The following is a 41,219-nucleotide window of genomic DNA, read 5'->3' on the forward strand; positions in this document are numbered from 1 at the left end:
CCCCCCGAACGCGCCGCAAAGGCCCCCCGTGGCGCCGCCGCGTCCGGCAGCGTCACCGCGGCGCGCGCCGACGTCGGCGATGCCGCTGCCGGGGACACCCCCTGACCAGGTGACCGTGGTCAACGCCGAGTCGGCCGCCAGGTCCTCCGCCGCGCCGCCCGAGGCGGCTGAGAGCGCCACCCCGGAGCCGACGCCGGCCGCGGAGTTCACCGTCATCGACGCCAAGACGGCCGACGTGTCGAACCTGGCGACCAGGATGGTGAAATTCCTCACCCCCCGCGCGTCGCACGACCAGGCCGAGGCGGTGACGATCGGCCGCGCCGCCGACAACGACATCGTCGTCTCCGACGTGCTGGCCTCGCGTCGGCACGCGACGCTGGTGCAGACGCGGCTCGGAACCGAGATCAGGGACGAGAGCGTCAACGGGACGTTCGTCAACGGCACCCGGGTGGGGTCCGCGATCCTGTCCGAGGACGACGTCGTGACCATCGGCAACGTCGACCTGGAGTTCCGCAACGGCACGCTCGTGCCCAGCAGCGAAGCCGCATCGCGCACAGGCGGTTTGGAGGTCAAGGGCGTCAAGTACGTCGTCGACAACGGCAAGCAGCTGCTCGACAACATCTCGCTGACCGCCCGCCCCGGCACCCTGACCGCCGTGATCGGCGGCTCGGGCGCCGGGAAGAGCACGCTGGCCCGGCTGATCGCCGGCTACGCGCGCCCCACGTCGGGCTCGGTGAGCTTCGAGGGACACGACATCCACGCCGAGTACGCCTCGTTGCGCAGCAGGATCGGCATGGTGCCGCAGGACGACGTGGTGCACCGCCAGCTGACGGTGAACCAGGCCCTCGGTTACGCCGCCGAGCTGCGGCTGCCGCCCGACACCAGCAAGGCCGACCGCGCCAAGGTTGTCGAGAAGGTGCTGGGCGAGCTCGACCTCACCAAGCACGCCGACACCCGCGTCGACAAGCTCTCCGGCGGTCAACGCAAACGCGCCTCCGTGGCACTCGAGCTGCTCACCGGGCCGTCGCTGCTCATCCTCGACGAGCCAACCTCGGGGCTGGACCCGGCGCTCGACTACCAGGTCATGACCATGCTGCGGCAGTTGGCCGACGCCGGCCGCGTGGTGATCGTGGTGACGCACATGCTGTCCTACCTCGACACCTGCGACCAGCTGCTGCTGGTGGCGCCGGGCGGTAAGACGGCCTACTGCGGCCCGCCCGACCGGATCGGCGACGCGATGGGGACCACCAACTGGGCCAAGATCTTCACCAAGGTCGGCGCCGACCCGGAGGAGGCGAACCGGCGCTTCATCGAGCGAAGCGAGGCCCAGAGGCGGCCCCAGAAACTCATGGCGGACCGCGACGAGGAGCCGGGCGACATCGGCAAGCCGGTCCACACGAGCGTGCGGCGCCAGGTTTCCACGGTCGCCCGGCGCCAGGTCCGCCTCGTCGTCGCCGACCGCGCGTACTTCGTCTTCCTGGCGCTGCTGCCGTTCATCCTGGGGGCCCTGTCCCTGACCGTCCCGGGCAGCAAGGGTTTTCGCGTTCCGGGCCCGAACGCCGGGACGCCCGACGAGGCGGTGCAGATCCTGGCCCTGCTGCTGCCGGCCGCGGCGTTCATGGGCACCGCGCTGACGATCCGCGATCTGGTGGGCGAGCGCCCCATCTTCCAGCGCGAGCAGGCGGTCGGGTTGTCGACGACGGCCTATCTGCTCGCCAAGACCGCGGTCTTCTGTGGGTTCGCGATTCTGCAGTCGGCGATCATCACCGCGATCGTGGTTCTCGGCAAGAGCGCGCCCGCGCGGGGCGCCGTGCTGTTCGGCCATTCGACCGCGGGGGCCGCCCTCGAACTGTTCGCTACCGTCGCGGCGACCTGCGTCGCCTCGGCCATTCTCGGCCTGGCGATCTCGTCGCTGGTGAGGTCCAGCGAACAGATCATGCCGCTGTTCGTCGTGGCGGTCATGGCGCAGCTGGTGCTGTGCGGCGGCATGGTGCCGGTGACGGGCCGGCTGGGGCTCGACCAGCTGTCGTTCGCGATGCCCGCGCGGTGGGGCTACGCCGCCGCGGCGTCGACGGTCGACCTGCGCCACCTGGTGCCCGAGTCGATGTTGAGCCAGGACAGGTTCTGGGAGCACACGTCCCGGGTCTGGCTGATCGACATGGGCATGCTGGCCGCGTTGTCGCTGTGCTACGCCGGCTTCGTGCGGTGGAAGATCCGCTTGCGTCGATAGGCTGACGACCATTCATCCGCCCAAGCACGAGACGTTCGACCTCCGGGCCCGCACCAACACCGACCCGAAGGGCATCGTGCGGGGCGTCGACGAGTACGTCGTGCGACCGTGGGGGCTCTACCTGGCCCGGCCGACCCCGGGCCGCGCCCAGTTCCACTACCTCGAGTCGTGGCTGCTGCCCTCGATCGGGCTGCGCGCCACGGTCTTTCATTTCAATCCCGGCCATGAACGCGATCACGACTACTACCTCGACGTCGGCGATTACACGCCCGGCCGCGACGTGTGGCACTCCGAGGATCACTATCTCGACATCGAGGTCCGCACGGGCGTGCGTGCGGCGCTGGCCGACGTCGACGAGTTGCTCGAGGCCGTCCGTCACGGCCTGCTGACGGCTGAGGTCGGCGAGCGGGCCGTGCGCCGCGCGGTGGACGCCGTGGACGGGTTGGCCCGCAACGGTTACGACCTGTCGCGGTGGCTGGGCGGCATGGGCATGGAACTCACCTGGCGCGGGCGGTAACCGGACGGGTCAATGGCCCTGCTCGCGGCGGTACCGTTCGGGAATGGACTTCGCCGGTCTGCCCGCATCCGTGCGCGCCCTGTTGCGCGACGAGGCGGTGCCCGACTGGCGGGCGCCGACATTGGCGACGCTGACCGACGAGCGGTTCTCCGATCCGCGGTGGATCTTCGAGCGCAAGTTCGACGGGATGCGCTGCCTGGCCTTCCGCGACGGTGACCAAGTGCGGCTGCTGTCGCGAAACCGCCAGCCGCTCAACGGAACCTATCCCGAGCTGGTCGACGCGCTCGCCGCGCAGCGCACCGCACGGTTCGTCGTGGACGGTGAGGTGGTGGCGTTCGAGGGCCGCCGCACCAGCTTCTCCCGACTGCAGGGTCGCCTCGGCATCTCCGATCCCGAGGCGGCCCGGGCGTCGCCGGTCCGGATCTATTACTACCTGTTCGACCTGCTGCACGTCGAAGGCAAGTCAACGATCGACCTGCCCCTGCTCACGCGTAAGCGACTGCTGCGCAACGCGATCGAGTTCGCCGACCCGCTGCGGTACACCCCGCACCGGCTTGAGGACGGCCTGGCCGCCTACCGCGCCGCCTGCGCACGCGGCGACGAAGGGGTGATCGCGAAGCTGGCCGAGTCGCGATACGACAGTGGCCGGTCGAAGAATTGGCTGAAGTTCAAGTGCGTACGGGACCAGGAGTTCGTGGTGGGTGGCTATACCAGCCCCAGGGGCAGCCGGGTGGAGCTGGGCGCGCTGCTGCTCGGGTACTACGACGGCCGGGACCTGGTCTACGCCGGCAAAGTGGGCACCGGTTTCGACGAGGCCACCCTGCGCCGCCTCCACGAGAGGCTGTCGACGCTCGCCCGCGAAACCCCGCCCTTCTCCCTGGGACTCGGCCGGCTCGGCGACGCCCACTGGGTGCGGCCGGAACTGGTGGTCCAGATCGGTTTCACCGAGTGGACGCGCGACGGGAAGCTCCGCCACCCGCGTTACCTCGGCGTCCGCACCGACAAGAACGCCGGCGAGGTCGTGCGGGAGACGGGGGCCTGAGCCCTTGGTCCCCCGCTCGCGCTGGGCGTAATGTCAGCGACTATGAGCTGCATCGGCCGCAGGCTCCTGCCGATCGTGACCCTCATCGCCGTTGGCTCCCAGCTGAGTCCGGCGACCGCGCGGGCGGACCTGCACAACATCACCTACCGCGCCAGGATCGACGCGCTGACCACCGGCAGCCAGGCCACCTTCATCATCAACGGCGGCCAGACGAACACCGCCAACCTTCCGTCCATGCCCGGCAACGCATTCGAAGCCAACACAGTGCTGCCCGACCCGGCGCAGGCCGGCATGCGGATAGTGCTGCATTTCCCGTACTCGGCGAACGTCCACTGCGAGATCGACGTCGACGACAACGTTTTCACCCAGGCCGACCAACTGGTCAGGCCGGCACCCGGCAACGCCGATCCCAACAACGGCGCGCTGGCCTGCGGCGCACCGCTGCCCGCCTGAGTCCGATTGCCCGACTCCCATACAGGCTTACCGGCTATCCAACAGGGCATCCAGATCGGCGATCGCGCGCAACGTGTCGTTGAGGTGGGTGCAGGTGCTGGTGCCGACGAATTCGCCGCGGACGCGATCGCGTAACTCGGCCAGAGTCATACCCCGGATGCGGGACGCGCTACCGATTGCCCCCGGGCATTCCTGCCAGGGCAACACCCGCACTTCGGCGTTCACCCCGGTGATCACCCGCCGTGAGGCGTCGATCGTGCCGGCGACCGTGTACTCGTGCACGATCGTTTCCACCAAGTCGTCGTCCACGTGAGAGTCGCGGAAGTGGGCCTGGAACTGCGCCGGCCCGGTGTCGAATTCCGCCAGATCCAGACGTCGGTATCTGCGCATTCCGCGCGCTCGGAGCGGCTCCACTTCGTGTAGTCCGCTCAGCGGTGGCGCCACCGGCCCACGGCCCGTCGGGATGACATCGTGCCGCCGGGTGTACGCGATCAGCGAAGCGTCCGGCGCGAAACCGGCACAGATCCCGGCCATTCGGTCGGCGATGCCCGGCGGCATCTTCTCTTCGACACCGTCGACGATGGCCGCGTGTTGGGTGGCGTATCCGGACACCAGGGTTGCACCGACCCAGTCGTCGAGCAGCAGATGCAGCAGGCTGGCGCGCTCCGCTTCCTCAGGAAACAGCCGGCCAACCTTCGCCCGGAATCCGGCGCCAACGCGACAGCCCAGCAGTGCGTCGAGGCCGGCGGGCGACGTGATGTCGTCGACGACCTGATCGGTGAGATGTGCCTCCATTCGGATCTCACCGAGCACTTCGACGCGTCCGTCCTCAGCGCCCACCACGTCGCGCGCCCGCAGGTCGGCCAGGGAGCCGCCCGCACCATCCGGATGGGTGTCGATGGTGCTGGTGCGCCGCCGTCGTCCGGCCACCAGCCGCGGCGCCTCGTCCACGAAGGGCCGCCGTGGGCCCACAATGTTGTCGACGAACGGCATGGTGGCTCAGGGCTTCCAGCCGGTGGCGTCGGCCCACTCCCACGCCCGCTCATAGGCGTCGGCGAACCACGGCTCCTTGGCCTCGGCGTACGACGCGATGTCGCCGTCCGCGCGCTCGGCGGCCGCCCGCTTGACGTTCACGTACTCGGCCGCCACCTCGGGCTCCGCGGTCAACCAGTCCACGAACAGCAGGGCGAACTGCTGGTCGGGCCAGCCGTCGACCCGCAGGTGTACGTTGGTCGGCCGGCCGGGATCGGCCGAGCCGTGAAAACGCTTGCGCCACAACGATGGATCGTCGCTGTGGTCGTACTCCTCGACGCGGCTGCGGGCGTGCGGCTTGGGGACGTCCTCGGTGATGTGCTCGGCGCGCGGGTACCCCGCGGCGAGCAGCGCCTCGGCGAGTTCGTCGGCGACCCCGAGGGATTCGACGGTGACCTGGATGTCGATGACGTCCTTGGCGACCAGTTCGGGGACGGCGCTGGAGCCGATGTGGTCGACGCGCAACGCCCGGTGCCCGCACGCCGTCCGGAGCCGGTTGACGATCCGCCGGGCCTGGTCGGGCCACGTGGGGTCGGGTGCGACGAGCCGCACGGCGCTTGGAGGGACCCGTCGCTCGCTGAGGTTGTGGGCGAACGGCAGGATCCGGTCGTTCCAGATCTCGCGGGCGGTGCGCACCAGATCGTCCGGGGTGCCCGAGTTGTCCACCCATATGTCCGCCACGGCGCGGCGCTGCTCGTCGGTGGCTTGGGCGGCAATGCGGGCGCGGGCGTCGGATTCGGGCATGCCGCGCTGATCGACCAGCCGCCGCAGCCGCACCTCGACGTCGGCATACACGATGACGACGAGCGGGAACAGCGGCGCCATCCCGGATTCGACCAGCAGCGGAATGTCCTCCACCACCACCGAGTCGTCGGGCACGGACGCGATGATCTCGGCGCGCCGCTTGCCCACGAGGGGATGCACGATGCCGTTGAGCTTCTTGCGCGCCTCGTCGTCCCGAAACGCCTTGGCGGCCAACGCCGGTCGGTCCAGCGAACCGTCGGGCAGCAGGATGTCGTCGCCGAAGGCCTCGACGAGCGCCTCGAGCCCCTCGGTGCCGGGCGCGACCACCTCGCGGGCGATCACGTCACCGTCGACCACGACTGCGCCCCACCGCGCGAACGAGGACGACAGCGCCGACTTTCCGGCGCCGATGCCACCGGTCAACCCGATACGGAGCATGCCGGAAACGCAGCGTTACGCGTTGCCGGCGAGTTTCTCCCGCAGCGCGGCCAATTGGGCGTCGCTGGCCAGCGAACCGCCGGCCGCCTTCTCCTCGCGCCCACCGCCGGAGCCGGACGACTGGTCGCCGCCCGTGCCGTGGCCGGCCGCCTCGGCGGCGGCGAACTTCTCCATCTGCGCGGTGTGCATCTTGTGCCGGCGCTCGGCCTCGGCGTAGCGGGCCTCCCACTCGGCGCGCTGGGCGTCGAAACCTTCCATCCACTCGTTGGTCTCGGCGTCGAAGCCCTCGGGGAAGATGTAGTTGCCCTGCTCGTCGTAGCTGTCGGCCATGCCGTACTTCGCCGGGTCGAACTCCTCGGTGTAGTCCTCGTTGGCCTGCTTGAGCGACAACGAGATCCGGCGGCGCTCCAGGTCGATGTCGATGACCTTGACCATCGCGTCGTCGCCGACGGCGACCACCTGGTCGGGCACCTCGACGTGGCGCTCGGCCAGCTCGGAGATGTGCACCAGGCCCTCGATGCCCTCCTCGACGCGGACGAACGCGCCGAACGGCACCAGCTTGGTGACCTTGCCGGGCACGATCTGGCCGATGGCGTGCGTGCGGGCGAAGTGCCGCCACGGGTCTTCCTGAGTCGCCTTGAGCGACAACGACACCCGCTCGCGGTCCATGTCGACGTCGAGCACCTCGACGGTGACCTCGTCGCCCACCTGCACCACCTCGGACGGGTGGTCGATGTGCTTCCAGGACAGCTCGGAGACGTGCACCAGGCCGTCCACCCCGCCCAGGTCGACGAACGCGCCGAAGTTGACGATGGACGAGACCACGCCCTTGCGGATGGCGCCCTTCTGCAGCTGGTTGAGGAACTCGCTGCGCACCTCGGACTGCGTCTGCTCCAGCCAGGCCCGGCGCGACAGGACCACGTTGTTGCGGTTCTTGTCGAGCTCGATGATCTTGGCCTCGATCTCCTTGCCGATGTACGGCTGCAGGTCGCGCACGCGCCGCATCTCGACCAGCGAGGCGGGCAGGAAGCCGCGCAATCCGATGTCGAGGATCAGGCCGCCCTTGACGACCTCGATGACCGTGCCCTTGACGGCCTCGTCCTTCTCCTTGAGCGCCTCGATGGTGCCCCAGGCGCGCTCGTACTGCGCGCGCTTCTTGGACAGGATCAGGCGGCCCTCTTTGTCCTCCTTGGTGAGAACCAGGGCCTCGACCTCGTCGCCCACGGAAACGACCTCGGAGGGGTCGACGTCGTGCTTGATCGAGAGCTCGCGGGCGGGGATGACCCCCTCGGTCTTGTAGCCGATGTCGAGGAGCACCTCGTCCCGGTCAACTTTGACGATCGTGCCCTCCACGATGTCGCCATCGTTGAAGTATTTGATCGTTTTATCTATTGCTGCGAGAAAGTCCTCGCTGGAGCCAATGTCGTTGACGGCTACTTGGGGCGAGGTGACGGTGGGACTCGGCATGTGGTGGGTTGCTCCGGACAGGTTGGGTCGTAGGGACAAAACGGGATTTACCTGTTGAGGCTACTCGACACAGGACATGCTGGCCAAACCAGTCGCGGTGGGGCGGGTGGGCGCGCTGCCGGTCAGAACTTCGCGATCAGCACGACCCCGCCGACCATCAGCGCTCCCCCGAGGCATCTGCCCAGGCTGATGGGGTGCGGAGCCACCCGCAGCCAGCCGAAATGGTCGATGAACAACGACATGATCAGCGCCGCCGTGACGGTGAAACCCATGAAGGTGCCCGCCCCGACCCTGTTCACCAGGGTCAGGCCGGCGTAGACCTGCACCGCGCCGACCAGGCCGCCGATCACCGCCCACCAGGGCATCGCGGCGATGTCCTTCGCGGTGGGCAGGGGCTTGGGCATCAACAGGAACGCCGCGACGAAGAAGACGGTGATGACCGCGAACGAGACCGCCGACGCCAGCCACGGATTGATCAGGTGCTTGTACAGCTGCCCGTTCATGGCCGCCCCGCACGTCTGAAGCGCACCGCCGAGAACAATGAACGGAATCATCCAGGCTGCGTTCACAGCGCTCCTTCTCGGTGTCGGACAAGGGGTTCCGGCGCTCGCACGCGGCTAATGTGCCGCCGAGTCCCAGGAGCGACCGTATCCAACCGAAACCTCGAGCGGGACGTCGAGCGGGTAAGCGCCGCCCATCTTTTCGCGCGCCAGCGTCTCGACCCGCTCGCGCTCGCCGGGCGCGATCTCGAACAGCAGCTCGTCGTGGACCTGCAGCAGCATCCGCGACGCCAGCCCCGCCTCGTTGATCGCCTTGTCCACCTCGATCATGGCCACCTTGATGATGTCGGCGGCGCTGCCCTGGATGGGCGCGTTGAGCGCCGCGCGCTCGGCCGCCTCGCGCACCTGCCGGTTGCTGCTGTCGAGTTCGGGGAGGTAGCGCCGCCGCCCGAACACCGTCGACGTGTAGCCGTCCTTGCGGGCCTGCTCGACGACGGCCATCAGGTAGTCGCGCACCCCGCCGAACCGGGCGAAGTACTGGTCCATCTGCTCTTTGGCCTCCTCGGTGGAGATCTTGAGCTGCGCCGACAGCCCGTAGGCGCTCAGCCCGTACGCGAGCCCGTATGACATCGCCTTGACCCGGCGGCGCAACTCCGGGGTCACCTCGTCGATCGGCACGCCGAACGCGCGGGACGCGACGAACGAGTGCAGGTCCTCCCCCGTGTTGAACGCCTCGATCAGGCCCTCGTCCTTGGACAGATGCGCCATGATGCGCATCTCGATCTGGCTGTAGTCGGCGGTCATCAGCTCCGAGTAGCCGGCGCCCACCACGAACGCGTCGCGGATCTGGCGGCCGGCGTCGGTGCGGATCGGAATGTTCTGCAGGTTGGGCTCGGTCGACGACAACCTGCCGGTCGCCGCGATCGTCTGGTTGAACGTGGTGTGGATCCGGCCGTCGTCGGCCACCGAGTTCAGCAACCCGTCCACGGTCACCTTCAGCCGGGTGACGTCGCGGTGGACGAGCATGTGCTGCAGGAACGGGTGCCCGGTCTTGTCGAACAGCGACTGCAGGGCGTCGGCGTCGGTGGTGTATCCGGTCTTGGTGCGCTTGGTCTTCGGCATGCCGAGCTCGTCGAACAGCACCGCTTGCAGCTGCTTGGGCGACCCGAGGTTGATCTGCTTGCCGATCACCGCGTAGGCCGCCTCGGCGGCATCGCGGATTTCGTCGCCGAACTGGCTCTGCAACTCGCCGAGCATTTGCAGATCCACGGCGATGCCGGCGCTTTCCATGTTCGCCAGCACCCGCTGCACGGGCAGCTCCATGTCGGCCAGCAACGCGGTCGAGTCGATGCGGTCCAGCTCGGCGTCGAGCGCGTCGGCGAGGTCGACCACGGCCCGCGCGCGCAGCACCAAGGTCTGGACCGCCTGCTCGTCCACCCCCTCGATGTCATCGAGCAGCGAAAGCTGTTGCTGCTCGGGCGATTCCGCGCGCAGTTCGCGGCGCAGGTAGCGCAACGACAGATCGTCGAGGGTGAAGCTGCGCTGCCCCGGCCGCACCAGGTAGGCCGCCAGCGCGGTGTCGGAGGTGATGCCCCGCAGCGTCCAGCCCCGCCCCGCCACGTCGTGGATGGCCAGCTTCGCCTCGTGCAGCGCCTTGGGTTTCGCCGGGTCGCCGAGCCACTCGCCCAGCGCGGCGTCGTCCTCGGGCGTCAGGGTCGCCGTCTCGATGTAGGCGCCCTCGCCGTCGGCGGCCGCGACGGCCAGCGCGGTCGCGTCGCCGCCGTGGGGCAGGTGGGTGCCCGCGATGGCCAGCCCGGAACGGCGCCCGTCGCCGGCGTGCTCGGCCAGCCACTGCCCGACGGTTCCCGGCTCCAGCGCCCCGCCGCGGACGTCGAAGCCCTCGTCGACCTCCGGTTCGACCGCGGCCAGCGTGTCGAACAGCCGGTCGCGCAGCACCCGGAACTCCAGGTCGTCGAACAGCCGGTGGATGTGGTCGCGGTCCCACGGCTGCATCCGCAGCGTGTCCGGTGTCTGGGCCAGCGGCACGTCGCGAATCAGCTCGGTGAGGTCGCGGTTGCGGATGACGTTGGCCAGGTGCGCGCGCAGCGCGTCGCCGACCTTGCCGCGCACCGCCTCGACGTTGTCGACCAGCGATTGCAGCGAGCCGTACTCGATGATCCACTTCGACGCGGTCTTCTCCCCGACACCGGGGATGCCGGGCAGGTTGTCGCTGGGATCCCCGCGCAGCGCGGCGAAATCCGGGTACTGCGTGGGCGTGAGCCCGTACTTCTCGACGACGGCCTCGGGGGTGAACCGGGTCAGCTCGCTGACGCCCTTGCGGGGGTATAGCACCGTCACGTCGTCGCTGACCAGCTGCAGCGAGTCGCGGTCGCCGCTGACCACCAGGACGCGGTAGCCCTCGTTCTCGGCCTGGGTGGCCAGCGTCGCGATCAGGTCGTCGGCCTCGAAGCCCGGCTCGGAGAGCACCGTGATGCCCAGCGCGCCAAGCACCTCCTTGGTGATGTCGATCTGGCCGTGGAACTCGTCTGGCGTCGAGGACCGGTTCGCCTTGTATTCGGGGTAGCGCTCGGAGCGGAACGTCTGGCGCGACACGTCGAAGGCGGCGGCGACGTGCGTGGGCGCCTCGTCGCGCAGCAGGTTGATCAGCATGGCGGTGAAGCCGTAGACCGCGTTGGTCGTCAGCCCGCCGCGGGTCTTGAAGTTCTCGGCGGGCAGCGCGTAAAACGCCCGGAAGGCCAGCGAATTGCCGTCCAGCAACATCAGCGTGGGCTTGGCGGTGTCCGCGTCGGCGGTGCCGGAGGCCTTAATCGCGGTTTTCGCGGCAGTCACGGCTCTCACTCTAGGCATCGGGTCCGACGGCCTACGCGGGCCGCCCAAACTGCAACACGTTTCAGTTTTGCCGGGCCGCTGGGTACGCTGGCCCGGTGCCAGAGGTCACCCGCCAGGAACCCGCGATCGACGGATGGTTCGCCACCGACGACGCGGGCCAGCCCCATCTGATCGGCAGCAAATGCCCCGCGTGCGGCACTTACGTCTTTCCGCCGCGCGAGAACAATTGCCCCAACCCCGCCTGCGCCGGCGACACGCTCGACGCCGTCGCGCTGTCGACGCGCGGCACGCTGTGGAGCTACACCGAGAACCGGTATGCCCCGCCCGCGCCCTACCGGGCCGCCGACCCCTTCGAGCCGTTCGCCATCGCCGCGGTCGAGTTGGCCGACGAGGGGATCATCGTGCTGGGCAAGGTGGTCGAGGGCACGCTGGCCGCCGACCTCAAGGTCGGCATGCAGATGGAGCTGACCACCATGCCGCTCTTCACCGACGACGACGGCGTCGAGCGCTTCGTATATGCCTGGAAGGTGGCCTCGTGAGCACACCCGAACCGCTCTACATCCTCGGCGCCGGCATGCACCCCTGGGGCAAGTGGGGCCGGGACTTCACCGAATACGGGGTGGTCGCCGCGCGCGCCGCCCTGGCCGAGGCGGGGCTGGACTGGCGGCAGATCCAGCTGGTCGCCGGGGCCGACACCATCCGCAACGGCTACCCGGGCTTCATCGCCGGTTCGACGTTCGCGCAGAAGCTCGGCTGGAACGGCGTGCCGGTGAGCTCCAGCTACGCCGCCTGCGCCAGCGGCTCGCAGGCGTTGCAGAGCGCACGCGCCCACATCCTGGCCGGGTTCTGCGACGTCGCGCTGGTGATCGGCGCCGACACCACCCCCAAGGGGGCGTTCGCGCCGGTCGGCGGGGAACGCAAGAACGACCCGGACTGGCAGCGCTTCCACCTCATCGGTGCGATGAACCCGGTGTACTTCGCGCTGCTCGCGCGGCGCCGCATGGACCTGTACGGGGCGACGTCGGAGGACTTCGCCCGGGTGAAGGTCAAGAACTCGCAGCACGGGCTGCAGAACCCGAACGCCCGCTATCGCAAGGAATCCTCGGTCGAGGACGTGCTCGCCAGCCCGGTCGTCTCCGACCCGCTGCGACAGCTCGACATCTGCGCCACCTCCGACGGCGCCGCGGCGCTGATCGTGGCCAGTGCGGACTTCGCCCGCAAGCACCTCGGCTCGCTCGACGGCGTGCCGTCGGTGCGCGCGGTCAGCACGGTCACCCCGCGCTACCCGCAGCACCTACCCGAATTGCCCGACATCGCAACGGATTCCACGGCCGCGGTGCCGGCGCCCGACCGGGTGTTCAAGGACCAGATCCTCGACGCGGCCTACGCCGAGGCGGGCATCGGGCCCGAGGACATCAGCCTGGCCGAGGTCTACGACCTGTCCACCGCGCTGGAGCTCGACTGGTACGAGCACCTCGGGCTGTGCCCGAAGGGTGAGGCCGAGGGGCTACTGCGCAGCGGCGCGACCGCCCTGGGCGGCAAGGTGCCCGTCAACCCGTCGGGCGGGTTGGCGTGCTTCGGCGAGGCCATCCCCGCGCAGGCCATCGCGCAGGTGTGCGAGCTCACCTGGCAGTTGCGGGGGCAGGCCACCGGCCGGCAGGTGGAGAACGCCACCGTCGGCGTCACCGCGAACCAGGGGCTGTTCGGGCACGGCTCGTCGGTGATCGTCGCGCGCTGACCCTGAACCCGGCGCGCCGAGACTGAACCCGGCGCGTCGAGACTGAACTCAGCGCGCGCAATCGCCGAATTGGGCGATGTGGATCCAGGCTCGATGCCGCCAGTTCAGGCTCGACGTCCCTGCTACTCGCCCTCGGGCTTGTCGAGCGTTTCCAGGACCACCTCGGCCACCCGCTTCATTGTGGTCCGGCGGTCCATGGCGGCCCGTTGGATCCACTTGAACGCCTCGGGCTCGGTCATGCCCTGCTTGGTCTGCAGCAGGCCCTTGGCGCGCTCGACGAGCTTGCGCGTCTCCAGCCGATCGGACAGGGAGGCCACCTCCCGCTCGAGCTCGGTGAGTTCGCCGAACCGGCTGACGGCCAGTTCGATGGCCGGAATGAGGTCGCTGATCGTGAACGGCTTGACGAGATAGGCCATCGCTCCGGCGTCGCGGGCGCGCTCAACCAGGTCGCGCTGGCTGAAGGCGGTCAGCACCACGATCGGGGCGATCCGCTTGCTCGCGATCTCGGCCGCCGCGTCGATGCCGTCCCTGCGTGGCATCTTCACGTCCATGATGACCAGATCGGGCTTATGGCGCTCGGCCAGCTCGACGGCCTCCTGCCCGTCGCCGGCCTCGCCGACGATCTCGTAACCCTCCTCTCGCAGCATCTCGGCGAGGTCCAGTCGGATGAGCGCTTCGTCTTCCGCGATCAGGACCCGGCGCGGTGCGGCGGCGTCAGTGTCGTTCGTGGGGCCGGTCATGACGAACATTGTCTCGTGAATGTCCCCGACCAGCGAACTCGGGGCGGTGAGACGGACGCCGGCACCATATCCCTTATGGTGGGAGGCTGCCTCTAACGTAGGAGGCCGAGTAAGCCCTCGTATCCCAACTGGCAGAGGAAACGGACTCAAAACCCGTCCAGTGTGGGTTCGAATCCCACCGAGGGCACATCGGGGTTAGGCGAAGTTTGCGCAGATCAGCCGCGTATTGCGGCGCGATCATCCTGTCTGGCTGCGCTTTTGGCGTGGTTCAGGCGGCATTCTTGCCTGAGGGCGGGCCGAGATCGCCTGTGCCGCAGCGATAGTCGCTACACAGATGAGCGAAAGTCGACACCCGTCGCCGCGATCGACCCCCATTCGGCCGCGCTACCACCCACCGGCCGGGGTCCGCCGGCTGGAAAGGTCCTGCCGACCGTGCAAATTTCACTCGCCGGATTTGCCGGAACCACTACCTACCGACGCACGAACTTTTACGCTGACCGAAGCAAGCCCCCAGCAGGAGGACAGCTTGACCGCGTCGTCGCTGAGGGCATTGTGGGACAACGGGGGCACGGTTCGTATGGCGACTCACACGGTTGAGCGGAGTGCAGCACGCGACGGTGCGGTCGCGAGTCCCGAAGAGCGGCTGGCCGCATCTTCGATGGACGGTCGCGACGAAAACGTGCCGAACTCGGAGGCCGCACCGCCCGACATACCGGCGCGACGAAAAGGCATCGTCGGCATGTTGGCGGCGGTCGCATGCACCGTTTTCGGCGCCAAGCTCATTACCATCTCGGCGCTCGGGTCGCCGGTGCCCTTGGTGGATCAGTGGGACGGGGAGGCGGCGGGTCTGTATGCGCCGTATCTAAAAGGCACCCTATCTTTGGCCGACCTGTTCGCCCACCTCAACGAACACCGCATCTTCCTTACCCGGGTGCTCGCACTGGTGCATCTGGAGTTGGCCGGCGAGTGGAATCCGCGCCTGGAGATGATTCTGTGCGCCCTTGTGCACACCGCGTTGATCACCTGGCTCACGGCGTTGCTGTTGCCCCTGGCCGCGCCGCGGCGCCGAATGCTTCTGTGCTGTTTCGTCGCAGTGCTCTTCGCGTTTCCGATCGGCTTCGAGAACACCCTTCTGGGCTTCAACTTTCATTTCTACCTCCCGTCCTTGTTCGGCATCGCGGCCTTGGTTGCGTTTGCCGCCGCGCGGCCGTTCTCGTTGCGCTGGTTCGGCGGATTGACTGCTGCGGTCTTCAGTTACTTGGCTTTTTCGTCAGGCATGGCCACCCTGGTGGCCGCTGGGGTGCTCGTGACTCTGCAGCTAGCGACCAACACCAGGAAGCGGTGTCCCCGCGAATTCGCCCCCGTGATCGTTCTGGCTGTTATCGCTGCGGCGATGGTTTGGTGGACATCGTCGGGCGCGAAACAATTGGTGGCGATCACGCCATGGACGATCCTCGAGGGACTGGTCCAATTCAGTGGCGCAGTCGTCCTCGCCCTGGTCCCGACGGTCTGGTTTTGCCGGCAGACACTGGCGAGGCGCCCCGCCATCTCCGACCCAGCATGGGTCGCAGTGGGGATAGCCGGCTGGGTGATCACGCTGGTTGCGATGCTCGCCTACGCCCGTGGGCCGATCGTCGCCCCGCGGTATGTCGACTTCCTGCTGCTTGTCTATCCGGTCGGGTTCATGGCGGTCTTGGCACTCATGGATAAGACGCCCGCCATGCGATTTGGTCGATTCGTCAGACCGGGCGCCATGGCATGGGTGCTGATTCTCGTAGCGGCCATCGCACACCTGAGCTACGAGGGATCGCGTGGCGCCATCGACTGGAGCAAATCGGCACGCCATCAGGCGGTCAACCTGCAGGCGTATCTCGCCACGGGGAACGTCGACCATCTCCGATCCAAAGGCGAGCAAGGTCTTGAGTTGCTGCTCTATTATCCGGACCCACCGCGGCTGACCGACATTCTGAAAGACCCTGATATCAGGGCGATTCTGCCGCCCGAATTCCGGCCCGCCGACGCTGACAACGCAGGGGTCCGAAACCGCATGTGGCTCAAGGGCACGCTCGCCACCGGCACCGCCGTTACGGTTCGCCTCCTACTCCGATCGGCCCCGGCGGTGCTTGCACTGGGGATCGGTTTGTTCTTCGCGATCGCAGCGCGCCGGAGTTTCCTGGCTGACGAAAACTTGCGACGAACCCTCCGAACATCGCTCCGGTTCCATCGGCCGGTCCGGGACGGCGGGTCAAGTCGACCGCCGCGGTCACGCCCAGCTCTCCTACACACCGGATGGCTACAAGCCCGGCGGTTGGCCCAGCTGGCAACGCTGCACCCGCTCGAAAGGGACGGTTGATCGGCGCGATCTCGATTGACGGCGACGGCGCAGGTAGCACGGGCACCGAACCGCCCAGTCGGCAGTCGGACCTGACGCATCGTTTCCGCTGATTCCACGGGGGCCGGGTCAGACGTTCGGCACGAAACAATTCCGAAAGAACGACAAAATCATTTTTGATCGAATTGCCGTTTGGCACACCCGTTTTCACTATTGGATAATTGCCAACAAGGGCTTCCGGAGCGAGAAATCGCGTTGTAGGGTTCGATTCACCACAATCTATTCGCCTCGGTCGACGGGGGTGAGTTATGACGCGTGCCAAAAAAAGATTCGGCCTCACCGTAGTCCTCGCTCTCACCGTCGGGTCGCTGAGCGGCTGCGCGTACGGCTGCGACGCGGCGGCCTCGTTATTCCAGGTCGCGGGCGATTCCATGGAGGGCAGCGACCACGCGCGGCTCAACGCGATCCCCGGTGATCAAGTCTGCATTCAGCACCCGCTGGGCCTGGGAGATCATCACGTCATAAATCTGTAAAAGTGGAAACGGACATTTCCGGATTATCGGCGCAATCCCGATACGTCTGGTGCCCGCTTTGCGAAATAGATAGTGCCTCGCCAACTTTGCTCGCCGGAAATGCACCGGCCGTCGAAACGACGTGCGCTCCGTGCTGATGACCCTCTTGACCGCGCGCGCAATGCGACGACACGCGCCGCATCAGCGGTTACGCTGTGATCGTGGCGGCGAAGAACTGCGGTGCCCCACCGAGACGGCCCGACGAACCTGACCGCCCGGATTGCGTTGCGGCGGTGCGGGCCCAGAACCGCGACCGCAATCAGCACTACGCCGACGCCGCCGCGCGCCGCGCCCGCATCCTGTCGATCACGGCCTGGCTTGCCGTGATGGTGAGTGTCAGCTTCGTGGTTGTGCAGGTCCTCGCCGGGTCGTCGCTGTGGGAGCTCACCTCGATCAACATCGCGGGAGCGATCGTCTTCTCAATGGTTCCGTGGCTCAATCGCTTCGGTGAACTGGTCGCGCCGCTGACCTTCATCGGCGCGGCGTACCTTTCGATCGTCGCCAGCTGCATCGACGTGGGGACGGGTTCGGGCTCGCAATTCTTCTTCCTGGTGGGCGCCTGCATCGTCGTCTTGCTGCTCGGCATCGAACACATCGTCCTGGCGTCGGTCCTGGCGGCCGTCGCCGCGGGCCTGATCATCGCCGTGGAATTTGCCGTGCCGCGCGACACCGGGCTGCAGCCGGGTTGGGCGCAGTCGGCCGGCTTCGTCGTCACGGCCGTCTCCAGCGTGGTGATGGTCGTCGTCACGGTGTGGTTCGCCCTGCGCGACACGGCGCGGGCCGAGGCGGTCATGGAAGCTCAGTACCAGAGATCCGAGGCGTTGCTGGCCAACATGCTGCCGGCCAGCATCGCCGAGCGGCTCAAGGAGCCGGGCCGCGGGATCATCGCCGACAAGTACGACGAGGCCTCGGTTCTGTTCGCCGACATCGTCGGCTTCACCGAACGGGCGAGCAGCACCGCGCCGGCCGACCTGGTGCAGTTCCTCGACCGCCTGTTCAGCGCCTTCGACGCCCTGGTGGACAGGCACCGGCTGGAGAAGATCAAAGTCAGCGGCGACTCCTACATGGTGGTCAGCGGCGTGCCGCGCCCGCGGCCCGACCACCCGCAGGCCCTCGCCGATTTCGCGCTCGACATGGTCAATGTCGTTGCGGGACTCAAGGATCCGCACGGCGAGGCGGTGCCGTTGAGGGTGGGTATGGCGACCGGGCCGGTGGTCGCCGGCGTCGTGGGGTCCCGCCGCTTCTTCTACGACGTGTGGGGCGACGCAGTCAATGTCGCGTCCCGGATGGAATCGACCGACTCGGTGGGACGGATCCAGGTGCCACAGGCCATGTACGAACGCCTCAAGGACGAGTTCGTGCTTCGGGAACGCGGTCTGATGGAGGTCAAGGGCAAGGGCGTCATGCGAACCTGGTACCTCCTGGGCCGCAAGCCCGCCGAGGAACCCGGCGACGTGCACACCGAGGAACCGCGCACCGCCCACGTCTGATTCGAGTCGAAAGACCCTATTCGGGGATCGCCGCCCCATGCCAGACTTCGGTCATGACAACCCTCGGGGGGACCACCCCGGTTCCAAGTTTGTTGCCACACCTGTGGAAATCGACGCTGTTGTCGGGAATCCTGTCACTGATCCTCGGTGGCCTGATCCTCGCATGGCCCGGCAGGACCGTCCTCGTGGCCGCCGTCATCTTCGGCGCCTACCTTCTCGTCACCGGTGTCGCGCAAGTGATCTTCGCGTTCGCCCTGCACGTCACGGCCGGCAGCCGGATCCTGTTGTTCATCAGCGGGGCGGCGTCATTGATCCTGGCGGTATTGGCTTTTCGCCACTTCGGCAACGCAATCCTGTTGCTGGCCATCTGGATTGGCGTGGGCTTCATCTTCCGCGGTGTGGCGATCTCGGTCTCGGCGATCAGTGACCCGGGCCTGCCCGGCCGGGGCTGGTCGATCTTCGTCGGGGTGATCAGCCTGCTGGCCGGCATCGTCGTGCTCGCATCGCCGTTGGAGTCGATCGTGACCCTGGCCGTAGTGGTCGGCGTCTGGTTCGTCGTCATCGGCGTGTTCGAGATCGTGTCGTCGTTCAGCATCCGCAAGGCTTCCAAATCGCTCGGCTTATAGCGCCGGCCAAACCGGGCTACTACAATGTGTAGTAGCTGTTCATCAGCGTCCGCATCGTCAGGAGATGACGTATGAATGTCGTCGACATCTCGCGGTGGCAGTTCGGTATCACCACCGTCTACCACTTCATATTCGTGCCCCTCACAATCGGTTTGGCGCCGCTGCTGGCCGTCATGCAGACCGTGTGGGTCGCGACCGGCAACACGGCCTGGTATCGCCTCACCAAGTTCTTCGGCAAGTTGTTCCTGATCAACTTCGCGATCGGCGTGGCGACGGGGATCGTGCAGGAATTTCAATTCGGCATGAACTGGTCGGAGTACTCGCGGTTCGTCGGCGACATTTTCGGCGCGCCGCTGGCCATGGAGGGCCTCTTTGCGTTCTTCTTCGAGTCCACCTTCATCGGGTTGTGGATCTTCGGCTGGGGCCGGCTGCCGAAGTTGCTTCACCTGGCGTGCATCTGGATCGTCGCGTTCGGCGTCAACATGTCGGCGTTCTTCATCATCGTGGCCAACTCGTTCATGCAGCACCCAGTTGGCGCCCACTACAATCCGGCGACGCACCGCGCCGAGTTGGACAGCATCTTCGCTCTGCTGTCGAACAACACCGCGCGGTGGGCGTTCCTGCACACCGTCACCGGCGCGCTGCTGACCGCGGGCGCGTTCGTTGCCGCAGTCAGCGCCTGGTGGCTCGTCCGTTCGCGGGTCCCGGCGACCTCCACCCCGGACGCGGAGTCCAACGCCCGCACCATGTTTCGTCCGGCGACCATTCTCGGGTGCTGGGTGGTGCTGATAGCCGCCGTCGGCTTGTTCTTCACCGGCGACCGGCAAGGCAAGCTGATGTTCGTCCAGCAGCCGATGAAGATGGCGTCGGCCGAAACCCTGTGCGACACGCAGACCGATCCCGACTTCTCGATCCTGACGGTCGGCCGGCACAACAACTGCGACGGGGTGAAGGGCGTCATCGAGGTGCCCTACGTGCTGCCGTTCCTGGCCGACGGCAAGACCAGCGGCGTGACGTTGCAGGGCGTGCGCAACCTCCAGCAGGACTACGAGCACCGATTCGGCCCTAACGACTACCGGCCCAACCTCTTCGTGACCTACTGGTCGTTCCGGGCGATGATCGGCCTGCTGGCCATCCCCGTCCTCTTCGCCCTGGCGGCGCTGTGGTTCACCCGCGGCGGCCGGATCCCCGATCAGCGATGGCTGTCCTGGCTGGCGCTGATCACCATCCCCGCCCCGTTCCTGTCCAACATCGCCGGCTGGGTGTTCACGGAGATGGGGCGCCAGCCCTGGATCGTCGCGCCGAATCCCACTGGCGATCAACAGGTCCGGTTCACCGTGCGCGAGGCCGTCTCCAACCACGCGCCCGCCATGGTGATCACGTCGCTGGTCACCTTCACCCTGGTCTACGCGGTGCTCGCCGTCATCTGGTTCTGGCTGCAGAAGCGCTACATCGTCGAGGGGCCGCAGGAACACGACGCGGAGCCGGCCCCGCCCAAGGCGCCCAGCGACGAGGACGTGGCGCCGCTGTCCTTCGCCTATTGAGGCCCGACGAGGCCGTGCAGACCAATCCGGAAAGGAGCTGACCGATGCAATTGCAAGAGTTGTGGTTTGGGATCATCGGCATGCTGTTCCTGGGCTTCTTCGTCCTCGAGGGCTTCGACTTCGGGGTGGGCATGCTGATGGAGCCGCTCGCCCGCAGCGGCGACGGCGATCCCGAACCTCGCCGCCGCACGGCCCTCAACACCATCGGGCCGGTGTGGGACGGCAACGAGGTGTGGTTGATCGTCGGCGGTGCGGCGATGTTCGCCGCGTTCCCCGGCTGGTACGCCACGGTGTTCTCCACGCTGTACCTGCCGCTGCTCGCGATCCTTTTCGGCATGATCGTGCGGGCCGTGGCGATCGAATGGCGGGGCAAGGTCGACGACACCAAGTGGCGCGGGTGGGCCGATGCCGGCATCGCGGTCGGTTCGTGGCTTCCCGCGATCCTGTGGGGGGTGGCGTTCGCGATACTCGTGCGGGGCCTGCCGGTCGACGCCCGAGGCCACGTCAACCTGTCGATCACCGACGTGCTCAACCCCTACACCCTGCTGGGTGGGCTGGCCACCGCGGGACTCTTCCTGCTCTACGGCTCCGTCTTCCTCTCGCTGAAGACCTCCGGTGGCATTCGCGACGACGCGCACCGATTCGCCATGAGGTTGTCGATCCCCGTCACCGTGCTGGTCGCCGGCTTCGGCGTGTGGACGCAACTGGCATACGGCAAACCGTGGACCTGGCTGGTGCTGGGCGTGGCCGTGGTCGCTCAACTCGCGGCGGTGCTGTTGGTATGGCGGCGCGGTTCCGACGGCTGGGCGTTCGCCTGCACCGCCATCGTGGTCGCGGCCGTGGTGATCCTCTTGTTCGGCTCGCTCTATCCGAACCTGGTGCCGTCCACGCTGAACAAGCAGTGGAGCGTGACCATCTACAACGCCTCATCGACCCCCTACACCCTGAAGGTGATGACCTGGGTGACCGCGTTCATGGCCCCGCTGACGGTGGTGTACCAGGCGTGGACGTATTGGGTTTTCCGCCAACGGCTTTCGGCGGACCGCATCCCGGCGTCGATCGGGCTGACGAGGCGTCCCTCCTGAGCGCGCGCGGCTCGGCCCGACGGGCGCCGCTGGACCCGCGACTGTGGCGGGCGTCGACCGCACTGCGGCGCCACCTGCTCGCCGGGGTGGGATGCGGGGTGGTGATCTCGGGCTGCGCGATCGGGTCGGCGATCGTCCTTGCGGGCATCGTCGCGCGGGTGGTGGCCGATCCGTCGTCCCGCGGCGTGCGTTCCTTGCTGGCGCCGCTGTCGATCTTGTTGGCGCTGTGGGCCTTGCGGACCGTGACGCATTGGCTGCAGGCGCGCCTGGGCCAGCGGGGGGCCAGCGCCGTCATCGCCGACCTGTCCGGCCAGGTGCTGGAGGCGGTGACCGCACGGGAGCCGCGGGAGGTGGCGGCGCAGCGCGATGACGCCGCCGTCGTGGTGACCCGGGGCCTCGACGGACTGCGTCCGTATTTCGCGGGTTACCTCCCGACTCTGCTCCTCGCGGCGATCCTGACCCCGGCGACGGTCGCGGTGATCGCCCTGTACGACCTGAAATCGACCGTGATCGTGGTGATCACGCTGCCGTTGATACCCGTGTTCATGGTGCTGATCGGGCTGGCCACGGCCGAGCGCTCGGCGGCGGCCCTGGCGGCGATGACGACCCTGCAGGGGCGCCTGCTGGATCTGATCGCCGGCATCCCCACCCTGCGCGCGTTGGGCCGCGCACGGGGGCCGGAACGGCGCATCGCCGAGCTTGCCGACGCCCACCGGCGCTCGGCCATGGCAACGCTGCGGATCGCCTTCCTGTCGGCGCTCGTCCTGGAACTGCTGGCCACCCTGGGAGTGGCGCTCATCGCGGTGAGCATCGGGCTTCGGCTGGTTTTCGGCGAGATGACCCTGGCGACCGGGCTCACCGTGCTGCTCCTGGCGCCCGACGTCTACTGGCCGCTTCGCCGCATTGGCGTGGAATTCCATGCCGCGCAGGACGGCCGGACCGCCGCCGACCGTGCGTTCGCGCTCATCGGCGAACCGACCGGCACCTCAATCCGGACGGCGACGGTCGCGGCACGCGGGGCAGAGATGCGGCTCGAGGAGCTCAGCGTGGCCGGACGAGACGGCGAGGCACCGCACGCGCTCTCGGCGATCCTGGAACCCGGCTCCGTCACGGTCCTCACCGGGCCGAACGGCGCCGGGAAAAGCACCACGCTGCAGGCGATCACCGGACTGGCCACCGCTTCGTCCGGCCGGGTCACCGTGGCCGGGGTAGACGTCGCCGAGCTCGAGCCCGTCGCCTGGTGGCGCCAGCTGTCGTGGTTACCGCAGCGGCCCGTGTTGGTCCCGGGCACCGTCGGTGAGAACCTCGCGTTGTTCGGCGACCTCGATGACCTGGAAAAGGCCTGTGCGGATTCGGGTTTCGATGCGGTGCTGGCCGATCTCCCGGACGGGATGGACACCGTGCTGGGCCGCGGCGGGGTCGGGCTGTCGCTGGGGCAGCGGCAACGCCTGGGCCTCGCGCGGGCGCTCGCGCGCCCGACGCCAATTCTGCTGCTTGACGAGCCCACCGCCCACCTGGACGCCCGGACCGAGGACCGGGTTCTACGCGCAATCGTCGCCCGCGCACGCGCGGGCGCCACGGTGGTGGTTGTCGGCCACCGCGAGCCCGTTGTCGCGATCGGCGACCGCGTGGTCGACGTGGCGGCGGAGACCGGGGCGCGATATGCGTACGCGTGACCCCGCGGATCTGGAGGCGGATCGCCGCGAAATATCCACCGCGATCAAAGAACTCCTGAGCCCTCGCCTGTCCCGCATCCTTCTGGCGATCACGCTCGGTGTGTTGTCCCTCGGCAGCGCACTGGCGCTGGCCGGCGTTTCGGCGTGGCTGATCACCCGGGCCTGGCAGATGCCGCCCGTGCTGGACCTGTCCGTCGCCGCGGTCGCGGTGCGGGCCTTCGCGATCTCGCGCGGCGTGCTGCATTATTGCGAGCGCTTGGCGACCCACGACGCGGCGCTGCGTGCCGCTGGCACGGCCAGGGCGCGGATTTACCACCGGCTGGCCCTGGCCCCGGCCGCGGCCGCGGTCCGGCTTCACAGCGGCGAACTGGTCGCCCGGGTGGGCGCGGACGTTGACGAATTGGCCAACGTGCTGGTGCGCGCGCTCGTACCGATGGGCATCGCGGCGGTCCTCGCGGTGGCGGCGACCGCCGTCGTCGCCGTCATATCCGTTCCCGCCGCGGCGGTGCTCGCGCTCTGCCTGCTCTGCACGGGTGTCGTCGCCCCCCGCATGGCGAGCAGGGCCGCCGCGACGCAGGAAGAGGTTGCCCGCCAACATCGTTCGGGCCGAGACACCGCGGCGATGCTCGCCCTGGAACACGCCGCCGAGCTGCGCGTCGCGGGTGCGCTGCCTCGCTTCATCGCCGAATCACAGCGCCGCCAGAGGGATTGGGGTGACGCCCTCGATGCCGCGGCCAGACCCGCCGCCATCGCCGAGGCGATGCCGACCGCGGCGATCGGGGTCAGCGTGATCGGCGCCGTCGTGGCGGCCGTCGCGCTGGCCCCCGGAGTCGCGCCGACGACCCTCGCCGTGCTGATGTTGTTGCCGCTCTCGGCGTTCGAGGCGATGACGCCGCTTCCCGCTGCCGCCGTTCAGCTGACGCGCTCGCGCATCGCCGCGCGCCGCCTGCTCGAGTTGGCCGCTGCGAACCGCGCGGACGAGCCCGATGCACCGGGGCCGCCGTTGCCCAAAGGCACCGGCCGACTGGTCGCCGACGTCGTCTGCGGGCACGCCGATTCGGCCTCGTCGGCGCGGATGGCGCTCGACCTCGCGCCGGGCGCCCGTTTGGCGGTCACGGGACCCAGCGGCTCGGGCAAAACGACGTTGCTGATGACGCTCGCCGGCCTGCTGCCGCCGCTCGACGGCGCTGTCACGCTGGACGGCGTCGACATCGCCCGGTTCAACCAATCCGAATTACATTCGACGATAAGCTTTTTCGCCGAAGACGCGCACGTCTTCGCCACCACCGTCCGCGACAATCTGCTGGTGGCGCGTGGCGACTGCCGGGACGACGAACTGCTCTCCGCGCTGGACGCGGTCGGGCTGGGCGACTGGGTGTCCACACTGCCCGATGGCCTGTCGACGGTGTTGGCCGGCGGCGCGGAGGCCCTGTCGGCGGGTCAGCGCCGCAGGCTGCTGCTGGCCCGCGCAATGCTCTCCCCCGCCCGGATCGTGCTGCTCGACGAGCCCACCGAGCACCTGGATGCGGTTGACGCCGAACGCATTCTCCGCGACTTGCTGGGACCGCCGTCACGGCTGATGTCAGCGCAGCGGACGGTGGTGGTGGCTTCCCACCACCTGCCCCCGGGCATCGACTGCCGCGAGTCACGCGTCGGATAGGCCGCCGCGCTTCACTTCTCGGCGGCCAGCACGTCGCGCACCGCGGCGTCGACCGTGCGCAGTATGTCGGGGTCTAGGCCGGCGCGGCCGCGAACCAGTATCGACGCGGAATTGGCGGGTGGCAGCCCCTCGGCGAGGCACAGGCCGTCGGGAAGCTTGCCGATCATCGGCAGCAGCGCGACCCCGAGCCCCGACCGCACGGCCGCGTACAGTCCGGACAAGTCCGCACACTCGGCGGCGATCTCGTAGGCGATGTTCCGCTTTTCAAGCACGGAAAAGGCCGGCTCGCGCAGGGTGCACGGCTCGGAGAAGATCACCAGGGGCAACGGGTCGCGTGACGAAGCCGTGAACGTGCGTGCCGAAATCCATTGCAGCCGAACCAGTCCCGACGCGTTGACGCGGTCCAGGCCCGCCCCGTCGAGCATGATCGCGAGGTCGACCAGGCCGCGTTCGATCGAGTCGGCCAGCGACACATTGCGGTCGAGCCGAAAACGCACCCGCCTGTCCGGGAGGCGCTCGCGCAAGGCGGGGGTCAAACCGGCCAGCATGACGTCGGCCCCGTGCTCGGTGGCGCCGATGGTCAAGAGGGCCTGCTCGGTTGCACCCAGGTCGTCCAGCGCCGCGTCGTGCGCGGCCAGGATGGTGCGAGCATGGCGCAGCGTCTTGTAACCGGCCTCGGTGAACACGATGCCGCGCCCCGAGCGTTCGACCAGCGTCTGGCCGACCACCGCCTCGATCCTGCGCAAGTGCTGACTGACGGCCGACTGACTCAGGTGCAGGGCGGCCGCCGCCCGGTGGAAGCCTCCGCAATCGGCGACCGCGACCAGGCTGCGCAGCGGCGCGATGTCGAGCACCTGGACCATATCCGCACCATAGTTCGATTTGTTTCGGTGATCAATAGCCAAGCCGGTACGGCGAATTCCGGCGCTAGTCCGAGAGACCGATAAGCGCCGCCGATCGTTCGCGAACGCCAATAATCGTTGGACTGGGACGCGCGAACACGCGAGCATGGGCCGCATGGACTTCCCGCGCATGCCACTGTCCACCGCCTCGGCGGTGACGTTGCTGTACGCGATCGGTTTCCCGATCGGAGCCCTCGCGGTCGCCGCGATGACACCCATGGCCGCCCTGGTGCTGCGGTTCGGCTTGGCCACGATGGTTCTGACCGCCTGGACGATCCTGGCCAGGGCGCCGTGGCCGCGGGGGGCGCGGTTCGGCCACGTCGTGGTGGCCGGCCTGCTGATCCAGGGCGTGCAGTTCTGCTGCCTGTACGAGGCCCTCCAACTCGGAGCGCCGGCCGTCTTGTGCGCGGTGGCGATCGCGATGAACCCGGTGACCACGGCGATCCTGGCCGCCGTCTTCCTGCGGGAACCGCTGGGAGCGCAGCGCTCGGCCGCGCTGGTCCTCGGCGTGGTCGCGGTGCTCGCGGCGTGCGCAAAGCGGCTGATGAGCACCCACGGCGCGGACCCCGTGCTGCTCCTGCTCGTGCTGGGACTGGTCGGCCTTTCTGCCGGCGGCGTCTACCAGCAGCGATTTTGTGGCGGAGTCGACTACCGGGCAATGAGCGCGATGCAGAATGCGGTGGGTTTCGTTCCGGCGGCCGCGCTCGCGGCTCTGACGCCGTTCGCCCTTCACGATCCGGTCAAGGCCGCGGTCGCGGTCAGCGGCATGGTGTTGTTGAACGCCACGCTGGCGGTCAGCCTCTACGTGCGGGCGATCAGCGTGCACGGCGCGGCGGCGGTCGCGATGCTGTTCGCCGTCATTCCGGCGGTCGCCGCGGTGCTGTCGTGGTGGATGCTCGGCCAGCGCCCGGATGCCGGCGTCGCGGTGGGCCTGGTGGCCGGCGGGCTCGCGTGCTGGCTCAACAGCAGGGCCTCCGCCCGGCGGCGGACGGTGGAAGCCCGCGGGACCGACGGACTGACGGAGCGGCGCGCCGAGGGCTATCGCCGCGTGACCGCCGCTCAGAGATGACGCCGCCGGGGCACGAACTCGACGGAGAGCAGGACAAACACCAGCGGCACCAACTGGGTCATGGCGACCAGCGCGTAGCGCCGCTCGTCCAGGGCGTGGAACTTGCGGACATACCGGTACAGCGACTCGAGCGCGATCAACGGGTCGAGCACGTGGATCAAGCGGTAGAAGACGTGCTGGGTGCGGCTGCGGTTCCGCTCGTCGAAGATTTCGGGGAATGCCGCGAACGACAGCGAAACACGCTCGGCGCCAGCTTCTTTGGCGGCCGCGACCATGTCGGCGGTGAGCCGCTCGTCGATACCGTTGGGGGCACCGCGGCGACGCCACGGCACGTCGAGGCTCACGTCGGCGCCGTCGCCGGCGGTGGCGTAGCGGTGAAAGCCCTGCACCCGACCGCCGGAGTCGCGCGCCACGATCAGCTGGATGCCTGGGAACCGGCCCTCGAGGACGCCGTCGAGGTTCATGAAGAACCCGCGTTCGGTGCCCGCACCCCGGGACGACGCCCGGACCACCTCGGTCAACTCGGCCTGCAGCTCGGGTTCCAGCGCCTGCTCTTCGACGATCTCGGTGGTGATGCCGCAGTTGTGGGTGCGCTTCACGGCCTGACGCAGGTTGCGGAACCTGCGTCCGGCCATGTCGAAGGCGGATACGTCGATGACGACGTCACGGCCGATCGGCACCGGCCGCAGTGACCGCCCGGTGATCGCCGGGTCGGTCCACAGGCCGAGCCGGCGCTCGCTGGCCCCCACCACCGCAATCCGCCAGCCGTGCGCGTGGCACATCCCGGCGAAATCGGCGACCAGCTCGGGAAATCGGCGCTCGTCACCGATCGGATCGGCGCCCACCACCGCGAAGCCCAGGCGGGTGCGGTACGCCAGCGCGGCGCTGCCGTCGGCGGTGAAGTGATAGCACTTGCCCGTCTGCATGGCGAAGGGCGCCAGGGGGTCACCCCGGGTGGCCTCGATCAACGCCCACACCCGCGGCAGGTCCGCCGATCGCGGACGCGCCGACGTGGGCCACATGAGGACCATCCCGGACCCCGCGATCAGCACACCCCCCAGCAGGTCGAACGACAGCACGTGCGAGCCGAGACCCGCCAGCACGACGAACGCGGCCGTCGCCGCGTGCGCGGTCGTCACCGGACGGCCCAGGAAGATCCCGCGGGCGATGAACGCCACCGCGACCAGGATTGTCAGCGACCAGCCGAGCCGGTCGGCGTAGTGCCAGCCCGGGTTGTGGTGGTGCCGAACCACGATGACGACCAGCCAGCCCGCGGCGCAGAGCAGGGCCAAACCGCAGACCCATCGGGCCGCGAGTGAATCGCCCTGTACTACAACACGTTCACGCGCGCGGGGCTTGGTGGCGACCCCCGATACGTTCACAGTGACCTCCCGATGCGATGACGCTCAGTCGTCGGCAGGTTTTTTCCGCCACTCGCACCGGTTACCCGGCTGAGGCGCAAGTTAACGCCTGATCGCGGCCCCGTCGGACCGAAATCGGGCGGTCTTCCTGCGGAAACCCGTCGAGGGTTTATCGGCCGGAGGACGGAAAATATAACAACACGCCCTCCTGCACCACGGTCGCGACGACCCGCCCGGAGGGGTCGAAGAAATGCCCGGTGCCCAGCCCGCGCGAGTCGGCGGCCACCGGCGACGACGTCGAGTACAGCACCCAGTCGTCGAAAGTGACCTGACGGTGGAACCAGATCGAGTGATTGGCGGACGCGGCGAAGATGCGGTCGTACCCCCACGACAGCCCGTGCCTGGTGATCACCGAGTCGAGCACGGTCGTGTCCGAGGAGTACACCATGGTCGCCGTGTGCAGCACCGGGTCGTCGGGCAGCGGGCCCAGCGCCTTCATCCAAACGCGGTTGTGCGGCAGCCGCTCCCCCTTGTCGCGCATCACCCAGGACGGGTCGTTGGTGAAGCGCCATTCGATCGGCTGCAGGGCGTTGACGAAGTGCGGGACGGTCTGCTCGTAGCCGCGCAACAGCTCACCGATCGTCGGCCGCGTGTGCGGCTGGGGCACCTGCGGCGCCTCGACGCCGTGCTCGAGGCCGGGACCGCCCGACATGTACGAGATCAGCACGGAGGACAACACCACCCCGTCCTGCACCGCGTCGACGCGACGGTTGGCGAAGCGGCGCTCGTCGCGCAGCCGCACGACGTGGAATTCGATGTCCTTCGAGGTGTCGCCACCGTTGATGAAGTGGGCGGACAGCGCGCTGGGCGGCAGGGCGTCCTGGGTCAGCGTGCGGCTGCTCGCGACGAACGATTGCGCCATGAGCTGGCCGCCGAAGGTTCGCATCGGGTTCTTGGTGGGGTGCGACCCGACGAACCGGTCGTCGGCGACCCTCTTGAGGTCCAATATCGCCAGCAGTTGTTCGAAGTCGGTTTTCGGCGGATTGCCGGCCAGCACGCGCTCTCCTGAAGGTATTGCCCGCCTCCTCCCTCGGCCCGCATGCGCGGCCCGCATCGTCGGAGGGCTCGTTCGATTGCCCGCCTCCTCCTCGGCCCGCATGCGCGGCCCGCATCGTCGGCAGGCTAGACGTCATCCTCCCCGATCCGGTGCACGTGGATCAGGTTGGTCGACCCTACTGTGCCAGGTGGCGCGCCGGCCACGATCACCACCAGGTCGCCGCGCCGGTAGCGGCCGAGTTCCAGCAACGACTTGTCGACCTGGCGGATCATGCCGTCGGTGGACGTCATCATCGGCACGATGAACGTCTCGGTGCCCCAGGTCAGGGCGAGCTGGCTGCGCACCTCGGGCCACGCGGTGAAGGCGAGCAGGGGCAGCGGGGTGTGCAGGCGCGCCAACCGCTTCACCGTGTCGCCGGACTGGGTGAACGCGACCAGGGCCTTGGCGTCGAGCCGCTCGCCGATGTCGCGCGCCGCGTAGGAGATCACGCCGCGCTTCGTGCGTGGAACGTGCGTCAACGGCGGAGCGGCCGTGGAATTCTCCTCGACCGCGCACACGATGCGCGACATCGTCCGGACCGCCGCCAGGGGATGCTTCCCCACCGACGTCTCCCCCGACAGCATCAGCGCGTCGGCGCCGTCCAGCACCGCGTTGGCCACGTCGGAGGCCTCGGCCCGCGTCGGCCGCGAACTCTCGATCATCGAGTCGAGCATCTGGGTCGCCACGATCACCGGCTTGGCGTTCTCCCTGGCGATCTGGATGGCCCGCTTCTGCACCAGCGGAACCTCTTCCAGCGGCAGCTCGACGCCCAGATCGCCGCGGGCCACCATCACGCCGTCGAACGCCAGCACGATCGCTTCCAGGTTGTCGACCGCCTCGGGCTTCTCCAGCTTGGCGATCACCGGAACCCGCCGGCCCACCCGATCCATCACCTCGTGGACGAGCTCGACGTCGGACGGGGACCGCACGAAGGACAGCGCGACCAGGTCGACGCCGAGGTCGAGCGCGAAGGTGAGGTCCTCGATGTCCTTCTCCGACAGGGCCGGCGCGGACACGTTCATGCCGGGCAGCGAGATGCCCTTGTTGTTGCTGACCGGGCCGCCCTCGGTGACGGTGCAGACGACGTCGTCGCCCTCGATCGCATCGACCTGCAGGCCGACCTTGCCGTCGTCCACCAGCACCCGGTCCCCGACGGCGGCGTCCTCGGCCAGCTTCTTGTAGGTGGTGGACACGCGGTCGTGGGTGCCCTCGCAATCGGCGACCGTGATTCGCACCGTCTCGCCTTCGGCCCAATAGGTGGGACCGGTCGCGAAGCGACCCAATCGGATCTTGGGGCCCTGCAGGTCGGCGAGCACGCCGACCGCGCGGCCGGTGGCGTCGGACGCGGCTCGCACCCGTTCGTAGGCGGCTTTGTGGTCGGCGTAATCGCCGTGGCTGAAGTTCATTCGGGCGACGTCCATTCCGGCTTCGACGAGCGCCGTGATCATCTCGTCGGAGGCGGTGGCAGGACCAAGGGTGCAGACGATCTTTCCGCGCCTACTCACGCCGACCCAGCATAGTCGTGCGGGGCGTCGAGGGCCTCTGCGAAAGGAACGGCACGGCTAGCCGTTGAGGGTCGGAACCATTGGGAAGCCGGGCAGGTTCCGCAGCACCGTCCAGAGCGTCGCGACGGCCGCGATCGCAAGGACCGCCGGCAGTGGCAGCGGCGCCACGCCGCGGCGGCGGCGCAGCAGCCCCCAGCCGAGCACCAGTGGTAGGCCGACCAGGAAGAAGATGTTGTCGTGGGCGGCGGCAATCAGGTGGCCGTGCAGCAGGTCGTGCGTCATCCGCAGCCCGCCGCAGAAGGGGCAGTTCCAGCCGGTGAGCCACTTGAACGGGCAGAGCGGGTACACCGAGCCGCTGTGGTGGGGGTCGACCAGCGCCACATAGCCGAGCGCACCGGCGAGCAGCGCGCCGGTGCCGGCCGCCGTGTAGGGGATGGACGACCGATGGCGGCGCGGGCCGGAAGGCCGCATCGATGGGTTCAAAGGGTTCAAGGGGTCAGGTCCCGTCGCGCAGCGGGCGACCCTGGGCGTCGGGCACCTTGTCGGTGAGGATCAGGATCGCGTCGACGATGCTCCAGATGAGGCCGATGCCACACGTGAGCCACCCGACGAGCAATTGGGCGACACCGACGCCGATGTCTCCGATGTAGAAGCGCCCGATTCCCCCGACGCCGAGGAGGCTGAGCAGCTGAAGCAGTCCCGCGACCGTCTTGGACTTGTCGGAGAGCGGTTGACCGGTGACCGGGTGACGGCCGAACGGTGCGGACGGGTCGTAGTAGCCGCCCTGCGGCGGGTACTGCGGGTACGGCGGCGGGTAGCCCGCTTGATACCCCGGTGGCGGCACGCCGAAATCGGCGGGATCGGGCGGCGACGGTTCGGTCACGGTGCCAGCATGACAGATCCGCCGCACCTGGACCGGTCAGCCGCGATTTCTCCTGCGCAGACCCCAGCGGCGTCGCGGGACCTCGTCGTCGCTGGACGGGTATTCCACCGCGGTCGACTGCACATCGGCTGTTGGCGCCGCGGCGGGAACGGCGTCCTCGGCCTGGTCGGCCTTTTCGGGCTCGTCGGCCTCTGCTGGCTCCCCGGCCTCCTCCGACTCGTCGGCCGTTGCGGGTGGCTCGGGCTCCTCCGACTTCTCGGCCTGGTCGGATCGCTCGCCCTCTTCGGCGTGCTCGGCCTCTTCGGGCTCGTGGCTGCCGGTTTCGGCCGCGGCGGGCAGTTCGTCGGCGACCGCGCCGCCGTCGGGCTCGTCGGGCTCCTCGGGTTCCTCGGGCTTGTCGGGTTCCTCGGGCTCGTCGGCCGTCTCGGGCTCCGGTTCGGCGGCCGCGGGCTCGTCGGTGATGGGTTCGGCAACCGCCGTCGCGACCGTCGCAGGCTCCGCCGCTTCGGTGGTGGCGCCGGGCCCGACCGCGTCCGCGACTTCGGCGTCCGTGGGTTCGGCGTCCGTAAGTTCGGCGTCCGTGACTTCTGAGTCCGTCGCGGTCGGCGCCGGGCCGGGCTCCACCTCGACGACGCCCGCATTGCCGCGCAGGCTCTCCGGATCCTCCCGGCCCTTCGGCGCCACCATGAAGTAGACCACCGCGCCGATGAAGACGAAGGTCGACGTGAACGAGTTGATCCGGATGCCGGCAATGTGGGTGGCGGTGTCGTCGCGCAGGAGTTCCACGACGAACCGCCCGACGCAATACCCGGCGACGTACAGCGCGAACAAGCGTCCGTGCCCCAGCGTGTACCGGCGGTCCAGGTACAGCAGTGCAGCGAAAACGATGAGGTTCCAGATCAATTCGTAGAGGAACGTGGGCTGCACGACCATGGCCACCTGGCCCGTCGAAACGCCGTCGAGCGAATGCGGATCGACATACCCCGACGGATCGCGGCGGTAAAAGATCTCCAGGCCCCACGGCACCTTGGTCTCCCGGCCGTAGAGCTCCTGATTGAAGTAGTTCCCGAGTCGGCCGATGGCCTGCGCCAGGATGATTCCCGGGGCGATCGCGTCGCCGAAGGCGGGCAGCGGTATTCCATGCCGCCGGCACGCGATCCACGCGCCGACGGCGCCGAGCGCCACCGCGCCCCAGATGCCCAGGCCGCCGTCCCAGACGCGCAGCGCCGCCCCGAGTCCCGCGCCGCCCGGACCCCAATACGTCCGCCAGTCCGTCGCCAGGTGGTAGAGCCGGCCGCCGACCAGACCGAACGGCACGGCCCACAGCGCGACGTCGTAGATCACGCCGCGCTCGCCGCCGCGCGCCTCCCACCGGCGGTCACCGATGACGAGGGCGGCCACGATGCCGGCGATGATGAACAGCGCGTAGGCCCGAATCGGCAGCGGCCCGACGTGCCACACCCCCTGCGGCGGGCTGGGGAAGTACGCGAGCAGCCTCGTCATGAGGCGGCCACCCTGTCGCGCACACCCTCGGCGAGTTCCTCGGTCAGGACCCGCAGGGCAGGCAGGCCGCCGTCGCCCAGGGCCGAAACCAGCGCGGAGCCGACGATGACACCGTCGGCATAGCGGGCGATCTGCGCGGCCTGCTCGCGGGAGCGGACCCCGAGGCCGACACCGACGGGTATGTCGGAGAACGCCCGCACCTTGGCGACGAGTTCCGGCGCCGCGTGCGACACCGCGTCACGCGCCCCCGTCACGCCCATCGTGGAGGCCGCGTAGACGAACCCGCGCGACGCCTCGACCGTCATTGCCAGACGTTGGGGCGTCGACGACGGCGCCACCAGAAAGATCCGGTCCAACCCATGCTCCTCGGAGGCGCTGATCCATTGATCGGCCTCGTCCGGGATGAGGTCCGGCGTGATCAGGCCGCGACCGCCGGCGGCGGCCAGATCGCGGGCGAACGCGTCAACCCCGTAGCGCAGCACCGGGTTCCAGTACGTCATCACCACGGCGTGACCGCCGGCCGAACTGATCGCCTCGACTGCGGCGAGGGTGTCCCGGACGCGCACCCCCTTCTGGAGTGCCACCTCGGTGGCCCGCGCGATGGTCGGGCCGTCCATGCCGGGATCCGAGTACGGCACGCCGACTTCGACGATGTCGCAACCGGATTCGACGAGCGCGATCATCCCGGCCACCGACGCCGGTACGTCGGGGAAGCCGGTGGGCAGATAACCGATGAGCGCCGCGCGACCGTCGTTGCGGCACGACTCGAATACCGGGGCCAGCCTGCTCGGCCCGTTGTGCTCCACGGTCATCGCGCGCCCTGGTCGTCCATCAGCCCGAACCACGTGGCGGCGGTCTCGACGTCTTTGTCACCGCGGCCCGAGAGGTTCACGACAACGATTGCGCCCGGACCCATTTCGACGCCGAGCCGCAGCGCGCCCGACACCGCGTGCGCGGACTCGATCGCCGGAATGATTCCCTCGGTGCGGCACAGCAACCGGAAGGCGTCCATCGCCTCGGAGTCGGTGACGGGCCGGTACTCGGCACGGCCGGTCTCCCTGAGCCACGCGTGCTCCGGCCCGACGCCCGGGTAGTCCAAACCGGCTGAGATGGAATGGGATTCGATGGTCTGGCCGTCCTCGTCCTGCAACAGGTAGGAGAACGAGCCCTGAAACGCACCCGGCGAACCACCGGTGAACGTCGCCGCGTGCCTGCCGGTCTCCACGCCGTCGCCCGCGGCCTCGAAGCCGACCAGCCGCACGCCGGGGTCGTCGATGAACGCGTGAAAGATGCCGATGGCGTTGGATCCGCCGCCGACGCACGCGACGACCGCGTCGGGCAGGCGGCCGGCTTGCGCCTGGATCTGCACGCGCGTCTCCAGGCCGATGATCCGCTGGAAGTCGCGCACCATGGTCGGAAAGGGGTGCGGGCCCGCGGCGGTGCCGAAGCAGTAGTACGTGGTGTCGGCGTTGGTCACCCAGTCGCGGAACGCCTCGTTGATGGCGTCCTTGAGCGTCCGGGAGCCGCTTTCCACGGAGACCACCTCGGCGCCCAGCAGGCGCATCCGCGCCACGTTGAGGGCCTGGCGCGCGGTGTCGACCGCGCCCATGTAGATCACGCAGTCAAGCCCCAACAGGGCGCACGCCGTCGCCGTCGCCACGCCGTGCTGGCCGGCACCGGTCTCGGCGATCACCCGGTGCTTTCCCATCCTGCGGGCGAGCAACGCCTGGCCCAGGACATTGTTGATCTTGTGAGACCCGGTGTGGTTCAAGTCTTCTCGTTTGAGGAAGATACGTGCGCCGCCGGCATGCTCGGACAGCCGCGTGGCCTCGTAGAGCGGCGACGGCCGGCCGGTGTAGTGGGTTTGGAGGTCGTCGAGGGTGTCCAGAAAGTCCGGGTTGACCCGTTCCTTCTCGTAGGCGGCGGTGACCTCTTCGATGACCGCCATCAGCGCCTCGGCGACATAGCGCCCGCCGTAGACGCCGAAGTGCCCGCCGCTGTCGGGGTCGTGGCGGGTCGGTTCAGCGATGGCGGCACTCGAACGGGGTAATTCCGGCCCGGTCAGGTCTTCCATCACCAAGGCTCAACGCGCGGGCGGCTCATCGGGTTCAAAGACTCAGCGAGCCGGCTTGGGACAGGACGGGTGGGTGCCCGCGGTGACCAGGTCGGCGACGGCGGCGCGCGGGTCACCGCTTTTCACCAGGCCCTCGCCGACCAACACGGCGTCGGCGCCCGCCCCGGCGTACGCCAAGAGGTCGGCGGTGCCGCGGACGCCGGACTCGGCGATGCGGATGACGTTGCTGGGCAACCCGGGGGCGATGCGCGCGAAGCAATCCCGGTCGACCGCCAGCGTCGTCAGGTCGCGGGCGTTGACACCGATCACGTTGGCGCCGGCCTTGAGCGCACGGTCGGCCTCTTCTTCGGTGTGCACCTCGACAAGCGCTGTCATGCCGAGTGATTCGGTGCGGTCCAGCAACGAGACCAGGGCGGACTGGTCGAGCGCGGCGACGATGAGCAACACCATGTCCGCGCCGTGCGCGCGCGCCTCGTGAATCTGATACGGCTGGATCACAAAGTCCTTGCGCAACACGGGAATCGAGACCGCCGCCCGCACGGCGTCCAGGTCGTCGAGCGAGCCGTGGAAACGGCGCTCCTCGGTCAGCACGCTGATGATCCGCGCGCCACCCTCCTCGTAGGCCCGCGCCAGCTTCGCCGGGTCGGCGATGGCCGCCAGCGGACCCGCCGACGGGCTGGCGCGTTTGACTTCGGCGATGACGCCGATACCGGGCTCGCGCAGTGCGGCCATCACGTCGAGCGGCGGGCGTGCGGCGGCGGCCTTGGCCTTGATCTCCGACAGGCTGATCAGGGATTCGCGCGCGGCAACGTCGGCCCGGACTCCCTCGAGGATGGAGTCAAGCACGGATGCCGGACTCATGCCTGTTGCTTCCTTCCATCACCACGCTCGCCCCGCCGTCGCCACGATCTCGACGACGTCCATGAAGGGTAGCGGCCCTCGGCACACGGCCCGTCACCGCCCCTCGGTGTCCCGCGCGGGGTCCTGCCCGCAGGGCGGCTCGGTCGGGTCACGACCTTCGTCAAGCGCATCCCAGATCATCCGTTCCGACATCTTCGGCGTGGTTGGCTCCTCCAGGATCGCCCCATCGGCGCCCTCGCGTAACGCATTCGACCGGCGCGTCGCGGGAGCCGCGTACTTGTCGACGCGCGAGCGGTCCGACCCAAGAGCCGATGCCGAGCGCATCAACAGCACGGCCGCGGCCACGCAGCACGCGGCGGCGGCCACCGCGATCCCCGCGCCCCAGTGGTGCCGGTCGCTGCCCACGACCGTCATCAGCGGAACGCGCGCCAGGTCCGCCCCGCGGACGGCCACGTCCGGGAGCACCCACAGGCTGACGCCCAGGTAGCCGACCGCGAGGCCGACCACCGCCAGCAGCCCCGCCAGCGCGCGCAGCCGCCAGCCGCGCACGGCCAGGGCCGCCACCGCGGCCGCGAGCATGAGCACGGCGAGGGGAACCAGCGCCGTGGACCACGCCGCGCCGGACAGCGTCACGTCCTTGGGCGGGCCCAGCCCGTCGAACGACCGGATCTCGACCCACGGCAACCGCGACGCTGCCCACAGCGCGACGGCGGCGACCAGCAGCAACACCTGGGCGATCAGGATCGTCCGCCGGCCGGTGCGGGCTTCAGCCATTGCGGCTGGGGTCCGGGGCGGCCAGGGTCTCGGCAGCGGCGATGGCGTTGAGCACCGCGCGGGCCTTGTTGCTGGCCTCGGTGTACTCGTAGGGGCCGTTGGAGTCGGCCACCACCCCGCCGCCGGCCTGGACGTAGGCCGTGCCGTCGCGCATCAGGGCGGTCCGGATGGCGATGGCGAAGTCGGCGTTGCCCGCAAAGTCGAGGTAGCCGACCACACCGCCGTAGAGGCCGCGGCGCGTCTTCTCGACCTCCTCGATCAGTTCCATCGCCCGCACCTTGGGCGCGCCCGACAGCGTTCCCGCCGGGAAGCAGGCCGTCACCGCGTCCAGCGCGGTGCGGCCCCCTCCCAGCATCCCGGTCACCGTCGACACCAGGTGCATCACGTGGCTGTAGCGCTCGATGTGGCTGTAGTCCTCGACGCGTACGGTGCCCGGCGTGCAGACCCGGCCGAGGTCGTTGCGGCCCAAGTCGACCAGCATGAGGTGCTCGGCGCGCTCCTTGTCGTCGGCCAGCAGGTCGGACTCCAGCTGCTGGTCCTCCTCCTCGGTCTTGCCGCGCCAGCGGGTTCCGGCGATCGGATGCGTCGTCGCCCAGCCGTCGGCCACCGTCACCAACGCCTCGGGGCTGGAGCCGACGATCGAAAAGTCCGTCGCCCCTTGGTCATTCGGCACGTGCAGCAGGTACATGTAGGGGCTGGGGTTCGTCACCCGCAGCATCCGGTACACGTCGATGGGATCGACGCCGGTGTCCATCTCGAAGCGCTGCGAGGGCACCACCTGGAACGCCTCGCCGGCCGCGATCTGCTCGACCAGGTAGTCGACGATCTTGGTGTACTCCTCGACCGTGCGCTGCGCCCGGTGCCGCGGCTCGGGCCTGCTGAAGGTGGCGACCGTCGACGGCAGCGCCTGGCCCAGCGCCGCCGTCATCACGTCCAGCCGCGCGACGGCGTCGTCGTAGGCCTCGTCGACGCGCTCGTCGGTGCCGTTCCAGTTCACGGCGTTGGCGATCAGCGTGATGGTGCCCTCGTGGTGGTCGACCGCCGCCAGGTCGGTGGCCAGCAGCAGCAGCATGTCGGGCAGGCGCAGGTCGTCGACGGCGAGCTCGGGCAGCCGTTCCAGCCGGCGCACCAGGTCGTAGGCGAAGAAGCCGACCATGCCGCCCGAGAGCGGCGGCAGGCCCGGGAGCGCCGCGGTCGCGAGCAGCTCGAGCGTGGCGCGCAGCGCCTGCAGCGGGTCGCCGCCGGTCGGGGCGTCCCGCGGCACGGCGCCCAGCCACACCGCCTGCCCGTCGCGCACCGTCAGCGCCGAGGGCGATCCCGCGCCGATGAAGGACCAGCGCGACCAGGACCGCCCGTTCTCGGCGGATTCCAGCAGGAACGTGCCCGGGCGGTTGGCGGCCAGCTTGCGGTAGGCCGACAGCGGCGTCTCGCTGTCGGCGAGCACCTTGCGGGTCACCGGAACCACGCGGTGTTCCGCCGCGAGCCGACGGAAATCCGCCCGTGAGGTGGTGGCGGCGAGGTGGTCGTGCACCGAGCCATTCTCCCAGACACCGGGTCGGGCTTTCGAGCGCCCGGATTGACGGTGGCGTTACGGGCGCGACAGTGCCAGTGTGAGGGCATGAAAGCTGGCGACACGGTGCCCGACTTCGAACTCCCCGACCAGAGCGGCACACCGCGCAGGCTCAGCGACCTGTTGTCCGGCGGCCCCGTCGTGCTGTTCTTCTATCCCGCCGCGATGACGCCCGGCTGCACCAAGGAGGCCTGTCACTTTCGCGACCTGGCGGCCGAGTTCGCGGCGGTCGGTGCCAGCCGGGTCGGCATCAGCACGGATCCCGTGCAGAAGCAGGCCAAGTTCGTCGACATGCACAAGTTCGACTACCCGCTGCTGTCGGACGCCGACGGCACGGTTGCCGCGCAGTTCGGCGTCAAGCGCGGCCTGCTGGGCAAGCTGATGCCCGTCAAGCGCACCACCTTCGTGATCGACACCGACCGCACGGTGCTCGACGTGATCGCCAGCGAGTTCAGCATGGACACCCACGCCGACAAGGCGCTGGAGACGCTGCGCGCGAAGTCGTCGGCCTAGCAGGCGCCCTACGGGTTGATCGCCAGGAAGACGTAGGCGGCGAGCAGCACCAGATGCAGCTCGCCCTGCAGCCGGGTGGCGCGGCCGGGCACGACGGTCAGCATGCTGATCACGACGGTCAGCGCCAGCAGCACCATCTGGACCGGCCCCAGGCCGAGCACCAGCGGTCCCTTGAGCCAGATCGACGCCAATGCGATCGCGGGGATGGTGAGCCCGATGCTGGCCAGCGCCGAGCCGTAGGCCAGGTTCAGGCTGATCTGGATCCGCCCGCGCCGCGCCGCGCGCACCGCCGCAAGGGTTTCCGGAAGCAGCACCAGGGCCGCGATGACGACGCCGACGAAGGTCTGCGGGAAACCCGCTGCGGACACCGCGCGTTCGACCGCCGGTGACTCCTCCTCGGCCAGGCCCACGACCGCGAGCAGCGCCACGAGCAACAGCGCGAGGCTTGTCAGGGCTGCCTGATTGCTGGGCGGGTCGGCGTGGCTCTCGTCCTCGAAGAGGCGCTTCTGGCCGCGTTGCGCCACCGGCAGGAAGAAGTCGCGATGGCGAACGGTTTGCGTGAACACGAACAACAGGTAGAGCCCGAGCGAGGCGACCGCCGCGAACGCCAGCTGGCCGGGCGAGAATTCCCTGCCGACATGGCTCGTCGTAAACGCCGGCAGCACGAGGCTCAGCGTCGCCAGCGTGGTCAGCGTCGCGAGCGCCGCCCCGGTGCCCTCGGCGTTGAACAGCGTCACGCCGTACCGCCGCGACCCCAGCAGCAGTGAGAGCCCGGCGATTCCGTTGGTGGTGATGATCAGCGCGGCGAACACCGTGTCGCGGGCCAGCGTGGCGGCCTCGCTGCCGCCGGACGCCATCAGCTCGACGATGAGGGCCACCTCGATGACCGTGACCGCGGCGGCCAGCACCAGCGACCCGAGTGGCTCCCCGACCCGGTGGGCGACCACCTCCGCGTGGTGGACGGCGGCGAGCACCGCGCCGATCAACAGCATGGCTACGAGCGCCGCGAGCGCCGGCTGGAGGTGGCGGCCCCAGATCAACGCCAGCACGCCGACGGCGAGCAGGGGCATCACCGCGGTCCACGTCACCCGTTTGAACATCGACCGCCATTGTCATGGACGACGGCCGCCGCCGCTCGCCCCACCGCATCCGCGCGAATCCCCGGTGGCCGCGGGCACCGCCTCAGTAGCATGCTCCCATGCCGCAATCCGACGGCCTCGCCGAAGGCGAGGTGTTTGCTGGGTACACGATCGTCCGGCGCCTCGGCGCGGGCGGGATGGGCGAGGTCTACCTGGCGCAGCACCCGCGGCTGCCCCGCCGCGACGCCCTCAAGATCCTGCCCCGCGACCTGACGTCGGATGACGAGTTCCGCCAACGCTTCAACCGGGAGGCCGACCTGGCGGCCAGCCTCTACCACGAGCACATCGTGGGCATCCACGACCGCGGCGAGTACGAGGGCGCGCTGTGGATCTCGATGGACTACGTCGAGGGCACCGACGCGGCGCGGTTGCTGCGCAGCGACTATCCCTCGGGCATGCCGAAAGCCGACGTGATCGAGATCATCTCGGCCATCGCGGACGCACTCGACTATGCGCACGCCCGCGGGCTGCTGCACCGCGACGTCAAGCCGGCCAACATCCTGCTCACCTCGGCTTCCGAAGCCAGCCCGCGGCGGCGGATCCTGCTGGCCGACTTCGGGATCGCCCGCGAACTGGGCGAGATCAGCGGCCTGACCGCGACGAACATGCTGGTCGGCACCACCGCGTACTGCGCGCCGGAGCAGCTGCAGGGAGCCGACATCGGCGCTCGGGCCGACCAGTACGCGCTCGGTTGCACCGCGTTCAACCTGCTCACCGGGACCGCGCCGTTCCACCACTCCAACCCCGCCGTCGTCATCAGCCAGCACCTGTCGGCGCCGCCACCGCTGCTCAGCGAGCGGCGGCCGGACCTGGCCGACCTCGACCCGGTCATCGCCCGGGCTCTCGCCAAGAACCCGGAGGAGCGCTACCGCACCTGCGCGGAGTTCGCGGCGGCGCTGGCCGGCCGACCGCCCACCGCCACGCCCGAACCCGAGGGTGTCGGAGCCACGACAGCCGCACCGACGCAAGGGATTCCGGGCCCGACCGAGGTGGTCGCGGCGACCGCGGCCGGCTCACCCGCCGCGACCGGCGCGCGCGGCCGCTGGCGGGGGCCGGCGACCGTGATCGGGGCGCTCGCCGCCGTCGCGTTGCTGGCGGGGGCCGCGGTCCTCGGGGTGCACGCCTTTCGCGGGCCTTCGGGGCAGTCGGCGGGCGGCGGCGCGGCGCCGCGGGCGGGCCCCCCCCCGACCCGCGCGGCCTCCCCGGCGCCGCCCACGCCGGCGGCCCCACCGA

Annotated in this window: 36 protein-coding genes and 1 tRNA gene; 18 read left to right on the forward strand and 19 right to left on the reverse strand. The window is 69.1% G+C overall.

Annotated elements, in window-relative coordinates; all coding sequences use genetic code 11:
* The 4 genes from GPY60_RS20585 to GPY60_RS20600 all read left to right on the forward strand — a co-directional run.
* Positions 1 to 2,230: ATP-binding cassette domain-containing protein (locus GPY60_RS20585; protein ID WP_197283767.1), on the forward strand; the 2,230-nt coding region annotated here is incomplete at its 5' end.
* Positions 2,231 to 2,306: 76 nt separating this feature from the next.
* The gene (locus GPY60_RS20590) at positions 2,307 to 2,747 is read left to right on the forward strand and encodes a DUF402 domain-containing protein (protein ID WP_156689551.1); all 441 of its coding nucleotides are present in this window, start codon (positions 2,307 to 2,309) and stop codon (positions 2,745 to 2,747) included.
* 43 nt (positions 2,748 to 2,790) lie between these two features.
* Entirely contained in the window at positions 2,791 to 3,789 is a 999-nt protein-coding gene (ligD, locus tag GPY60_RS20595) for a non-homologous end-joining DNA ligase (RefSeq protein WP_156689552.1), read from the forward strand.
* Between the two features lie 42 nt (positions 3,790 to 3,831).
* Complete coding sequence (locus GPY60_RS20600; protein WP_156689553.1) at positions 3,832 to 4,242, forward strand: hypothetical protein; 411 nt, start codon at positions 3,832 to 3,834, stop codon at positions 4,240 to 4,242.
* Between the two features lie 27 nt (positions 4,243 to 4,269).
* Here GPY60_RS20600 and GPY60_RS20605 read toward each other — a convergent pair whose 3' ends face one another.
* The 5 genes from GPY60_RS20605 to polA all read right to left on the reverse strand — a co-directional run bounded on the left by GPY60_RS20605 (position 4,270) and on the right by polA (position 11,204).
* Entirely contained in the window at positions 4,270 to 5,235 is a 966-nt protein-coding gene (locus tag GPY60_RS20605; protein WP_156689554.1) for a DUF2889 domain-containing protein, read from the reverse strand.
* A 6-nt stretch (positions 5,236 to 5,241) separates the two neighbouring features.
* Positions 5,242 to 6,456 (reverse strand): dephospho-CoA kinase, encoded by a 1,215-nt coding sequence (coaE, locus tag GPY60_RS20610; protein WP_156689555.1) that lies wholly within the window; start codon positions 6,454 to 6,456, stop codon positions 5,242 to 5,244.
* Positions 6,457 to 6,471: 15 nt separating this feature from the next.
* A complete protein-coding gene (gene rpsA / locus GPY60_RS20615) occupies positions 6,472 to 7,923 on the reverse strand; it encodes a 30S ribosomal protein S1 (RefSeq protein ID WP_156689556.1) in 1,452 nt (483 codons plus the stop codon).
* A gap of 122 nt (positions 7,924 to 8,045) precedes the next feature.
* Positions 8,046 to 8,492, reverse strand: a complete 447-nt coding sequence (locus tag GPY60_RS20620; protein ID WP_156689557.1) for a DMT family transporter — start codon at positions 8,490 to 8,492, stop codon at positions 8,046 to 8,048.
* A 48-nt stretch (positions 8,493 to 8,540) separates the two neighbouring features.
* Entirely contained in the window at positions 8,541 to 11,204 is a 2,664-nt protein-coding gene (gene polA, locus GPY60_RS20625) for a DNA polymerase I (protein WP_156689582.1), read from the reverse strand.
* Between the two features lie 164 nt (positions 11,205 to 11,368).
* On the opposite strand from polA, the gene GPY60_RS20630 reads away from it, so the two are divergent.
* Together GPY60_RS20630 and GPY60_RS20635 are read left to right on the forward strand one after the other, a co-directional pair.
* Positions 11,369 to 11,812, forward strand: coding sequence for a Zn-ribbon domain-containing OB-fold protein (locus GPY60_RS20630; protein ID WP_156689558.1), 444 nt, complete (start codon positions 11,369 to 11,371; stop codon positions 11,810 to 11,812).
* A 35-nt stretch (positions 11,813 to 11,847) separates the two neighbouring features.
* Positions 11,848 to 13,011 (forward strand): lipid-transfer protein, encoded by a 1,164-nt coding sequence (locus GPY60_RS20635; protein ID WP_156689583.1) that lies wholly within the window; start codon positions 11,848 to 11,850, stop codon positions 13,009 to 13,011.
* Positions 13,012 to 13,133: 122 nt separating this feature from the next.
* Here GPY60_RS20635 and GPY60_RS20640 read toward each other — a convergent pair whose 3' ends face one another.
* Positions 13,134 to 13,751, reverse strand: coding sequence for an ANTAR domain-containing response regulator (locus tag GPY60_RS20640; protein WP_156689559.1), 618 nt, complete (start codon positions 13,749 to 13,751; stop codon positions 13,134 to 13,136).
* 113 nt (positions 13,752 to 13,864) lie between these two features.
* Between GPY60_RS20640 and GPY60_RS20645 the strand changes: the two genes are divergently transcribed.
* From GPY60_RS20645 to cydC, 9 genes are all read left to right on the forward strand, one after another.
* Positions 13,865 to 13,938, forward strand: a tRNA-Leu gene (locus GPY60_RS20645).
* A gap of 339 nt (positions 13,939 to 14,277) precedes the next feature.
* Positions 14,278 to 16,104 (forward strand): hypothetical protein, encoded by a 1,827-nt coding sequence (locus GPY60_RS20650; RefSeq protein WP_156689560.1) that lies wholly within the window; start codon positions 14,278 to 14,280, stop codon positions 16,102 to 16,104.
* Between the two features lie 287 nt (positions 16,105 to 16,391).
* Complete coding sequence (locus GPY60_RS20655; RefSeq protein WP_156689561.1) at positions 16,392 to 16,616, forward strand: hypothetical protein; 225 nt, start codon at positions 16,392 to 16,394, stop codon at positions 16,614 to 16,616.
* Between the two features lie 200 nt (positions 16,617 to 16,816).
* The gene (locus tag GPY60_RS20660) at positions 16,817 to 18,145 is read left to right on the forward strand and encodes an adenylate/guanylate cyclase domain-containing protein (protein ID WP_156689562.1); all 1,329 of its coding nucleotides are present in this window, start codon (positions 16,817 to 16,819) and stop codon (positions 18,143 to 18,145) included.
* Positions 18,146 to 18,198: 53 nt separating this feature from the next.
* Complete coding sequence (locus GPY60_RS20665) at positions 18,199 to 18,771, forward strand: HdeD family acid-resistance protein (RefSeq protein ID WP_156689563.1); 573 nt, start codon at positions 18,199 to 18,201, stop codon at positions 18,769 to 18,771.
* A gap of 71 nt (positions 18,772 to 18,842) precedes the next feature.
* Positions 18,843 to 20,315 (forward strand): cytochrome ubiquinol oxidase subunit I, encoded by a 1,473-nt coding sequence (locus tag GPY60_RS20670; protein WP_156689564.1) that lies wholly within the window; start codon positions 18,843 to 18,845, stop codon positions 20,313 to 20,315.
* Positions 20,316 to 20,359: 44 nt separating this feature from the next.
* A complete protein-coding gene (gene cydB / locus GPY60_RS20675) occupies positions 20,360 to 21,400 on the forward strand; it encodes a cytochrome d ubiquinol oxidase subunit II (protein ID WP_156689565.1) in 1,041 nt (346 codons plus the stop codon).
* A 62-nt stretch (positions 21,401 to 21,462) separates the two neighbouring features.
* Positions 21,463 to 23,076, forward strand: a complete 1,614-nt coding sequence (gene cydD, locus GPY60_RS20680; RefSeq protein WP_156689584.1) for a thiol reductant ABC exporter subunit CydD — start codon at positions 21,463 to 21,465, stop codon at positions 23,074 to 23,076.
* Positions 23,063 to 24,736: a thiol reductant ABC exporter subunit CydC gene (gene cydC, locus GPY60_RS20685; RefSeq protein ID WP_156689566.1), complete on the forward strand. Its 1,674-nt coding sequence runs from the start codon at positions 23,063 to 23,065 to the stop codon at positions 24,734 to 24,736. The genes cydD and cydC overlap by 14 nt, the downstream gene beginning before the upstream one ends.
* An 11-nt stretch (positions 24,737 to 24,747) precedes the next feature.
* On the opposite strand, the gene GPY60_RS20690 is transcribed toward cydC, so the two are convergent.
* A complete protein-coding gene (locus tag GPY60_RS20690; protein ID WP_156689567.1) occupies positions 24,748 to 25,599 on the reverse strand; it encodes a LysR family transcriptional regulator in 852 nt (283 codons plus the stop codon).
* Between the two features lie 169 nt (positions 25,600 to 25,768).
* On the opposite strand from GPY60_RS20690, the gene GPY60_RS20695 reads away from it, so the two are divergent.
* A complete protein-coding gene (locus tag GPY60_RS20695) occupies positions 25,769 to 26,707 on the forward strand; it encodes a DMT family transporter (protein ID WP_156689585.1) in 939 nt (312 codons plus the stop codon).
* On the opposite strand, the gene GPY60_RS20700 is transcribed toward GPY60_RS20695, so the two are convergent.
* The 11 genes from GPY60_RS20700 to GPY60_RS20750 form a co-directional block, all read right to left on the reverse strand.
* Positions 26,698 to 28,089 carry a bifunctional lysylphosphatidylglycerol flippase/synthetase MprF gene (locus tag GPY60_RS20700; RefSeq protein ID WP_156689568.1) on the reverse strand — a complete coding sequence of 464 codons (1,392 nt, stop codon included), beginning with the start codon at positions 28,087 to 28,089 and terminating at the stop codon, positions 26,698 to 26,700. The two genes, GPY60_RS20695 and GPY60_RS20700, sit on opposite strands and share 10 nt — an antisense overlap.
* 148 nt (positions 28,090 to 28,237) lie before the next feature.
* Positions 28,238 to 29,122, reverse strand: coding sequence for an acyl-CoA thioesterase II (locus GPY60_RS20705; protein WP_231639756.1), 885 nt, complete (start codon positions 29,120 to 29,122; stop codon positions 28,238 to 28,240).
* Between the two features lie 128 nt (positions 29,123 to 29,250).
* A complete protein-coding gene (pyk, locus tag GPY60_RS20710) occupies positions 29,251 to 30,669 on the reverse strand; it encodes a pyruvate kinase (RefSeq protein WP_156689570.1) in 1,419 nt (472 codons plus the stop codon).
* A gap of 57 nt (positions 30,670 to 30,726) precedes the next feature.
* Complete coding sequence (locus GPY60_RS20715) at positions 30,727 to 31,140, reverse strand: DUF2752 domain-containing protein (protein ID WP_156689571.1); 414 nt, start codon at positions 31,138 to 31,140, stop codon at positions 30,727 to 30,729.
* 25 nt (positions 31,141 to 31,165) lie between these two features.
* Positions 31,166 to 31,552, reverse strand: a complete 387-nt coding sequence (locus GPY60_RS20720; protein ID WP_156689572.1) for a TM2 domain-containing protein — start codon at positions 31,550 to 31,552, stop codon at positions 31,166 to 31,168.
* Between the two features lie 36 nt (positions 31,553 to 31,588).
* Positions 31,589 to 33,055, reverse strand: a complete 1,467-nt coding sequence (locus GPY60_RS20725) for a prolipoprotein diacylglyceryl transferase (RefSeq protein ID WP_231639754.1) — start codon at positions 33,053 to 33,055, stop codon at positions 31,589 to 31,591.
* On the reverse strand, positions 33,052 to 33,867 hold the full coding sequence (gene trpA / locus GPY60_RS20730; protein ID WP_156689573.1) for a tryptophan synthase subunit alpha: 816 nt from the start codon (positions 33,865 to 33,867) through the stop codon (positions 33,052 to 33,054). The genes GPY60_RS20725 and trpA overlap by 4 nt, the downstream gene beginning before the upstream one ends.
* Complete coding sequence (trpB, locus tag GPY60_RS20735) at positions 33,864 to 35,129, reverse strand: tryptophan synthase subunit beta (protein ID WP_156689574.1); 1,266 nt, start codon at positions 35,127 to 35,129, stop codon at positions 33,864 to 33,866. Before trpB ends, trpA begins: the two co-directional genes overlap by 4 nt.
* 42 nt (positions 35,130 to 35,171) lie before the next feature.
* Positions 35,172 to 35,990 carry an indole-3-glycerol phosphate synthase TrpC gene (trpC, locus tag GPY60_RS20740; RefSeq protein ID WP_156689575.1) on the reverse strand — a complete coding sequence of 273 codons (819 nt, stop codon included), beginning with the start codon at positions 35,988 to 35,990 and terminating at the stop codon, positions 35,172 to 35,174.
* Between the two features lie 93 nt (positions 35,991 to 36,083).
* Entirely contained in the window at positions 36,084 to 36,764 is a 681-nt protein-coding gene (locus GPY60_RS20745) for a TIGR02234 family membrane protein (protein WP_156689576.1), read from the reverse strand.
* Positions 36,757 to 38,295: an anthranilate synthase component I gene (locus GPY60_RS20750; protein WP_156689577.1), complete on the reverse strand. Its 1,539-nt coding sequence runs from the start codon at positions 38,293 to 38,295 to the stop codon at positions 36,757 to 36,759. The genes GPY60_RS20745 and GPY60_RS20750 overlap by 8 nt, the downstream gene beginning before the upstream one ends.
* Before the next feature lie 87 nt (positions 38,296 to 38,382).
* Here GPY60_RS20750 and GPY60_RS20755 point away from each other — a divergent pair, with 87 nt between their 5' ends.
* Complete coding sequence (locus tag GPY60_RS20755) at positions 38,383 to 38,847, forward strand: peroxiredoxin (RefSeq protein WP_156689578.1); 465 nt, start codon at positions 38,383 to 38,385, stop codon at positions 38,845 to 38,847.
* An 8-nt stretch (positions 38,848 to 38,855) separates the two neighbouring features.
* Here GPY60_RS20755 and GPY60_RS20760 read toward each other — a convergent pair whose 3' ends face one another.
* Entirely contained in the window at positions 38,856 to 39,947 is a 1,092-nt protein-coding gene (locus GPY60_RS20760) for a calcium:proton antiporter (protein WP_156689579.1), read from the reverse strand.
* Positions 39,948 to 40,045: 98 nt separating this feature from the next.
* On the opposite strand from GPY60_RS20760, the gene GPY60_RS20765 reads away from it, so the two are divergent.
* Positions 40,046 to 41,219: serine/threonine-protein kinase (locus GPY60_RS20765; RefSeq protein WP_156689580.1), on the forward strand; the 1,174-nt coding region annotated here is incomplete at its 3' end.

The organism is Mycobacterium sp. Marseille-P9652, from assembly GCF_902652685.1.
GTDB lineage: Bacteria > Actinomycetota > Actinomycetes > Mycobacteriales > Mycobacteriaceae > Mycobacterium.

Bases quoted from the DNA above. Each gene is read 5' to 3' on its own strand.
- ligD (WP_156689552.1), top strand. From the start codon at position 2,791: ATGGACTTCGCCGGTCTGCCCGCATCCGTGCGCGCCCTGTTGCGCGAC.
- GPY60_RS20600 (WP_156689553.1), top strand. From the start codon at position 3,832: ATGAGCTGCATCGGCCGCAGGCTCCTGCCGATCGTGACCCTCATCGCC.
- GPY60_RS20605 (WP_156689554.1), bottom strand. From the start codon at position 5,235: ATGCCGTTCGTCGACAACATTGTGGGCCCACGGCGGCCCTTCGTGGAC.
- coaE (WP_156689555.1), bottom strand. From the start codon at position 6,456: ATGCTCCGTATCGGGTTGACCGGTGGCATCGGCGCCGGAAAGTCGGCG.
- rpsA (WP_156689556.1), bottom strand. From the start codon at position 7,923: ATGCCGAGTCCCACCGTCACCTCGCCCCAAGTAGCCGTCAACGACATT.
- polA (WP_156689582.1), bottom strand. From the start codon at position 11,204: ATGTTGCTGGACGGCAATTCGCTGGCCTTCCGGGCGTTTTACGCGCTG.
- GPY60_RS20635 (WP_156689583.1), top strand. From the start codon at position 11,848: ATGCACCCCTGGGGCAAGTGGGGCCGGGACTTCACCGAATACGGGGTG.
- GPY60_RS20640 (WP_156689559.1), bottom strand. From the start codon at position 13,751: ATGACCGGCCCCACGAACGACACTGACGCCGCCGCACCGCGCCGGGTC.
- GPY60_RS20655 (WP_156689561.1), top strand. From the start codon at position 16,392: ATGACGCGTGCCAAAAAAAGATTCGGCCTCACCGTAGTCCTCGCTCTC.
- GPY60_RS20665 (WP_156689563.1), top strand. From the start codon at position 18,199: ATGACAACCCTCGGGGGGACCACCCCGGTTCCAAGTTTGTTGCCACAC.
- GPY60_RS20670 (WP_156689564.1), top strand. From the start codon at position 18,843: ATGAATGTCGTCGACATCTCGCGGTGGCAGTTCGGTATCACCACCGTC.
- cydB (WP_156689565.1), top strand. From the start codon at position 20,360: ATGCAATTGCAAGAGTTGTGGTTTGGGATCATCGGCATGCTGTTCCTG.
- cydC (WP_156689566.1), top strand. From the start codon at position 23,063: ATGCGTACGCGTGACCCCGCGGATCTGGAGGCGGATCGCCGCGAAATA.
- GPY60_RS20690 (WP_156689567.1), bottom strand. From the start codon at position 25,599: ATGGTCCAGGTGCTCGACATCGCGCCGCTGCGCAGCCTGGTCGCGGTC.
- GPY60_RS20695 (WP_156689585.1), top strand. From the start codon at position 25,769: ATGCCACTGTCCACCGCCTCGGCGGTGACGTTGCTGTACGCGATCGGT.
- GPY60_RS20715 (WP_156689571.1), bottom strand. From the start codon at position 31,140: ATGCGGCCTTCCGGCCCGCGCCGCCATCGGTCGTCCATCCCCTACACG.
- GPY60_RS20725 (WP_231639754.1), bottom strand. From the start codon at position 33,055: ATGACGAGGCTGCTCGCGTACTTCCCCAGCCCGCCGCAGGGGGTGTGG.
- trpA (WP_156689573.1), bottom strand. From the start codon at position 33,867: ATGACCGTGGAGCACAACGGGCCGAGCAGGCTGGCCCCGGTATTCGAG.
- trpB (WP_156689574.1), bottom strand. From the start codon at position 35,129: ATGGAAGACCTGACCGGGCCGGAATTACCCCGTTCGAGTGCCGCCATC.
- trpC (WP_156689575.1), bottom strand. From the start codon at position 35,990: ATGAGTCCGGCATCCGTGCTTGACTCCATCCTCGAGGGAGTCCGGGCC.
- GPY60_RS20745 (WP_156689576.1), bottom strand. From the start codon at position 36,764: ATGGCTGAAGCCCGCACCGGCCGGCGGACGATCCTGATCGCCCAGGTG.
- GPY60_RS20755 (WP_156689578.1), top strand. From the start codon at position 38,383: ATGAAAGCTGGCGACACGGTGCCCGACTTCGAACTCCCCGACCAGAGC.
- GPY60_RS20760 (WP_156689579.1), bottom strand. From the start codon at position 39,947: ATGTTCAAACGGGTGACGTGGACCGCGGTGATGCCCCTGCTCGCCGTC.